This window comes from uncultured Alcanivorax sp. (assembly GCF_947258575.1).
Classification (GTDB): domain Bacteria; phylum Pseudomonadota; class Gammaproteobacteria; order Pseudomonadales; family Alcanivoracaceae; genus Alcanivorax.
The window spans coordinates 114037-170012 of sequence record NZ_CAMYIV010000009.1 but is presented as its reverse complement, the minus strand read 5'-3'; the positions used below and the strand labels follow the sequence as shown (position 1 = coordinate 170012).

55 protein-coding genes and 1 tRNA gene (2 of these 56 only partly in view) are annotated in these 55976 nt (G+C 60.7%); 25 read left to right on the top strand and 31 right to left on the bottom strand.

Going from position 1 to position 55976, the window contains the following annotated elements:
* The 4 genes from Q0Y02_RS09625 to Q0Y02_RS09610 all read right to left on the bottom strand — a co-directional run.
* Window positions 1–981: the 5' portion of an aspartate aminotransferase family protein gene (locus Q0Y02_RS09625; RefSeq protein ID WP_297767284.1), read on the bottom strand. Its footprint begins 306 nt before the window's first position; 981 of the gene's 1287 nt are visible here — the first part of the coding sequence; it begins with the start codon at window positions 979–981; its stop codon lies beyond the left edge, outside the window.
* Window positions 982–1018: 37 nt separating this feature from the next.
* Window positions 1019–2158, bottom strand: a complete 1140-nt coding sequence (locus Q0Y02_RS09620) for an isocitrate/isopropylmalate family dehydrogenase (RefSeq protein WP_297767282.1) — start codon at window positions 2156–2158, stop codon at window positions 1019–1021.
* A 173-nt stretch (window positions 2159–2331) separates the two neighbouring features.
* Window positions 2332–3786, bottom strand: coding sequence for an NAD-dependent succinate-semialdehyde dehydrogenase (locus Q0Y02_RS09615; protein ID WP_297767280.1), 1455 nt, complete (start codon window positions 3784–3786; stop codon window positions 2332–2334).
* Window positions 3787–4095: 309 nt separating this feature from the next.
* Window positions 4096–4914: an inositol monophosphatase family protein gene (locus tag Q0Y02_RS09610; RefSeq protein WP_297767278.1), complete on the bottom strand. Its 819-nt coding sequence runs from the start codon at window positions 4912–4914 to the stop codon at window positions 4096–4098.
* 182 nt (window positions 4915–5096) lie between these two features.
* Here Q0Y02_RS09610 and Q0Y02_RS09605 point away from each other — a divergent pair, with 182 nt between their 5' ends.
* Window positions 5097–5870 carry an RNA methyltransferase gene (locus Q0Y02_RS09605; RefSeq protein WP_297767276.1) on the top strand — a complete coding sequence of 258 codons (774 nt, stop codon included), beginning with the start codon at window positions 5097–5099 and terminating at the stop codon, window positions 5868–5870.
* A gap of 49 nt (window positions 5871–5919) precedes the next feature.
* Window positions 5920–6687, top strand: coding sequence for a serine O-acetyltransferase (gene cysE / locus Q0Y02_RS09600; RefSeq protein WP_035248149.1), 768 nt, complete (start codon window positions 5920–5922; stop codon window positions 6685–6687).
* A 90-nt stretch (window positions 6688–6777) separates the two neighbouring features.
* On the opposite strand, the gene ychF is transcribed toward cysE, so the two are convergent.
* Complete coding sequence (ychF, locus tag Q0Y02_RS09595) at window positions 6778–7869, bottom strand: redox-regulated ATPase YchF (RefSeq protein ID WP_297767273.1); 1092 nt, start codon at window positions 7867–7869, stop codon at window positions 6778–6780.
* Window positions 7870–8053: 184 nt separating this feature from the next.
* Between ychF and Q0Y02_RS09590 the strand changes: the two genes are divergently transcribed.
* On the top strand, window positions 8054–8794 hold the full coding sequence (locus tag Q0Y02_RS09590; protein ID WP_297767271.1) for a glutathione S-transferase family protein: 741 nt from the start codon (window positions 8054–8056) through the stop codon (window positions 8792–8794).
* A 149-nt stretch (window positions 8795–8943) separates the two neighbouring features.
* Here Q0Y02_RS09590 and pth read toward each other — a convergent pair whose 3' ends face one another.
* The 7 genes from pth to Q0Y02_RS09555 form a co-directional block, all read right to left on the bottom strand.
* Window positions 8944–9537, bottom strand: a complete 594-nt coding sequence (pth, locus tag Q0Y02_RS09585; protein WP_297767270.1) for an aminoacyl-tRNA hydrolase — start codon at window positions 9535–9537, stop codon at window positions 8944–8946.
* 8 nt (window positions 9538–9545) lie between these two features.
* Window positions 9546–10193, bottom strand: coding sequence for a 50S ribosomal protein L25/general stress protein Ctc (locus tag Q0Y02_RS09580; protein ID WP_297767268.1), 648 nt, complete (start codon window positions 10191–10193; stop codon window positions 9546–9548).
* A gap of 281 nt (window positions 10194–10474) precedes the next feature.
* Window positions 10475–11434, bottom strand: a complete 960-nt coding sequence (locus Q0Y02_RS09575; RefSeq protein WP_035248141.1) for a ribose-phosphate diphosphokinase — start codon at window positions 11432–11434, stop codon at window positions 10475–10477.
* A 69-nt stretch (window positions 11435–11503) separates the two neighbouring features.
* A tRNA-Gln gene (locus tag Q0Y02_RS09570) sits at window positions 11504–11579 on the bottom strand.
* Window positions 11580–11600: 21 nt separating this feature from the next.
* Window positions 11601–12509 carry a 4-(cytidine 5'-diphospho)-2-C-methyl-D-erythritol kinase gene (gene ispE, locus Q0Y02_RS09565; RefSeq protein WP_297767267.1) on the bottom strand — a complete coding sequence of 303 codons (909 nt, stop codon included), beginning with the start codon at window positions 12507–12509 and terminating at the stop codon, window positions 11601–11603.
* Window positions 12506–13090: a lipoprotein insertase outer membrane protein LolB gene (lolB, locus tag Q0Y02_RS09560; RefSeq protein WP_297767265.1), complete on the bottom strand. Its 585-nt coding sequence runs from the start codon at window positions 13088–13090 to the stop codon at window positions 12506–12508. Before lolB ends, ispE begins: the two co-directional genes overlap by 4 nt.
* Window positions 13087–14790 carry a tetratricopeptide repeat protein gene (locus Q0Y02_RS09555; protein ID WP_297767264.1) on the bottom strand — a complete coding sequence of 568 codons (1704 nt, stop codon included), beginning with the start codon at window positions 14788–14790 and terminating at the stop codon, window positions 13087–13089. The genes lolB and Q0Y02_RS09555 overlap by 4 nt, the downstream gene beginning before the upstream one ends.
* Window positions 14791–15066: 276 nt before the next feature.
* Here Q0Y02_RS09555 and hemA point away from each other — a divergent pair, with 276 nt between their 5' ends.
* The 4 genes from hemA (at window position 15067) to moeB (ending at window position 19124) form a co-directional block, all read left to right on the top strand.
* Window positions 15067–16338, top strand: a complete 1272-nt coding sequence (hemA, locus tag Q0Y02_RS09550; protein WP_297767262.1) for a glutamyl-tRNA reductase — start codon at window positions 15067–15069, stop codon at window positions 16336–16338.
* Between the two features lie 17 nt (window positions 16339–16355).
* Window positions 16356–17441 (top strand): peptide chain release factor 1, encoded by a 1086-nt coding sequence (gene prfA / locus Q0Y02_RS09545; protein ID WP_297767260.1) that lies wholly within the window; start codon window positions 16356–16358, stop codon window positions 17439–17441.
* 1 nt (window position 17442) lies between these two features.
* Window positions 17443–18279 (top strand): peptide chain release factor N(5)-glutamine methyltransferase, encoded by an 837-nt coding sequence (prmC, locus tag Q0Y02_RS09540; protein WP_297767258.1) that lies wholly within the window; start codon window positions 17443–17445, stop codon window positions 18277–18279.
* Between the two features lie 101 nt (window positions 18280–18380).
* Complete coding sequence (gene moeB / locus Q0Y02_RS09535; protein WP_297767341.1) at window positions 18381–19124, top strand: molybdopterin-synthase adenylyltransferase MoeB; 744 nt, start codon at window positions 18381–18383, stop codon at window positions 19122–19124.
* Between the two features lie 146 nt (window positions 19125–19270).
* On the opposite strand, the gene Q0Y02_RS09530 is transcribed toward moeB, so the two are convergent.
* The 6 genes from Q0Y02_RS09530 to gatC form a co-directional block, all read right to left on the bottom strand.
* Window positions 19271–19465, bottom strand: a complete 195-nt coding sequence (locus Q0Y02_RS09530) for a hypothetical protein (protein WP_297767256.1) — start codon at window positions 19463–19465, stop codon at window positions 19271–19273.
* Between the two features lie 120 nt (window positions 19466–19585).
* On the bottom strand, window positions 19586–20368 hold the full coding sequence (locus tag Q0Y02_RS09525; protein ID WP_297767254.1) for a cyclic nucleotide-binding domain-containing protein: 783 nt from the start codon (window positions 20366–20368) through the stop codon (window positions 19586–19588).
* Between the two features lie 217 nt (window positions 20369–20585).
* On the bottom strand, window positions 20586–21401 hold the full coding sequence (locus Q0Y02_RS09520; RefSeq protein WP_297767252.1) for a crotonase/enoyl-CoA hydratase family protein: 816 nt from the start codon (window positions 21399–21401) through the stop codon (window positions 20586–20588).
* Between the two features lie 83 nt (window positions 21402–21484).
* A complete protein-coding gene (gatB, locus tag Q0Y02_RS09515) occupies window positions 21485–22924 on the bottom strand; it encodes an Asp-tRNA(Asn)/Glu-tRNA(Gln) amidotransferase subunit GatB (protein ID WP_297767250.1) in 1440 nt (479 codons plus the stop codon).
* On the bottom strand, window positions 22921–24381 hold the full coding sequence (gene gatA, locus Q0Y02_RS09510; protein WP_297767338.1) for an Asp-tRNA(Asn)/Glu-tRNA(Gln) amidotransferase subunit GatA: 1461 nt from the start codon (window positions 24379–24381) through the stop codon (window positions 22921–22923). Before gatA ends, gatB begins: the two co-directional genes overlap by 4 nt.
* A gap of 19 nt (window positions 24382–24400) precedes the next feature.
* Entirely contained in the window at window positions 24401–24688 is a 288-nt protein-coding gene (gene gatC / locus Q0Y02_RS09505) for an Asp-tRNA(Asn)/Glu-tRNA(Gln) amidotransferase subunit GatC (protein WP_290537603.1), read from the bottom strand.
* A 241-nt stretch (window positions 24689–24929) separates the two neighbouring features.
* Here gatC and Q0Y02_RS09500 point away from each other — a divergent pair, with 241 nt between their 5' ends.
* The 9 genes from Q0Y02_RS09500 (at window position 24930) to Q0Y02_RS09460 (ending at window position 36130) form a co-directional block, all read left to right on the top strand.
* Window positions 24930–25967, top strand: coding sequence for a rod shape-determining protein (locus Q0Y02_RS09500; protein WP_035248243.1), 1038 nt, complete (start codon window positions 24930–24932; stop codon window positions 25965–25967).
* 6 nt (window positions 25968–25973) lie between these two features.
* Window positions 25974–26828, top strand: coding sequence for a rod shape-determining protein MreC (gene mreC / locus Q0Y02_RS09495; protein WP_297767244.1), 855 nt, complete (start codon window positions 25974–25976; stop codon window positions 26826–26828).
* A complete protein-coding gene (mreD, locus tag Q0Y02_RS09490) occupies window positions 26818–27309 on the top strand; it encodes a rod shape-determining protein MreD (RefSeq protein ID WP_297767242.1) in 492 nt (163 codons plus the stop codon). The genes mreC and mreD overlap by 11 nt, the downstream gene beginning before the upstream one ends.
* A gap of 136 nt (window positions 27310–27445) precedes the next feature.
* A complete protein-coding gene (locus Q0Y02_RS09485) occupies window positions 27446–28033 on the top strand; it encodes a Maf family protein (RefSeq protein ID WP_297767240.1) in 588 nt (195 codons plus the stop codon).
* 2 nt (window positions 28034–28035) lie between these two features.
* Window positions 28036–31863: a YhdP family protein gene (locus Q0Y02_RS09480; protein WP_297767238.1), complete on the top strand. Its 3828-nt coding sequence runs from the start codon at window positions 28036–28038 to the stop codon at window positions 31861–31863.
* Window positions 31860–32708, top strand: coding sequence for a carbon-nitrogen hydrolase family protein (locus tag Q0Y02_RS09475; RefSeq protein ID WP_297767236.1), 849 nt, complete (start codon window positions 31860–31862; stop codon window positions 32706–32708). Before Q0Y02_RS09480 ends, Q0Y02_RS09475 begins: the two co-directional genes overlap by 4 nt.
* Window positions 32698–34140 (top strand): metalloprotease TldD, encoded by a 1443-nt coding sequence (gene tldD, locus Q0Y02_RS09470; protein WP_297767234.1) that lies wholly within the window; start codon window positions 32698–32700, stop codon window positions 34138–34140. Before Q0Y02_RS09475 ends, tldD begins: the two co-directional genes overlap by 11 nt.
* Window positions 34140–34601 carry a cyclic nucleotide-binding domain-containing protein gene (locus Q0Y02_RS09465; protein WP_297767232.1) on the top strand — a complete coding sequence of 154 codons (462 nt, stop codon included), beginning with the start codon at window positions 34140–34142 and terminating at the stop codon, window positions 34599–34601. Before tldD ends, Q0Y02_RS09465 begins: the two co-directional genes overlap by 1 nt.
* A 53-nt stretch (window positions 34602–34654) precedes the next feature.
* Window positions 34655–36130, top strand: coding sequence for a C13 family peptidase (locus tag Q0Y02_RS09460; protein WP_297767230.1), 1476 nt, complete (start codon window positions 34655–34657; stop codon window positions 36128–36130).
* A gap of 167 nt (window positions 36131–36297) precedes the next feature.
* Here Q0Y02_RS09460 and yjgA read toward each other — a convergent pair whose 3' ends face one another.
* Complete coding sequence (gene yjgA / locus Q0Y02_RS09455) at window positions 36298–36837, bottom strand: ribosome biogenesis factor YjgA (RefSeq protein ID WP_297767228.1); 540 nt, start codon at window positions 36835–36837, stop codon at window positions 36298–36300.
* 36 nt (window positions 36838–36873) lie between these two features.
* Between yjgA and pmbA the strand changes: the two genes are divergently transcribed.
* Window positions 36874–38229 (top strand): metalloprotease PmbA, encoded by a 1356-nt coding sequence (gene pmbA / locus Q0Y02_RS09450; protein WP_297767226.1) that lies wholly within the window; start codon window positions 36874–36876, stop codon window positions 38227–38229.
* Window positions 38230–38290: 61 nt separating this feature from the next.
* Complete coding sequence (locus Q0Y02_RS09445; RefSeq protein WP_297767224.1) at window positions 38291–39046, top strand: BPSS1780 family membrane protein; 756 nt, start codon at window positions 38291–38293, stop codon at window positions 39044–39046.
* 52 nt (window positions 39047–39098) lie between these two features.
* Here the strand turns inward: Q0Y02_RS09445 and mgtE are convergent, their stop codons facing one another.
* The 11 genes from mgtE to Q0Y02_RS09390 all read right to left on the bottom strand — a co-directional run bounded on the left by mgtE (window position 39099) and on the right by Q0Y02_RS09390 (window position 47696).
* Window positions 39099–40463, bottom strand: a complete 1365-nt coding sequence (mgtE, locus tag Q0Y02_RS09440) for a magnesium transporter (RefSeq protein WP_297767222.1) — start codon at window positions 40461–40463, stop codon at window positions 39099–39101.
* A 155-nt stretch (window positions 40464–40618) separates the two neighbouring features.
* Complete coding sequence (locus tag Q0Y02_RS09435) at window positions 40619–40888, bottom strand: HPr family phosphocarrier protein (RefSeq protein ID WP_297767220.1); 270 nt, start codon at window positions 40886–40888, stop codon at window positions 40619–40621.
* A gap of 8 nt (window positions 40889–40896) precedes the next feature.
* Window positions 40897–41748, bottom strand: coding sequence for an RNase adapter RapZ (rapZ, locus tag Q0Y02_RS09430; protein WP_297767219.1), 852 nt, complete (start codon window positions 41746–41748; stop codon window positions 40897–40899).
* A gap of 97 nt (window positions 41749–41845) precedes the next feature.
* On the bottom strand, window positions 41846–42319 hold the full coding sequence (gene ptsN / locus Q0Y02_RS09425; RefSeq protein ID WP_290510648.1) for a PTS IIA-like nitrogen regulatory protein PtsN: 474 nt from the start codon (window positions 42317–42319) through the stop codon (window positions 41846–41848).
* A 16-nt stretch (window positions 42320–42335) separates the two neighbouring features.
* Window positions 42336–42638 (bottom strand): ribosome-associated translation inhibitor RaiA, encoded by a 303-nt coding sequence (gene raiA / locus Q0Y02_RS09420; protein ID WP_035248094.1) that lies wholly within the window; start codon window positions 42636–42638, stop codon window positions 42336–42338.
* Between the two features lie 39 nt (window positions 42639–42677).
* Complete coding sequence (locus Q0Y02_RS09415; protein ID WP_297767215.1) at window positions 42678–44144, bottom strand: RNA polymerase factor sigma-54; 1467 nt, start codon at window positions 44142–44144, stop codon at window positions 42678–42680.
* 262 nt (window positions 44145–44406) lie between these two features.
* On the bottom strand, window positions 44407–45132 hold the full coding sequence (lptB, locus tag Q0Y02_RS09410) for an LPS export ABC transporter ATP-binding protein (protein WP_290510650.1): 726 nt from the start codon (window positions 45130–45132) through the stop codon (window positions 44407–44409).
* Window positions 45129–45695 (bottom strand): lipopolysaccharide transport periplasmic protein LptA, encoded by a 567-nt coding sequence (gene lptA, locus Q0Y02_RS09405; RefSeq protein ID WP_297767212.1) that lies wholly within the window; start codon window positions 45693–45695, stop codon window positions 45129–45131. Before lptA ends, lptB begins: the two co-directional genes overlap by 4 nt.
* Window positions 45670–46227, bottom strand: a complete 558-nt coding sequence (lptC, locus tag Q0Y02_RS09400) for an LPS export ABC transporter periplasmic protein LptC (protein ID WP_297767210.1) — start codon at window positions 46225–46227, stop codon at window positions 45670–45672. Before lptC ends, lptA begins: the two co-directional genes overlap by 26 nt.
* Window positions 46224–46727: an HAD hydrolase family protein gene (locus Q0Y02_RS09395; protein ID WP_297767208.1), complete on the bottom strand. Its 504-nt coding sequence runs from the start codon at window positions 46725–46727 to the stop codon at window positions 46224–46226. Before Q0Y02_RS09395 ends, lptC begins: the two co-directional genes overlap by 4 nt.
* Window positions 46728–47696, bottom strand: a complete 969-nt coding sequence (locus Q0Y02_RS09390; RefSeq protein WP_297767206.1) for a KpsF/GutQ family sugar-phosphate isomerase — start codon at window positions 47694–47696, stop codon at window positions 46728–46730.
* A 183-nt stretch (window positions 47697–47879) separates the two neighbouring features.
* Between Q0Y02_RS09390 and Q0Y02_RS09385 the strand changes: the two genes are divergently transcribed.
* The 7 genes from Q0Y02_RS09385 to Q0Y02_RS09355 all read left to right on the top strand — a co-directional run bounded on the left by Q0Y02_RS09385 (window position 47880) and on the right by Q0Y02_RS09355 (window position 55457).
* Window positions 47880–48524: a phospholipid-binding protein MlaC gene (locus Q0Y02_RS09385; RefSeq protein ID WP_297767204.1), complete on the top strand. Its 645-nt coding sequence runs from the start codon at window positions 47880–47882 to the stop codon at window positions 48522–48524.
* Between the two features lie 125 nt (window positions 48525–48649).
* Window positions 48650–48904 (top strand): BolA/IbaG family iron-sulfur metabolism protein, encoded by a 255-nt coding sequence (locus tag Q0Y02_RS09380; protein ID WP_035248083.1) that lies wholly within the window; start codon window positions 48650–48652, stop codon window positions 48902–48904.
* A gap of 40 nt (window positions 48905–48944) precedes the next feature.
* Window positions 48945–50207, top strand: coding sequence for a UDP-N-acetylglucosamine 1-carboxyvinyltransferase (murA, locus tag Q0Y02_RS09375; protein WP_297767200.1), 1263 nt, complete (start codon window positions 48945–48947; stop codon window positions 50205–50207).
* An 11-nt stretch (window positions 50208–50218) separates the two neighbouring features.
* Entirely contained in the window at window positions 50219–50863 is a 645-nt protein-coding gene (gene hisG / locus Q0Y02_RS09370; RefSeq protein ID WP_297767198.1) for an ATP phosphoribosyltransferase, read from the top strand.
* A 175-nt stretch (window positions 50864–51038) separates the two neighbouring features.
* Window positions 51039–52349: a histidinol dehydrogenase gene (gene hisD, locus Q0Y02_RS09365; protein ID WP_297767196.1), complete on the top strand. Its 1311-nt coding sequence runs from the start codon at window positions 51039–51041 to the stop codon at window positions 52347–52349.
* 17 nt (window positions 52350–52366) lie between these two features.
* Complete coding sequence (hisC, locus tag Q0Y02_RS09360) at window positions 52367–53458, top strand: histidinol-phosphate transaminase (RefSeq protein WP_297767194.1); 1092 nt, start codon at window positions 52367–52369, stop codon at window positions 53456–53458.
* A gap of 403 nt (window positions 53459–53861) precedes the next feature.
* Window positions 53862–55457 (top strand): DUF4139 domain-containing protein, encoded by a 1596-nt coding sequence (locus tag Q0Y02_RS09355; RefSeq protein WP_297767192.1) that lies wholly within the window; start codon window positions 53862–53864, stop codon window positions 55455–55457.
* Between the two features lie 171 nt (window positions 55458–55628).
* On the opposite strand, the gene Q0Y02_RS09350 is transcribed toward Q0Y02_RS09355, so the two are convergent.
* A protein-coding gene (locus Q0Y02_RS09350; RefSeq protein WP_297767190.1) for a trypsin-like peptidase domain-containing protein crosses the window boundary here: on the bottom strand, window positions 55629–55976 show its 3' portion. Its footprint extends 750 nt past the window's final position; only the last 348 of its 1098 coding nucleotides appear in the window; the start codon falls outside the window, past its right edge — the gene reads right to left on this strand; its stop codon occupies window positions 55629–55631.

The window sequence follows — 55976 nt, the reverse complement described above, 5'->3', positions numbered from 1 at the left end:
TTTTTCCAGTAGGTAGTCACCCATTACACGGGCGTGCTCTACCAGCCCTTCTTCTTCGATCACGTCCAGGGTGGCGATGGCTGCGGCACAGGCAACCGCATTGGCGCCGTAAGTGCCGCCCTGGGAGCCGGGGTAGCCCTTGTCCATGAGTGACTTGCTGGCAGCGATGGCAGACAGCGGATAACCACTGGCCAGCCCCTTGGCGGTAATCAGGATGTCGCCGGATACCCCGCTGTGTTCGTGGCTCCAGAACTTGCCGGTACGCCCGTAGCCGGCCTGGATTTCGTCCACAATCAGCAGGATGCCGTGTTCCTTGCAGCGTGCCTGCAGGCCTTCCATGAAGCGTTTCGGCGCCGGGTAGTAGCCATATTCACCCTGAACCGGCTCGATGATGATGGCCGCAGTGTCCTTGGGATTGCACTCGGTAATCATCACGTGGTCGAGTTCTTCCAGGCAGAAGTCCACTGTGGTGTCTTCGTCCCAGCCATAGCGGTAGGAATGCGGGAAGGGAGCCACCGACACGCCCGCCATCAGTGGTGCCCAGCCGGTGCGCACCTTGTTGTTGGAGGTAGTCAGCGAGGCCGCCCCCATGGTTCTGCCATGGAAGCCGCCCCGAAACACCACAATGTTGGGGCGACCGGTAGCCTGGCGTGCCAGGCGAAATGCCGCTTCCACGGATTCACTGCCGGAATTGGAAAACGCGATAGCATCCATATGTGCGGGTAGATGCTTGTAGAGCCGGTCAGTCAGTTCAAGCAGGTTGGGATGTTTGACGGTGGCATATTGCGCGTGCACCAGTTTGGCGACCTGCTCCTGAGCGGCGGCCACCACTTTGGGGTGGCAATGTCCGGTGGAGGTCACGCCGATACCGGAGGTGAAATCCAGCCAGCGGTTACCTTCCTGGTCGTAGAGCCAGTTTCCTTCGCCGCGCTCTGCACAAATACCGCTGGATTGCACCAGCAGGGGGGACAGGTGACTCATAGTGCCTCCTTTCTGTTGTTGGCTTGCCAGCGCCGCTTCAGGCTGCCAGCCACTGGCATAGCCGTTGTCCGGTTTCCCGGGTACCCGAAAAGGCTTCACCGTCCGCCTCTCGAGCCAAGTCTGCCTGGATAAGGTCATGCAGATGTTGTGCCGCGCTGCCGATGGCCGGGTGATGGTGGGCCAGATTGTCCAGCAGCATGGCCAAGCTCATCAGGGTAGCGCGGGGGTCGGCCAGGTTCTGGCCGGCAATATCCGGAGCGCTGCCGTGAACGGGTTCGAACAGAGCCGGCAGGGCCGGTTCATTCGGGTTCAGGTTGGCGGATGGCGCCAGTCCCGGCCCGCCACACAGCACCGCCGCCAGGTCAGTAAGAATATCGCCGTGCAGATTGCTGGCGACGACGACGTCGAAGCGCCAGGGGCACTGCACGAACTTCATGCAGGCGGCATCCACCAGCTCGTGATGGATGTCCACATCGGGAAACTCGGCGGCGATGCGGTGAAAGGTGTCCGTATAAAGGTCGCCCCAGAAGGGCTGGGCGTTGCGCTTGGTGATCAGGCACACCTGGGCGTGCTTGTCGTCTTTGAACTGGCGCGGCATTTCCCGCTGGGTGGCCCGTTGACGGGCCCGCTGGAAAGCGTGGCGAATCAGCCGTTCGGTGGCGCGGGCGGTGAACACTTCTACCTGGGTGGCCACCTCCTGTGCCGTGCCCGGGGCGAGCCGCCCCCCCTGGCCGCTGTATTCCCCTTCACTGTTTTCGCGGATCACCAGCATGTCCACTTCCCGGGCGCGCGGGTCGGCAAGATACTGGGGCGAGCCGGGTAGCCAGCGGGCCGGGCGTTCGCAAGCCCACAGGTCCAGCTGTTTGCGCAGGGCCAGCAATGGTGCCAGCGAGACACTGTCGGAAAGGACAAAACGGGAAGGGTCTTCCAGCGGCCCCGGGTCGCCCAGAGCGCCCAGCAGCATGGCATCAAATTCGCGTAGCTGTGCGACCCCGTCGCTGGGCATCATCTCTCCATGACTCTGATGCCAGGCGTGGGACGGCCAGTCAAAGCGGGTATGCTCCAACGGCAGCCGGTAGCGCTGGATCAGCAGGTCCAGCACTGCCTCCGCCACGTCCATGACTTCCGGGCCGATGCCGTCACCGGGGAGCAGGGCGATGTTCAACGCTTGTCCCATTCCGCCTCCTAATCAGCTGCAGGTCACTTTCTCCACGCTGCAACGCAGGCTGTGTCTTGGCAGTGGCGGCAATGTGTGCCCGCGATGCAAGCCTGTGTGCGCAAAAGAAGCGCTCCGGTTACTGCAAGCAATGCGTCAGCATTCAGCGTGCAGCCTGTCTCGTGAAGCTGTCGTTAGCTACCCATACACAGGTACTTGTCTTCCAGGTACTCGTCCATGCCCTGGTGGGAGCCCTCACGACCCAGGCCGGATTCCTTGACCCCGCCGAAGGGCGCGGCAGCGTTGGAGATCAGCCCTTCGTTAACGCCCACCATGCCGCTTTCCAGGGCTTCTGCCACGCGCCAGCAGCGGTGGATGTTGTCGCTGTAGAAATAGGCAGCCAGGCCGTAGGGGGTGTCGTTGGCAATGCGAATGGCCTCCTCTTCCGTGCGGAATGGAATCACAGCGGCCAGCGGGCCAAAGGTTTCTTCCTGGCAGAGCTGCGCATCGGTGGTCACGCCGGTGATCAGGGTGGGCTGCACGAAGTTGCCACCCCGCTGATGACGTTGACCGCCGGTAACCACTTTGGCGCCCTTGCCCAGGGCATCTTCCAGATGCTCCATGACCTTGTCGGCGGCATCGCGGTTGATCAGGGCCGCCTGGCTGACGCCGTCTTCCAGACCATCACCGACTTTCATGGCCTCAATGGCGGTTTTCAGCTTTTCCACGAAAGCGTCGTGAATGCTGTCCTGAACCAGGAAGCGATTAACGCACACGCAGGTCTGACCGGTATTGCGGAACTTGCTGGCCATGGCGCCTTCCACGGCCTTGTCCAGGTTGGCATCGTCAAACACGATAAAGGGCGCGTTGCCGCCCAGCTCCAGGGACACTTTCTGGATGTGCTTGGCGCACTGGGCCATCAGCTTGGAGCCCACTTCCGTGGACCCGGTAAAGCTCAGCTTGCGAAGAATCGGCGAGTCGGTGAGCGCCGCGGAAATGGCCCCCGCGCTGCCGGTAATTACATTGAACACGCCAGCGGGAATGCCCGCGCGCTCGGCCAGCTCGGCCAGGGCCAGGGCGGAGTAGGGGGTGGCACTGGCGGGTTTCACCACCATGGTGCAGCCGGCTGCCAGAGCTGCCCCGGCCTTGCGGGTGATCATGGAGGAGGGAAAGTTCCATGGAGTGATGGCGGCGGTGACGCCGATGGGCTGCTTGATCACCACAATCCGCTGGCCTGGCTTGGGGGCAGGAATGGTATCGCCGTAGGCGCGCCGTGCCTCCTCGGCAAACCACTTCAGGAAAGAGGCGGCATAGGCGATTTCGCCTTTTGCCTCGGCCAGGGGCTTGCCCTGCTCCAGGGTCATCAGTCGCCCCAGGTCGTCCTGGTGTTCCATCATCAGGTCGTGCCAGGCCTCCAGCAAAACGGCCCGTTGCGCGGCGGCCATATCCCGCCAGGCAGGAAAAGCCCCGTGGGCGGCATCGATGGCCTGGCGGGTTTCTGCTTCGCCCATTCGCGGCGAGGTGCCCAGGCTTTCATCAGTGGCCGGGTTGCTCACGGTGAAGGTGGCGCCGTCATCCGCATCGCACCAGTGGCCATTGATATAGCACTGCTGGCGAAACAGGGCGTTGTCAGTGAGGGTAACCGTCATCGTACATCTCCCGAGCTTTTTGCACCGTGTTGCGTATTACGCTAGCAAAGCAAGGGCAGATGTCCATGCCGGAAGAGAAAAATCGGTTCGGGGTCTAAGGAAAAGATGGGAGGGGTTGGCGTGGAAGGGTAACAATCTCGCCGTAGGGGCGCCGCTTGAGACGCGAATGATACGAAGCGAGAAGCGAGTAACGAAAATCAAAACCGAAGTACGTATCGCCTTTCGCGACTCGCTTCTCGGTACTCGCCTCGGATTTTTGCCTATTCGCGCCTCAAGCGGCGCTCCTACAGAGGCGTGAGAGTAGAGGATCTACCGACGCAAACTCTCGTTCAGGTGCGGTTTGATCTTCTGCAGCAGGCCCTTGAAGACTTTCGGGCTGCCGGCGACGATGCCGCCGCTTTCCAGGAATTTGTGGCCACCGCTCAGGTCGCCTACCAGGCCACCGGCTTCGGTGATCAGCAGGGCGCCGGCGGCCAGGTCCCACTCGGACAGGCCGAATTCGAAGAACCCGTCCAGGCGGCCGGCGGCCAGCCAGGCCAGATCCAGCGCAGCAGAGCCCGGGCGGCGCAGGCCAGCGGTGGCAGCAGCGATGTCGGCAAACATGCCCAGGTAGGCGTCCATGTGCGGCGCCTGGTCCTTGCGGAACGGGAAGCCGGTGCCGATCAGGCAGCCTTCCAGGCCGGGGCGGTTGGTGCAGCGGATACGGCGACCGTTGAGGGCGGCGCCACGGCCGCGGCTGGCGGTAAATTCTTCATCCCGATTGGGGTCATAAATCACCGCGTGCTCCAGCTTGCCCCGGTATTTCAGGGCGATGGAGACGCAGTACTGCGGGAAGCCGTGGATAAAGTTGGTGGTGCCATCCAGCGGGTCGATCACCCACTGATATTCGGCCCCGTCACCCTTGCCGCGGGTTTCGCCGGATTCTTCGGCCAGGATGCTGTGATCCGGGTAGGCCTTGAGGATCACCTCGATGATGCGTTGTTCGGCGGCCCGATCCACTTCGGTGACGAAGTCGTTCATCCCTTTCTTGCTGACAGATAACGGGTCATTGCTTTCGGCAGCACGACGAATCAGGTTACCCGCCTGACGGGCGGCTCGCAGGGCAATATTCACTTGCGGCGCATGCATGCATCTGTCCTCAAAAAAGTATTAGGGCTGTCAAAGAACGCCCGGCCAAATAAACCGGGGCGCGGATTGTAGCAGAGCCTGCGCGATCAGGGCAGCGTTAGGCGCCACTTAAGGGATTATTCAGTGATTCCCATGATAACATTGCCGCCTTTTCCGGCCAGACCCGTGTACAGGTACCTCTCATGCTAGAAAATGTGCGTATCGTGATGGTGGAAACCACCCATCCCGGCAATATTGGTGCCGCAGCCCGGGCCATGAAAACCATGGGCATGTCGGACCTGAGGCTCATCCAGCCCCGTGATTATCCGTCCGTGGAAGCGACTGCCCGGGCTTCCGGGGCAGGAGACGTGCTGGAAGCCGCCCAGGTCTGCGAGACGCTGGATGAGGCTCTGGAGGGCGCCACCCTGGTGATCGGCACCAGCGCCCGCCAGCGGCGCATTCCCTGGCCCTGTCTGACGCCCCGGCAGCTGGCGGCGCAATTGTCCCACGAGCCCGATGACACCCGTATTGCGGTGCTGTTCGGTCGTGAGGACCGGGGGCTCACCAATGACGAGTTGCGCCGCTGTAATCTGCATGTGAGCGTGCCCACCAATCCCGAGTACGGGGTCTTGAATGTGGCGTCGGCGGTCCAATTAATCAGTTACGAGCTGCGCATGGCTCTGCTGGGCGATGATTTCGATCTGAAGGAATCCCGTTCCCGTCGCGAGGCCATGCCGCTGCCGGAGATGTTCTGGGATGAGCCGTTGGCCAGCAACGAAGCGGTGGCCGGTTTCCTGGATCACCTGGAAAAGGTCATGGCGCAGAGCGGTTTCCTCAATCCTCAGCAGCCTGGCCAGGTCATGACGCGCATGCGCCGTTTGTTTATGCGCGCGCGACCGGACAAAATGGAAATGAGTATTCTGCGTGGTGTGCTGGTGGCGCTGGAAAGAAAAATGCCGCGCAATGACGGGAAGTAGCAAACGCTCCCCGTGTTATCCAACCGGCTATACCTGAGACGAGGTATCTATGTTTGATCGAGTACGCGAGGACATCGCGTCGGTATTCCACCGGGACCCCGCGGCGCGCAACACGCTTGAGGTGTTGCTGAATTACCCGGGCCTGCATGCGGTGCTGTTTCATCGTCTTGCCCATGGCCTGTGGAGGCGCAATTTCAAGCAACTGGCGCGCTTTGTTTCCACCTTCGCCCGCTGGATGACCGGCATCGAAATTCATCCCGGCGCCAAAATCGGTCGACGTTTCTTTATCGACCATGGCATGGGAGTGGTGATTGGTGAAACCGCAGAAATTGGCGATGACGTGACGCTCTATCATGGCGTCACGCTGGGTGGTACCAGCTGGAGCAAAGGCAAGCGTCACCCGACCCTGGAAGATGGCGTGGTGGTCGGTGCCGGTGCCAAGGTGCTGGGCCCATTCACCGTACACAAGAACGCCAAGATCGGTTCCAACTCCGTGGTCACCAAGGAAGTGCCGGAAGGGGCAACGGTGATAGGTATTCCCGGCCGGGTGGTCAGTAAGCCGATTACCGAGACGGAAAAGAACCGTCAGGAAATGGCAGAGAAGATCGGTTTTCAAGCCTATGGTGTCAGCAACGACATGCCCGATCCGGTGGCTGAAGCCATCCACCTTCTGCTGGATCACATGCACGCAGTGGACAACAAGCTGGACCGGGTCTGCAATAATCTCAAGAAGCAGGGGATTCAGGGTTGCGACGAGAAGCTGCCGGAGTTGAAGGATGAAGACTTCGAGCCGGTGAATGCCGGCGGCACGGACTGAAAAGCAGTTAACAGTTAATAGTGAATAGTTAACAGCGGAAACAAAAAAGCCGCGCCTGGGAGGGTGCGGCTTTTTTTATTCCGGGGGCGCTTAAACGTTAAACCGGAAGTGCACTACGTCTCCGTCCTTGACGATGTATTCCTTCCCTTCCAGGCGCCATTTGCCGGCATCCTTGGCGCCGGCCTCGCCGTTATTTTCGACATAGTCATCGTAGGCCGTGACTTCGGCGCGGATGAACCCCTTCTCGAAGTCGGTGTGGATGACGCCGGCGGCCTGGGGGGCGGTGGCGCCAACGCGAACGGTCCAGGCGCGAACCTCCTTCTTGCCTGCGGTGAAGTAGGTCTGCAGGCCCAGCAGGCTGAAGCCGGCGCGGATGACTCGGTTCAGGCCCGGCTCTTCCATGCCCAGGTCGGCCAGGAAGTCGGCTTTCTCTTCGTCGTCCAGCTCGGCAATTTCCGATTCGATCTTGGCGCAGATCGGCACCACGGAGGAATTTTCCTTCTCGGCCAGTTCGCGCACGGCGTCCAGCAGGGCGTTGTCTTCAAAGCCGCCTTCGTCCACGTTGGCGATGTACATGGTCGGCTTCAGAGTCAGCAGGTTGAGACTCTTGATGGCCTTGCGCTCATCATCGGTCAGCTCCACGGAACGTGCCGGTTGGCCTTCGTTGAGGACGGGCAGCACCTTGTCCAGCACGGGCAGCAGGCCCTTGGCGTCCTTGTCCTGCCCCTTGGCAGCTTTGGTGGCACGCAGGTGAGCCTTCTCCACGGTGTCCAGATCGGCCAGCGCCAGCTCGGTGTTGATGATGTCGATATCATCCAGCGGCGAGACCTTGCCGGACACATGGATCACGTTTTCGTCATCGAAGCAGCGCACGACGTGGGCGATGGCATCGGTTTCGCGAATGTTGGCGAGAAACTTGTTACCCAGGCCTTCGCCCTTGGAGGCCCCGGCTACCAGGCCGGCGATATCCACGAACTCCATGGTGGCGGGCATGACCCGCTCCGGGCTGACAATGGCGGACAGCTTGTCCATCCGCGGGTCAGGAATCGGTACAACCCCGGTGTTGGGCTCAATGGTGCAGAACGGGAAGTTCTCGGCATCAATTCCCGCTTTGGTCAGCGCGTTGAACAGGGTGGATTTCCCCACGTTGGGCAGACCGACGATACCGCATTTGAAACCCATGACAGACCTCCGTTTTTCGAGGCCGCAATGCTACGCAAGCCGGGGCAAAAAAGCGACCGTGGCAGGTGCAGGATCAAGGTTAAGCCGGGTTGCTGGCGGGACGGACGTGTCAGGCGCTGTTGCCGCTAACGACGGGACAGGGGGCGGCTAGACTGCAAGTCCGCAAAACTGAACAAGAGTCACCATGGCCGAGCGTATTCTTTACCAGTTCCCCATCTCCCATTATTGCGAGAAATCCCGCTGGCAGCTGGACCACAAGGGTCTGGCATACCGTACGGTCAATTTGCTGCCGGTGGCGCATCGGGTGCGTACCCAGTGGCTGGCCCGTGGCAATACCGTGCCGTTGCTGCGCGACGGCAGGCGTCGGGTGAGCGATTCCACCAAAATCGCCTATTACCTGGAAAAGTACTACCCCGATCCGTCGCTGTTGCCCAAGGCCGGTGATGCGCGAGCCCGGGTCATTGAACTGGAGCAGCAGTTTGATCGTTACGGCGTGCATGTACGGCGCTGGGTGTACGGTCAGATTCTTGATCGACCGGAGGTAATGACGGCCCTGGTGGGCGATTGCGGCCTGCCTTCTCCCCTGGAACGGCTGGCGAAACCGCTGGTTCGCGAAGCAATACGTCGAGGTTACGCTATCAACCCGCAACGGGTGATGCGCTCGGAGCAGCGGGTGGAAGAGGCCTTGGCGCTCCTGGAGAGCGAGCTGAAGAAAGGCAAGGGGCAGTATCTGGTGGGTGACCGCTTCAGCCTCGCAGACATCACAGCCGCCAGTATGCTGGCGCCACTGCTCAGCCCGGAGGGCTCGCCCTGGGATCTGTTCGATGAAACCACGTTGTCACCGGCATTGCGCAAGCAGATCGAAAAATGGCGAGCCCGGCCGGCGGGGGAGTGGCTGTTGGCGAGGTACGCGCAGGATAGATAATAATCAGCTACGAGCTACGAGCTACGAGCTACGAGCTACGAGCTACGAGCTACGAGAAAAAGAAAAGCTGATATTGCGGCTGGGCTTCGTTTTAGCTGGGGCACAATCCTGCAAGCTAGAAGCTAGAAGCTAGAAGCTAGAAGCTACCGTCAGGCTTTAAACCCGTTCAGCCGATTCATCGCCCCGTTCAAATCCCCGCGCAGCATATCGGCGGTGTGGTAAGCCGCTTCATCAATGGCGCGGTCGATCAGGTCACGGTCGGCCTGGGAGGGTTTGTTGAGGACATGGGGGGTGACGCGGTCGGCGGAGCCGGGGTGGCCGATGCCGATGCGTAGCCGGTAGAAGTCGCGGCTGTTGCCATGCTTGCTGATGATGTCGCGCAGACCGTTATGGCCGCCATGGCCGCCGCCTTGTTTGAAGCGGGCACAACCGGGGGGCAGGTCGAGTTCGTCATGGGCGACGAGCATCTGCGTGACAGGAATCTTGAAGAAATTCGCCAGAGCGGCGGTGGCCTGACCACTGCGGTTCATGAAGGTAGTGGGAACCAGCAGACGAATCGTTTCGCCTTCGAAGGTAAAGGTGCCGGTAAGGCCGAAATATTTCTTGTCTTCAGAAAGGAAAACGCCCTGGCGACGAGCCAGGGCGTCCACATACCAGACGCCGGCATTGTGGCGGGTGTCCTCGTATTCGCGGCCCGGATTACCCAAGCCTACGATCAGTCGAACCGGTTCCGCTACAGCCACAGTGCGTCTTATTCCTCGCCAGCGGCTTCTTCGCCTTCGCCTTCGCCGTCTTCGTCGTCAGCAGAAGCACGGACTTTCGGCGCGTGAACGGCGGCTACCGGCTGGTCGTGGTCGTCGCCCAGCGCGAGCTGAGTCAGTTCCACGCCTTTCGGCAGTTTCAGATCGGACAGGTGGATAATGGTGTCCAGCTCGGCCGCTGCCATGTCCACTTCGATGAACTCTGGCAGGTTCTGGGGCAGACAGCTGATCTCCACCTCGGCGATGTTGTGCTGAATCTCGCCGCCCTGTTTCTTCACACCAATGGAGCTTTCTTCATTGATGAAGTGCAGGGGCACGTTCATGGTGATCTTGTGGGTCTTGTCGACGCGCAGGAAATCCACGTGCATCGGGTGACCTTTGGCCGGGTGACGCTGCATATCGCGCAGGACTGCCTGCACCTCGGTGCCATCCAGTTTCAGGGTCAGTACGTGGCTGTAGAAGGCTTCGGTTTCCAGAGCCTTTTTCAGTTCGCGCAGTTCCACGCTGATCATCTGCGGCTCGTCTTTGCCACCGTAAATGATGCCGGGAACACGTTCTTGCAGACGACGCAGGCGGCGGCTCGCACCTTTCCCCATGTCGCTGCGGCTTTCAGCGAATAGCTGGAATTCATTGGACATGATATGTCTCCATTAAGCTCTCGGGCGTCCCGCGACCAGGTCGGCCAGAGAGGTTGATAAGCCACGGAGGATTCCGCGGGGGCGCGATTATGCAGGAAAAAGGCGCTGCGTGCCAGCGGAAAGGGCTTCAAGCCACAAGCTACAAGCTGCAACACGGTTTGGGATTGGGGTGGCCTAGAATGAAAGAGGCCGCGCACAGGAGCTGTGCGCGGCCTCAGGGGCTTCAATCTGGCAACAATTCATGTCGTGTTGAAGCTTGTAGCTTGATGCTTGCCGCTGATTTACACCAGCTCCAGCCGGTCGAACATGGCGCTCAGGGATTCTTCGTTGTTCACCCGGCGTACTGTTTCGGCCAGCATGGGCGCCAGGCTGAGCACGCGGATGTTGGCGCAGGCGCGGCCGGCTTCAGACAGCGGGATGGTGTCGGTGACGACCAGCTGGTCCAGAGCGCTGTTGGCGATGTTGTCGATGGCCGGGCCGGACAGTACCGGGTGGGTAATGTAGGCGTAGACCTTGGCAGCGCCGTGGTCTTTCAGGGCCTGGGCGGCCTTGCACAGGGTGCCGGCGGTATCGACCATGTCGTCCACCAGGATACAGGTGCGGCCTTCCACTTCACCGATGATGTGCATCACCTGGGAAATATTGGCCTTGGGGCGGCGCTTGTCGATGATGGCCAGGTCGGCATCGTTGAGCTGCTTGGCCAGGGCGCGGGCACGAACCACACCGCCCACGTCCGGGGATACCACCATCAGGTCATCGTGGTTCTGGCGTTCGATGTCCGCCACGATCAGCGGGGTGGCGTAGACGTTGTCCACCGGAATATCGAAGAAACCCTGAATCTGGTCGGCGTGCAGGTCGACGGTGACAACCCGGTCGATGCCCACGGCGGTAATCATGTCGGCGACCACCTTGGCGGTAATCGGTACCCGTGCGGAACGCACCCGGCGATCCTGGCGGGCGTAACCGAAATAGGGCATCACGGCGGTGATCCGGCCTGCAGAGGAACGACGCAGGGCGTCGGCCATGACCAGCAACTCCATGATGTTGTTGTTGGTGGGGTTGCAGGTGGATTGCACGATAAAGACGTCTTTGCCGCGCACGTTTTCCTGGATTTCCACGGCCACTTCACCATCACTGAAGGTGCCCACATCGGCGTTGCCAATGGGCAGGTTCAGGTGTTTGACCATGGCCTGGGCCAGTTCGGGATTAGCGTTACCGGTGAAAACGACGAGTTTGGACACTGGCGTCCCTCTTGAGTCGTGAATTTCGGGAGCCTCCGAGGAAAGGGGGGAGGGCTCCGGGCAAGAAAATGGCTGGGGTACCAGGACTCGAACCTGGGAATCACGGGATCAAAACCCGTTGCCTTACCAACTTGGCTATACCCCAACACTCGGTCTCAGGTCTGCACTATTTACCAATTTGTGCAGGTTTTCCTGAATTCTGTGTCTCTCGAAACTTCGCCAGTGTCTCTCCCAGTATCTGGTGGAGAGGAGAAGTATTACAGCTTCGAGCGACGAAACCTGTCCAGTGTTGTGGCAACTGTTGCAGCAGATGCTGCCCCTGTTGCACTCCGGCAAGGCGTGCAAAACAACAAGCGCCAGTGCCGGTCATACGGGCATTTCCCGTATGTTGCTTGAGCCAGTGAAGCAACTCCCCGATTTCTGGAAATTGCCGTATTGCTGCCGCTTCACAGTCATTGCGAAAGTCGCGGGTCAGCACCACCTCAAGCGAGGCCGGTAATTTACTGACGGGGGTATCCCTTGTCAATTGCCGGTCGCCGAAAATTCGAGCAGTTGACACATGAATTGCGGGATGAATGACTAAAAAAACGTCGTTTGGTAGAGAAACCGGGGTGATTTGCTCGCCGACCCCTTCCGCCCAGGCACTGTTGCCGCGCACAAAGACCGGTACGTCCGCCCCCAGCGACAGCCCCAGTTCTGCCAGCGTGTCCTCAGACAGGTCCAGACCCCACAGCGCATTGAGCCCCAACAGGGCGGTGGCCGCATCGGAGGAGCCGCCGCCCACGCCACCGCCCATGGGCAGGTGTTTTTCCAGGACGATGCGGGCACCTTTCTGACAGCCGGTGTGGCTCTGCAGTAGATGGGCGGCCCGCAGGATCAGATTGTTGTGGTCGGTGGGCACCCCGGCCTGATCGCATTCCAGGGTCAGGGTGTCCGCCGTAGCAAAGTGCAGGGTGTCGCCCTGATCGAGCAGGGCAAACAGGGTCTGCAGCTCATGGTAGCCGTCCGGACGACGGCCGGTGATATGCAGGAACAGGTTCAGCTTGCCGGGGGCCGGAAGGGTCAGCATGGTCATTTTTCGGCGCCGGGCTGCCAGTCCTTGATCAGCAGGGTGAAGCGATTACCGTTCTGCCGCGCCTTGATGCGATAAGGCAGGGTAACGCCGGCTACCGGCTGGTATCGGTCGAACTCCAGGCTCCAGCCCAGTTGCTGCAGAGTTTGCAGGTGACCGCCTTCGTCATAGTCGGCCTCGCCATGGGCGCCGGGCCAGGGCAGGCCGCGGGCCCAGTATTGCAGGGCGGAGACCGGCAGCCAGAAGCCGGTCAGGTGCCAGGCCAGCTCGCCGGGGCTGCGTGCCTGATATTGCTCCTTGGCGGTAATCAGTTCGGCGCGGCCACTGTCCCAGCGCAGGTCGGCGCTACCGAACCCCAGCGGCCCGGAAAAGCGGATCTGCCCCCGATTGGGTTTCTGGGTCCAGTCGAAGGAGGCACTGCCGCCGTCATTGGCGGTGCGGTAGCCGAGTTTGCCGCTCATTGCCCAGCGGTCGATCTGGTTGGGGTGCTCGAAGGTGTCAGTGGCGGTGTGTCGCGACTGACAGGCACTCAGGGCCAGGGCCATCAGCGCCAGGGTGATAATGCGGGTGGGGCTCAGGGTCACAGGCGGGCTCCGAATTTTTCCATGACTTCACGGATATGGGGGGCGTCCGGGTTACTGTTCAGGGTGTCGCGCCACACCTGGCGGGCCTGGTGCTGGGCACCCAGTACCCAGAGGACTTCGCCGTAATGGGCCGCCACTTCCGGGTCGGGGAATTTGTCGTAGGCCCGGCGCAGGTAGTCCCGGGCGGCTTCCAGCTCGCCACGCTTGTAGAGTACCCAGCCCATGGAATCCAGGATGGCCGGATCGTCCGGGCGTAATTCCAGAGCCCGGGAAATATAGTCGTAGGCTTCGTCCAGGCGCTGGGTGCGGTTGGCCAGGGTATAGCCCAGGGCGTTGAGGGCGCTGGCATCGTCTGGGTCGATGGCCAGCACCCGCCGCAGATCGCTTTCCAGTTTTGCCATATCGCCGGTCTTTTCCGCGATCATGGCCCTGCTGTAAAGCAATTCGGTATTGTCCGGTTCTGTCTCCACTGCCCGGTCAAGCAGGACAAGGGCGCCTTGTGGGTCGCCGATAGTGTTACGCATTTCCGCTTCGGTGACGGTGAGGCTGGTGGCCAACTCCGGATGCTGCTGGGCCAGGCTGGCCATCAGCGCGCTGGCCTGATCATTGTTGCCTTGCTGGTAGAGCAAGCGGGCCGCCTGGACGTTGGCGCGAACGGCCTGGGGCCCCTGGACTTTCAGGTAATGGTCCACTGCCTGGGCCGGCTCTTCGGCTTGTTCGGCGGCCTGGCCCAGGTAGAGATGCATGTCATCGGGGCGATAATTCTCCGCCAGCAGGGCCTGCAGTTGCTGGCGGGCCGGTTCGGTGGCGCCGGCTTCCAGGGCCAGCAGGGCCAGCGAGAAGCGCAGATCCAGATCCTCCGGATGCTGCTCGGCCATGATGGACAGTTGCTTCTCTGCTGCACCGGTTTCACCGGCGGCCAGCAGCATGCGGATGTAGGTAATCCGGGGGCGCCGTGCCTGAGGATATTTGCGAACCAGTTTTTTCAGGTGGCGCAGGGCCTGCTTTTCTTCGCCGAGTTTGTGCAGTAACTGGGCCTTGAGTAGCAAGGCGTCTTCGTGGCGGGGCATCAGATCCAGCGCCCGTTCATCTGCCTCCAGGGCGCCGGCGTAATCGTTTTCATGCTCCAGCCAGAGCGCGCGGGCGTACCACAGTGGTGCCTGTTTCGGGTAGCGGTCGGAAAGTTGCGCCAGTGCCTGCACCAGTTGCCGGTTGCCCTGGGCATCCAGGCCACGGGCCTGACTGACCAGCCGGCCCAGGGCGTCGCCGCCGTGTTCGCCGAGCAGGGTATCCAGATAGCGGCTGGCGGCGTCGATGTTGCCCAGGCGAATTTCCGAAAGAATGGCCAGTTGCAGGGCCTCTTCGTTGGCGGGGACCGCCTCCAGCCACAGCTGGCTCAGTGCCAGGGTCTGCTGGTGATCTTCCAGATAATGGGCCAGTTGTGCTGCCTGGCTGATCACTTGTGGATCGCCGGTAGTCCGGGCCGCCTGGCTGTAATAGGCGAGCGTCACCCCCAGAGATTGACGCTGGGCGGCCACTTCCGCTACCAGCAGGTCCGACAGGGTCTCACTGTCATAGCTCGGCGCGCTCTGGGTTGCCGCAGGTGGCTCGGGGTCGGCGGGTGTCGGGGCCGGTGTCTTGCTGGCGCAGCCGTTGAGCAGCAGGGCGCCGCACAGCGGCAAAAAAGCGAATCGCGTCATTAACCAGTATGCCTGTTTGATGGTCCGGCTATCATGGCACAGCGATCTGGGATTGCCCAAACCCTGTTGCTGTCGGTGCTCACTGTGTCGCTGATCAGCGGGCTCGTCATTGTTTTGGAGGGCGCTTTCACGCAAAATGCGTGACCCTTGCGTGGCCTGTTTTCACCGGGCTATTGCCTTCTGACGAGATTGGCGGACAGAGAGTTCCATGCGCCGCCAACACGTGTGTAAACCGGTGAGGAAAGTGGCCCGGGTCTGCTGCGGGCACGAGAGTCTATGAATCTAGTCGCTGTTGGCGTAAATCACACCACCGCGGATGTGGAGTTGCGTGAACGTCTGGCGTTCTCCACGCAGCAGGCGGAAGCGGCGCTGGCCAGCTTGCGAGACATGCCCGGGGTGCGCGAAGCGGCTCTGCTATCCACCTGTAACCGCACCGAACTGTATTGTCTGGTTGACGAGACAGTGCCGGATTTTGCTGCCTGGCTGGCGCAAAGCCGCCACCTGCCGGTGGACAAACTGGTGTCCGTACTCTACCAGCATCAGGGCGAGCAGGCCCTGGAGCACATGATGCGAGTGGCCGGCGGCCTGGATTCGCTGGTCCTGGGCGAGCCGCAGATTCTGGGCCAGATGCGTGAAGCCTATGCCCGTGCCCATGAGGCGGGGTTGTTGAATGGCGAGTTGTCGCGGCTGTTCCAGGAAGTGTTCGCGGTGGCCAAACGCATCCGTACCGAAACCGGTATCGGCGCCAACCCGGTATCCGTGGCCTATGCCGCGGTGTCTTTTGCTCGCCATATCTTTGCCGATCTGAAAAAGAGCCGCGCCTTGTTGATTGGCGCCGGGGAGATGATCGAGCTGGTGGCGCGCCACCTCAATGAGCAACAGGTCAGCGAAATCACCATCGCCAATCGTACCCAGCAGCGGGCTGCGGAGCTGGCCGCCAGTGTCGGCGGTCGCGGCATCAGCCTGGAAGAGTTGCCGGTGGCCCTGGAGCGGGCGGATATCCTGATTTCCTGTACCGCGGCGCCCCTGCCTATTTTGGGCAAGGGGATGGTCGAGCGCGCCCTGAAAAAACGTCGTCACAAACCCATGTTCATGGTCGATATCGCCGTGCCTCGCGATATCGAGCCCGAGGTGGGTGACCTGGATGATGTCTATCTGTACACGGTGGATCATCTGCAGGAAGCGATTCAGGAAAATGTTCGCGCCCGACAGCAGGCCGCCCAGGAGGCTGCCGAGCTGATTCGTGATGCCATCGTCCGCCACCGTCGCCAGCGTCGAGAGCAGGATGCGGTGAGCGTGCTGCGGGAGTATCGCCAGCAGCGCACCAGCCTGGCCGAGAGCGAGCTGGAGAAAGCGCTCCAGCAGTTGAACAACGGCGCAGACCCGGAACAGGTACTGCGCAAGTTTCAGCATTCCCTGGTCAACAAGTGGCTGCATACGCCCAGCGTGACCCTGCGCAAGCTGGCGGCGGAGGGCCGGGCAGAATCATTGCTGCTGGCCCGCGAGTTGCTGCTTGACGACCCGGACTCCCCGTCCGAACCGAAATAAATCCCTCTGAGGGTCTTATGAAAGCGTCTTTGCAAGGCAAGCTGGAAAAGCTCGCCGACCGTTTTGAAGAATTGTCCGGCCTGTTGTCGGACCCGGAAATTATTGGCAATCAGAAACAGTTTCGGGACCTGTCCCGGGAATATTCGGAAATCGATCCGGTGGTGAAGTGTTATCAGGATTACCTGAAAGTCGCTGCCAACCTGGACGCTGCCAGGGCAATGCAGGATGACAGTGATCCGGAGATGCGTGAAATGGGGCAGGAAGAAGCCCGTGACGCGACGACGAAGATGGATGCACTGGCCGACGAGCTGCAGAAACTGATGTTGCCCAAGGACCCCCGTGATAGCGCCAATGTGTTTCTGGAAGTGCGCGCCGGCACCGGCGGTGATGAGGCGGCGATTTTTGCCGGTGATCTGTTCCGCATGTACAGCAAATATGCCGAGCAGAATGGCTGGAAAGTCGAGCTGGTCAGTGCCAGTGACGGGGAGCACGGCGGCTACAAGGAAGTGATCGCACGGGTCATCGGTGATGGTGTCTATTCGCGCTTCAAATTTGAATCCGGTGCCCATCGGGTGCAGCGGGTGCCGGCGACGGAATCCCAGGGGCGTATTCATACCTCCGCCTGTACGGTTGCGATCATGGCGGAAGCCGAAGATCTCGGTGATATCCAGATTCGTACCGAAGACCTGCGTATTGATACCTACCGTTCCTCCGGTGCCGGGGGGCAGCACGTGAACACCACCGACTCCGCGGTGCGAATTACTCACCTGCCCACCGGTGTGGTGGTGGAATGCCAGGATGAGCGTAGCCAGCACAAGAACAAGGCCAAGGCCATGAGCCTGCTCAGCGCCAAACTGTATGATGCCCAGCAGAATGCCGCCCATGCGGAGCAGGCGGCCGAGCGTAAATCCCTGGTCGGCTCCGGTGACCGCTCCGAGCGTATTCGCACCTACAATTATCCCCAGGGCCGGGTGAGCGATCATCGCATCAACCTGACGCTTTACCGGCTTGGTGAAATCATGGAAGGGGACCTGGATGAACTGCTGGGTGCGCTGATGTCCGAACACCAGGCGGATCTGTTGGCGACCCTGGGCGACAGCTGAGATGCGCATTGATGCGGCCCTGCACCAGGCCCGAGAACGGCTTGCCGCGTCACCCAGTGCGAGCCTGGATGCCCAGGTGCTGTTGTGCCATGTGCTGGCGCGGCCGCGCAGCTATCTGTTCACCTGGCCGGAAAGGGAGTTGGATGCGCAGCAGCAACAGCAATTTCTGGCCCTGCTGGCGCGCCGCGAACAGGGTGAGCCCGTGGCGCACCTGACCGGCGAGCGTGAATTCTTTGGCCGTTGTTTCAGCGTGACCGCCGACACCCTGATCCCCCGCCCGGACACGGAAACCCTGGTGGAGCTGGCATTGCAGCTAGGCCCCGCCGGCCCCGCCCGGGTCGTGGACCTGGGCACCGGTACCGGTGCCATCGGACTGTCCCTGGCGCTGGAGCGCCCCCAGTGGCAGGTGACCCTGATCGATCTGAGTGCCGAGGCCCTGTCGGTGGCCCAGCGCAATGCCCGTGACTTGTCTGCACCAGTGACCTTGCAACAGGGCAACTGGCTGCAGGGCTGCGAGGGTCTGTTCGACCTGATCGTCAGCAACCCGCCCTATATCGACCCGACGGATCATCACCTTGAACAAGGCGATGTGCGCTTCGAGCCACGTTCTGCGTTAGTGGCAGATCAGCGGGGCCTGGCGGACCTGGCCACCATCATCACTCAGTCGTCCTCCCGGCTGGTTGTCGGCGGCTGGTTGCTGCTGGAACATGGTTACCAGCAGGGGGCTGAGGTGCGTACCTTGATGGTGGCGGGTGGTTTTGACGCGGTGCGTACAGAGCGGGATTTGGGGGGGAATGAGCGGGTGACGGTGGGGCAGTTAACAGTTAATAGTGAATAGTTAACAGCGAAAAACCCCGAACACCGAATTCAGTAGGGTGCACTGAGCGCAGCGAACTGCACCATGGAATGCCAGAGCCTTTGCGTGCCAGCGAGATGACGATGCTTAACGACGACCAGCTACTTCGCTACAGCCGCCAGTTGATGGTGGAGGACTTTGATCTGGCCGGGCAGGAAGCCCTGGCGGGGGCGAGGGTGTTGGTGGTGGGCTGTGGCGGGCTGGCCAACCCGGCGACCTTGTACCTGGCCGGTGCGGGAGTCGGCGAGCTGGTGCTGGCAGACGATGACGCGGTGGAGTTGAGCAACCTGCATCGGCAGGTGGCCTTTCGGCGCGCCGATGTAGGCCAGCACAAGGCCGAGGCCCTGAAGGCGCAATTGCTGGCGCTGAACCCGGAGGTGTCGGTACAGGCACATACCCTGCGGGTCGACGCAGACTGGCTGGACCGGGAGGTGGCAGCGGCCAGTGTGGTGCTGGACTGCACGGATAATTTCGCCACGCGTCAGCGTATCAATCAGGCCTGTGTGATTCACCGGGCGCCGCTGGTCAGCGGCGCCGCCATCCGCATGGACGGACAACTGGCGGTGTTCGATCTGCGCCAGCCGGACAGCGCCTGCTACGCCTGCGTCTATGGCGATGGCACTGACGGCGATCTGGCCTGCAGTCAGGCGGGTATCGTCGGCCCGGTGGTGGGTGCAATCGGCACCCTGCAGGCACTGGCTGCCATACAGGTGCTGCAGGGCAAGCCTCTGCCCGCCAGCCTGCGGTTGTTTGACGGCCGAACCCTGTCCTGGCGGGAAATGCGCTTTCATAAAGATCCGACCTGTCCGGTCTGTTCCCGGCCATAACCGCAGGGCCTGGCTTGTGTTGGTAGATGCAAGTCTTGAAGGGCAAGGCTCTCGGCTATAGCCGTTTTCTGCTCTTCACTTCTCGTCCCTCGTTCCGTTTGCGGATCCTCCCTAGGCAGTCTGTGTCTGCCAGAGAGCCGGGATCATTACTCGGCGGGTGGTGACGTTTCACCTGGATCATCCTGGCGGCTGGAAGGGGATTGCGGTGTGGTAACGGTTTGCTGCTCTGGCTCCAGCGTAAAGCCGGGCTGGGTGATCTCTGGCTGCGAGTCAGACAGGAAATAGACTGCCACCAGAATCAGCAAGCAGATAATGATGGCGATGGAGAGAATATGGCGCATGATCGGGACCTCCCTAGCTGAGGACGAGAAGGTCGGCCTTGCGAGAAGTTGTGCGGGCCAACCTCTGTCCTTCCAATATAGGCCCCTTTTCCGGGAGGGACAATATAGGGCCTCACTGGCTCAGGCGGACAGCTGGACCACCTGATTATTCAGATCGGTGACCTGCCGTGCCATGTCGGTAAGCAGGCTGTGGATCATGCCCGGGTTGGTGCGGATCAGGTCCTTGAACTGGTGCTTGGGCACCTTGACCACGGAGCAGCGGCGTTTTGCCCTCACCGTGGCGCTGCGCGGGGAGTGGGTAAGCAGGGCGATGGCGCCGAGGACTTCGCCTTCACTGACATGGCCCACGACCACATCGTCCACCAACACATCCGCCTGACCTTCGAACAGGCTGAAGACATAATCCGCCGGCTCCCCCTGACGGATGATCACGTCGCCGGGTTCGAAATAGGCAAAGCCCGGGGTGGTATGGCTTTCTTCCGGCACGTAGGCCGCCAGCAGGCGTACCAGCATGGCTTGCTGGATGGTGAGGATGCGTGTCCACAGCCGCGCCAGTTGTTCATCGGCCAGGGCCGCTTCCACCAGTTTTACGGTGGGGTAGGCGGCCAGTAACACCGCGCTTTCTGCGTAGTAGGTGACCTCGTCGCTGCCCGCGTCCGGGAGAATCATGTCCCCCTCGTCCCAGGTAAACAGCTTGCGTGTCTGGCAGCGCATGCCCAGCATGCCGCCTTTCACCACATAGGTGGTGTCGGCACACATGCCTTGCTTGAAGGCATCCTCGGTGGGGGCCAAAGGGAATGACTGGGGTTGCAGCGGGAGCTGCCCGATAAATTCATCGACCAGACGTTTGTACATGCGGGTTAGGGCGGAAAAGCCGCCGCTGGCTTCGGCCACGGAAATCATGCTGTGCCTCAACAAACTCAGATTTTTGCCTGAGTATGCCGTAAGAAGCGGCTACGAAACAGGGGTGAGTTGGCAGGGCGATCGTGCCGGGTGCCAGATGTCGGACACCGGATGGCAAAGAAAACAGCAAGGACGCCTGATGCAGGGCGCCAGACCGGTAAAAACAGGTAAGGCGCGTTGCGTGGGAAAGGCGTCGTTACGCTGATCAGAGGCTCTCTCAGTAGTCCCGTTCGCGGGGACCGAATTGCGGTGCTTCCTTTTTCTGTCCCGCCTGCAGGGCGCGACGATAGTTCTTGCCGCGCAGCAGCTTGAACTGCAGTTTGCTTTCGGTATCGAAGGCCTGGGCTTCCGGTACATTCCAGGTCTGCTGGAACAGACTCTTGGCGGCGCTGATGCCATCCGGGGAGCGGGTCTTGATGGCCTCGGCCAGTTGCTCGGCTTCCGCCAGTGGGTCGTCGGCAAGCCGGGTCACCAGGTTAAGGGCCTTGGCTTCGTCGCCCTTGAACAGTCGGCCGGTCATGGTCAGTTCCTTGGCCACATCCATGGGCACCAGTTCGCGCAGGGTGACACTGCCGGTCATGTCCGGGATCAGCCCCCACTTGATTTCCATGATCGACATTTCGCAGTCCGGGGTGCTGATACGGAAATCCGCCGCCAGGGCGATCTGCATGCCGCCGCCGTAGCAGTAACCATGCAGTACCGTGATCACCGGAATGGGGAGTTCGCGCCAGCACCAGCAGACTTCCTGAAACAGGTTGGTTTTCTTGACGCCGTATTTGGTAAAACCTTTCAGTAATTTCAGCGGTTGTTTCATCACCGTGCCGAAATCCAGTCCGGCACAAAATGCCTTGCCTTCGCCCTGCATGATCACCACGCGCAGACTTCTGTCCTTGCGTACGGCTTTGGCGGCTTCCACCAGCCCTTCCATCATGGCGAAATCCAGGCCGTTGTACTTGTCGGCGCGGCTCAAAGTGACATAGGCAATGTCATTTTTCTTTTCCAGGGTGACGCGGTTCTGGAAGGTGGTGGTCATATAGCCTCCGGCTGGCTGGTACGCCGCATGCTCCACGCCAGCACGCAAAAAGCGTGATGCGTGGAGCGTGTGGGAGTGATGCGTTATTGCAGTTTTTTCTGCAATAACTGGTTCAATTGCTGAGGGTTTGCTTTGCCCTGTGTTGCCTTCATTGCCTGGCCAACAAAGAAACCGATTTTTTTCTTTTTCTTGGCGTCGTCAGAGTTGCGGTAATCGTCAACCTGGGGGGCGTTGTTGGCGATGATGTCATCGACGATTTTTTCCAGCTCGCCGCTGTCGCTCATCTGCTTGAGGCCCTTGGCTTCAATGATGGCATCCGGGTCACCTTCGCCGGCCCAGCAGGCTTCGAATACCTGCTTGGCAATTTTGGAACTGATGGTGCCGTCCTTGAGACGGGCGATCAGCTGGCCCAGTTGTTCAGCGGAGACCGGGCTGTCGCTGATCGCTTTTTCTTCCGCGTTCAACCTGGCGGCCATTTCACCCATCACCCAGTTGGCGGCCAGCTTGGCGTCGCCGCCCGCTTTGCTAACCGCTTCAAAGAAGGTGGCGGTAGCGACGGAGCCGGACAACAAATCTGCGTCGTACTCGGACAACTGATAGTCGTCGATGAAACGTGCCTTGCGTGCATTGGGCAGTTCCGGCATGGCGGCTTTCAGTTCCTCGAGATCGGCGTCGGTAATGGCTACCGGCAGCAGATCCGGGCAGGGGAAGTAGCGGTAGTCGTTGGCGTCTTCCTTGCTGCGCATGGAGCGGGCGGTGTGCGTGTCGCCATTATAGAGACGCGTCTCCTGCACGATTTTGCCGCCGTCTTCGAGCACATCGATCTGTCGTTCCACTTCCAGGGCAATGGCTTTTTCCATGAAGCGGAAAGAGTTGAGGTTTTTGGTTTCGGTGCGAGTGCCCAGTTCATCGCCGGGCTTGCGGATGGACACGTTCACATCAAAACGCATGTTGCCCTGGGACATGTCGCCATCACAGATGCCGATAGAGGTGACGATGGCGTGCAGTTTGCGGGCAAAGGCCACGGCTTCTTCCGCGTTGGACATATCCGGTTCGGTGACCACTTCGATCAGCGGCGTGCCGGCCCGGTTCAGATCGATGCCGGTCATGCCATGGAAGTCTTCGTGCAGGGATTTTCCTGCGTCTTCTTCCAGATGTGCGTGGTGGATGCGCACATTTTTCTTTTCACCGCTTTCCAGCTGAATTTCCACGATGCCAGCACCGACAATGGGCTCGGCTAGCTGAGTGGTTTGATACCCTTTCGGAAGATCCGGATAAAAATAATTTTTTCGTTCAAACACACTGTGACGGCAGATATCTGCATTGATGGCCAGGCCGAACAGCGCGGCTTTGCGCACCGCTTCCTTGTTCACCACCGGCAGGGTGCCGGGCATGCCCAGGTCTACCAATGATGCCTGGGTATTCGGCTCGGCGCCGGTGGACAGTTTGCTGCCGGAAAACAGTTTGCTGACGGTATTAAGCTGGACATGAATTTCCAGACCAATCACGACTTCCCAACTCATTGGTCACCTCCAAACGCGGGTGCCTGTTTATGCCAGTCGGTGGCCTGCTGATATTTGTGCGCCACGTTGAGGATTTGCCCTTCCCGAAAATAGTTACCGATCACCTGGGTGCCGGTGGGCAGGCCGTTGATAAAGCCGGTGGGCATGGACAGGGCCGGCAGGCCCGCCAGGTTAACGCCGATGGTGAACACGTCGGCCATGTACATGCTTACCGGGTCGTCTTTCTTGGCGCCCAGTTTGAAGGCGGTTTCCGGGGCGGTGGGTCCCATCAAAACGTCCACTTTTTCGAAGGCGCGTGCGAAGTCATCACGGATCAAGCGACGGACCTGCTGGGCGCGACGGTAGTAAGCGTCGTAGTAACCGGCGGACAGGGCGTAAGCACCGACCAGAATGCGGCGCTTCACTTCATCACCGAACCCTTCGGAGCGGGAGCGTTTGTACAGGTCTTCCAGATCTTTCGGGTCGTCACAGCGGTGGCCGAAACGCACGCCGTCGAATCGGCTCAAATTGGAGCTGGCTTCTGCCGGGGCGATCACGTAGTAGGCCGGTACTGACAGCTTGATGCTGGGCAGTGATACAGAGATGACCTTGGCGCCCAGTTTTTCCAGTTCGCGAATCGCGGCGCGGCTGTTGTCGGCGATGGCGCCATCCAGGGTGTCCGGGAAAAACTCTTCCGGGATGCCGATGGTCAGGCCACTGATGTCGTTGTTCAGGGCGCCCAGATAGTCATCCACCTTTTCATTGAGACTGGTGGAGTCACGATGGTCGTGACCGGCCATGGCCTGCAGCATCAGGGCACAGTCTTCGGCGCTCTGGGCCATGGGCCCGGCCTGGTCCAGGCTGGAGGCGAAGGCGATCATGCCCCAGCGGGACACGCGGCCGTAGGTGGGCTTGAGGCCGGTGATGTTGTTCAGGGCCGCTGGCTGGCGGATGGAGCCGCCGGTGTCAGTGCCAGTAGCGCCAGGGGCCAGACGGGCGCCCAGACAGGCCGCCGCACCGCCGGAGGAGCCGCCGGGCACCCGTTCCAGATTCCAGGGGTTCTTCACCGGGCCGTAGTAGCTGGTTTCGTTGGAGGAGCCCATGGCGAACTCGTCCATGTTGGTCTTGCCCAGCATTACCGCGCCTTCGGCGGCCATCTTTTCCACCACGGTGGCGGTGTAGGGGGCAATAAAGGAATCCAGCATCTTCGAGCCGCAGCTGGTGCGCACGCCCTCGGTGCAGAAGATGTCCTTGTGGGCGATCGGCAGGCCGGTGAGCAGGCCGCCATTGCCAGCCGCGAGGGCAGTATCGGCTGCATCCGCCTGGGCCAGGGCCTGTTCGGCGGTCACGGTAATAAAGCTGTTCAGCTCGCCGTCGTGCTGCTGAATGCGGGCCAGGAAATGCTCGGTGAGCTCCCGGGAGGAGAAGTCCCCGGCAGCCAGACCGGCTTTGAGTTCTGTCAGTGTCTTGTTGTGCATGGCGTTGCTCATCACCTGTTTACTCAATCACCCGGGGAACCAGGAAACAGCCGTCTTCGGCAGCGGGGGCGATGTCCAGTGCCTTGTCGCGCACGTTGGGCTCGCTGACTTCGTCTTCACGCAGGGGCTGGGTCACGTCCAGCGGGTGGGCCATGGGCGCCACATCGGCCACATCGGCCTGCTGTAGTTGGTCCACCATGGCAAGAATGTCATTGAGACGGTCGGACAGGGCGGCGCTGTCTGCCTCATCCACTTTCAGGCGCGCCAGATGGGCCACCTGGGCTACCACCTTGGAATCAATGGCCATGATTCTCTCCGTTGGGATTCTCTGCGGCGGGCAGAGATAAGCTAATGCGGGTCTGGAAAGGCGGAAAAAGTACCATAGACCGCCTGTCCGGGGCCACTGCCCACCAGCGTAAAAGCCGTAGTGTCAGCTTGCCCAATGCCCCTGCCGTTGCTAGAGTTGCGCCATCTTGTGAGATGCCCGGTTTTTTCCCGCCCGGTGTCGTTTTTTCGCGAAAATTTCAGGAAACACGCCAGAGATGTCCATGATCAAGCGTATTCGGGGGATGTTCTCCACCGATTTGTCCATCGATTTGGGGACCGCCAACACCCTTATTTATGTACGTGGCCGCGGCATCGTACTGGACGAGCCGTCCGTGGTGGCCATTCGGCACCATGGTGCCCAGAAGAGTGTCGCTGCCGTGGGGGCCGACGCCAAGCGTATGCTGGGCCGTACCCCCGGCAACATTACTGCCATTCGACCCATGAAGGACGGGGTGATCGCTGACTTTGATGTCACCGAGAAGATGCTCCAGTACTTTATCAAGAAGGTCCACGATACCGGCTTCTTCCCGCCGGCACCGCGGGTGCTGGTCTGTGTGCCCTGCAAATCCACCCAGGTGGAGCGCCGTGCCATTCAGGATTCCGCCTACGGCGCCGGGGCCCGTGATGTCTATCTGATTGAAGAGCCCATGGCTGCGGCCATTGGTGCCGGCCTGCCGGTAGAGGAAGCACGCGGTTCCATGGTGGTGGATATCGGTGGGGGTACCACCGAGATTGCCCTGATTTCCCTGAACGGCGTGGTCTATTCCGAGTCCGTGCGTATCGGTGGCGACCGTTTCGACGAAGCGATTGTGGCCTTTGTGCGCAAGGAATACGGCTCGCTGATCGGTGAATCCACCGCCGAGCGTATCAAGCATGAAATCGGTACCGCTTACCCCGGTTCCGAGATCCGCGAGATCGACGTGCGCGGCCGTAACCTGGCTGAAGGGGTGCCGCGCAGCTTCACCCTGAACTCCGAGGAAATCCTGGAAGCGTTGAAAGAGCCGCTGGCGGCCATCGTCAATGCGGTGAAAAACGCACTGGAAGCCTCCCCGCCGGAACTGGCCTCCGACATCGCCGAGCGTGGTCTTGTGATTACCGGTGGCGGTGCACTGCTGCGTGATATCGACCGGCTGATCAGCGAAGAAACCGGCCTGCCGGTGATCGTTGCCGATGATCCGCTGACCTGTGTGGCCCGTGGTGGCGGCAAGGCGCTGGAGCTGATGGACAGCCAGGGTTTCGATATGCTGGCCATGGGGTAATCGCCCATGGCTGCCCCGGCCAATCCTACCTACCGACTGCTGATTGCGCTGGTTCTGGCCATTATCATGATGGTGCTGGACCAGCGCACCCCTTGGGCTACGCCCGTGCGGCATGTGCTCGGCTATCTTACTGCTCCCATCCATTATCTGGCCCACCTGCCGGTGGACTCCAGTGAGTGGCTGTCCGAGCAGACACAGAGCCGCGGTTCCCTGATGGATGAAAACCGGCGCCTGCAGCGCCAGGCCCTGATTCTGGAACAGAAGGTTCAGCGCCTGGCGGTGCTGGAAGCGGAAAACGTGCGTCTGCGTGAGTTGCTCAACTCCTCGGCGGACCTGGATGCCAATGTGCTGGTGGCCGAGATCATCGGCGTGGATCCGGATCCTAACCGCCAGGAGCTGGTCATCAACAAGGGCAGGGGCGATCAGGTTTCCCGGGGGCAGGCGGTGCTGGATGCCCAGGGCCTGATCGGTCAGGTGGTGGATGCGGGGCCGCTCAGCGCCCGGGTGCTGCTGGTCACCGATGCCAGCCACGCCATGAGCGTACAGGTGAATCGCAACGGCGTGCGTGCGGTTCTCGCCGGCACCGGTCAGTCCGATGGGCTCAAGCTGCTCTACGTGCCGGATACGGCGGACATCCGCGAGGGCGATCTGTTAGTGAGCACGGGCTTGGGCCAGCGTTATCCGCGCGGCTATCCCGTGGCGACGGTTACCAGCGTGCGTCACCAGTCCGGTGCGCCTTTCGCGGAAATAACCGCCCGGCCCACTGCCCGGGTAGACCGTGCCAGTCATGTGCTGCTGGTGCAGCCCACTGAGAAACCCCTGATTCCGGTACCCGACCCGGAGGCCGCCAATGATGCATGATCGTCCCGCCGGCACCGGTGTCATTATCGTCACCTTGCTGATCGCCGCGTTGCTGGAAGTGGTGCCGTTACCGGACAGCGTCAACTGGGTGCGCCCGGAGTGGATGCTGCTGGTGCTGGTTTACTGGGTGCTGGAATTGCCCAGCCGCATCGGTGTGCTGTGGGGCTTCTTCGTTGGTCTGTATCACGATGTGCTGGTGGGTACCACGCTGGGACAATGGGGTCTGGCCTATGCGTTGGGCGCCTTTGTGATGCTGGCGGCCTATAAACGCATGCGGGTATTCACCTCGCTGCAGCAGTGTGCCGTGGTATTCCTGCTGGTGGGAACCGTCAGCCTGCTGGCATTTCTGGTGCAGGAATCTGTGGGTCGTACCCTGTATCCGCCTTACACCATTCTTTATGCTTCCCTGACCAGCGCAGTGCTCTGGCGTCCGGTCTGTGCGCTATTGCGCTGGGTGCAGCTGCGTTTTCTAGTACGCTGAAAAAACAGTTAATAGTGAATAGTTAACAGTGAACAGTTCGCGAGCCGATGACGGAACAACGTCAGAGTCCTGTGGCCGCGCCTGACCTGTTGGGTGTTAGCTGTTAACTATTCACTGTTAACGATTAACTGATCCTATGATTCTTTACCTCGCCTCAGGTTCGCCACGTCGGGCAGAGCTGCTACGGCAGATTGCTGTCCCCTTTTCCGTGCTGCCCGCTCCGGATATCGATGAAACCCCGTTGCCGCAGGAGCCGCCCCTGGAGTATGTCTGTCGCATGGCCCGGGAGAAGGCCCAGGCCGGTGCGGTGGCAGCCCATGGCCAGCCGGTTGGTGCTGTGCTTGGGGCTGATACTGCGGTGGTGCTGGGTGACGAGATACTGGGCAAGCCGGTGGATAAGCAACAGGCGCTGACCATGCTGAAGAGCCTCAACGGGGGGGAGCATCAGGTCATCTCTGCGCTGGCCTTGTTGCACCGCGGGCAGCTGGAGGTGCGGCACGCCATTACCCGAGTGCAATTCCGTCATCTTGATGAGTCGCAGCTGCAGGCTTATGTGGACACCAGTGAAGGCGCTGACAAGGCCGGTGGCTATGGGATTCAGGGACTGGGCGCGGCGCTGGTGGCCTCGTTGACGGGCAGTTACAGTGGGGTAGTCGGCCTGCCGCTGGAACAGATGGTGGAATTGCTGGATCAGGTCGGCATCCGTTACTGGCAAACCAACTGACTATGGCCTCGACCCGACCCAATCGCTGGCATCGACTTTATCCGTCCCTCTGGTGGCTGACGGTGGCCTTGCTGCTGCTGATGGCGGCCTACGTGGTGGTTGGCCGTCAGATGATGCTGCTGGTGCCGGATTATCGCGAACGGCTGGAAGTCCTCTTTGAAGAGCGTATCCAGACACCGCTGACCATCGCCGAGCTGGACGGCAAGATGTCCGGCTTGGTGCCCCAGTTTGTGGCCCGCCAGATTCGCTTGCCGGCCCCGGAAGGCGATACCGCTCTGGAGCTGGACGAAGTGGTGCTGGGCATCGACGTGTTCCGTTCTTTGTTGCACCGGGATCTGGTGCTTAAGGAGCTGCGTATTCATGGGGTGGAGCTGCATCTGGTGCGCGGCGAGGATGGCAGTATCCGACTGCGTGGCCTGGAGGCGCTGGGAAGCAATGACCCGGAGCAGCGGCCGCCGCTGGAGCGTATCCTCACCCTGTTTTACCGCCAGCAGTTGCTGGTGATCAGCGATGCCCGTTTGTCCATGGAGTGGCCGGGTATGCCGCCACTGGCAGCCTCCGAGCTGGAAGCCACCCTGATCAATCGGGGAGACGAGCACCGCCTGGCGTTGAACCTGGAGGCCCGGGATCGCCCGCTGTCTCTGCAGGCGCGCATTCATCTGCACGGCGATGCGTTTTCCCTGGAAGAGGTGGAAGCGGATTTGTACGCCAGCCTCAAGGGCGAGCGGCTGCACGAGTGGCTGCCCGAGGAGCTGGGGTGGCCGGTGCAGGTGGCAGCCCTGGATGGTCGCCTGAAGGTGTGGTCAACCCTGAAACAGGGACAGCCTCATGATGCCCGTATCAATCTGAATCTGCCTGCCCTGACCCTGCAGCAAAACGGTCAAGACTGGCCGATGACCGAGTTGTCGGCGCGGCTGGCCCTGGTTCGGGACGGCGAGCGCGCGACCCTGTCCCTGACCAACCTGTCCGGTGACTCGCCAGCCGGTACTCTCAACCTGGGTGATCTGGCGCTGCGCTGGCAGACCCGGGGGGAGCAGCGGCAATGGCAGTTTCGGGGCAATGAATTGCCTCTCCACGCGCTCAGCCAGCAGTTTCAGCAGTGGCCTTTTGCTTTGCCCGATAACCTGCAACAGGTCCGTGAACGTTTGAAGGTGCAGGCGCCACGGGGCCTGCTGGATGGTGTTTATCTGCGTGGACGCGCCCGGCAAGTGGAGAAATTCCAGTTGCGCTTCACCGGTCTGTCGAGCCAGGCGCAGGACCGGATACCGGGTGTGCAGGGGCTTTCCGGCTGGGTGTCGGGCAGCGCTTCTGAAGGGCTGACGCACCTGCACAGCGACAATCTGAGCCTGCAATTTCCGCGGCTTTATGACCATGCCCTGGGTGGCCAGATCAGCGGGCTGCTGGACTGGCAGCGTGATGGCGAACAGCTGCTGGTGCGCTCCGGGCGGTTGCGCGTGGTCAATCCGGATGCCCATGGCGAGGCGCTCATGCAGCTCAGTCTGCGCCCCGAGCAGATTCCGCAATTGCGCCTGGCGGCAGAAATCTACGAAGGCAACGGTGCCCGCGCCAGCCATTACATGCCGCTCAAGCGGTTACCCGAGGGGTTGTCTGGCTGGCTTGGGCAAGCTATCCAGGGCGGGTATCTGCAGCGTGGGCAGATTCTTTACCAGGGCCCGGTAAAAATCGACAAGAGCCGCCAGCAGGATCGCACCTTGCAGATGCGCTATCAGGGTCGCGATGTGCGCCTGTCTTTTCTGCCGGATTGGCCAGTAGCCAGCGACGTGTCGGCGGATGTGCTGATCAATGGTCGCCAGGTACGCGGGCTGGCTCGCAGCGGGACATTACTGGGCAGCAAGCTGCAGGATGTACACGTTGATGTGCCGGATTTTGCCACCGGCGAGACGCCGAAGCTGATTATTTCCGGTCGGGCTCAAGGGCCGGTCAAGGATCTGGATACGCTCTTTCAGGATACGCCCCTGCGGAAACAGCTTCCCGAAGAGCTGCTGGACTGGCGTTTCCGGGACGGCAGTATGGCGGGCTATCTGTTGCTGGATATTCCGCTGCAAAAAGACAGCGGCACACCGGTGGTGATTGTGGATGCCCAGGTGAACGATGCCACCCTTCACAATACGCCACGCAAACTGCAGGTAACCGAGGCCTCGGCGCCAGTCTATTTTCATCTGCGTGATGGCATGCAGATCGACCGGCTGCAGGCCCGGGCCCTGGGAGGTCAATTCGGTGGCCAGTGGCTGACCCGTGATGGCCGTAGCCGCTTGCAGCTCGATGGCAGCCTGCCCATGAAGCAGGCGGCAAACTGGCTGGGTTTCCCCTGGCTGAAGCCTCTCTCCGGGCAGCTGCCACTGGGGCTGACCGTGCAGATTCCCTGGCAGGGCACCCCGTTTTCACTGCGAGCGGCCTCGTCGATGAAAGGGATTACCGTGGATGCGCCGGCGCCACTGGGCAAGTCTGCCCAGGCAACCCGGCCGCTGGATATCCGCCTCAGTAATCCGGGTGGACGTTTGGCGCTGGACATGGAATACGGCGGGTTGCTGCGAGGGGCATTGCGCATCGACAAGCGCGTGCGGGGTGATCTGCTGGTGGGCAGCGGCACCTTGCAGGTGCCCGCCGAGGGGATCCAGGTGCGCGGCCGGTTGGCTAATGCCAGTGTGGAACCCTGGATCGACTTTATCGGCAACCGGCTGGTGCCTTCGCTGAATGCCGGCACGGCTGGCGGGGTGGCTACCGCCGATGCCTCGCTGAGCAAGGTCAGCCTGCAGGTGGATCGCCTGGACCTGTTTGGCATGGAGGTAGCCGATACCCGGCTCTCGGTGCTGCCGGCGGCCGCTGGCTGGGATATGGCGCTGAGTAGCCGTGCGGTGGCCGGGTCCGTGCGTATCCCGGACGGGTTCACCGCCCGGGGAGAGGTGCCGCTGGCCATGTCGGTGTCCCGTCTCAATCTGAACCTGCCCGAGGGGGCACTCGGTGATGATGGGGAATCCGCACCGGTGTCGCCGCTAACGCTGCCGCCGCTGGATGCGGATTTCAACAGTATCGTTATCAATGGTGAGGACTACGGCCAGTGGCAAGGCAAGGTGCGGCCGGTGAAACAGGGCGTGCGTATTTCCGATCTGGACGGGCGCTGGCGATCCAGTCGTTTCCAAGGCACGCTGGACTGGACCGAGGAAGCCGGCAAGCCGTACAGCCGCTTCAACGGCAGCCTGTCCTCGGACAATCTTGGCCGCTCCCTTAACGCCTGGGGTTTGCCGGCATTGATAGAGTCCGATGATGCCCGCGCCCAGGTGGTGCTGGGTTGGGCTGACTGGCCATTGAATATGGATTATCTGGCCCTGGAGGGGCAGACCCAGGTGGATATCGGGGAATGCCGGATTCCGGATACCGATACCAGGACGTCTTTCCTGCGTCTGCTGGGTATTCTCAATATCGGCACGATCCAGCGTCGTTTGCGGCTGGATTTCTCGGACCTGTACAAGAAAGGCATGAGTTGCGACAGCATTACTGGCGACTTCTCCATCGATGGCCCCCGGGTGGCTACATCCAATCTGGCCATTGATTCGCCGTCAGCCGCGATTCGCGTCAAGGGCGCCATTGATCTGGAAAAGGAAACCCTGGATCACAACATGGAGGTCACCCTGCCATTGTCCAGTAACCTGTATGCGGGCTGTCTGGCTGGGCCAGCTGCCTGTGCGGGTATTTTTGTGGTGGAGCGGATCTGGGGCGATCGGCTCGACAAGACCACCACCATGGAATACCGGGTAACCGGTAACTGGAGCAGCCCACAGGTGAAAGAGACCGAGGGGATATTCGAATGACGGTGCAACGCTATCAGATTGCCGCCATCCAGATGACCAGCGGCAAGCAGCCCGATGACAACCTGCGCCAGGCGGAAACGCTACTGGCCGAGGCCCGGCAAAAGGGTGCCGAGCTGGCCGTGTTGCCGGAAAATTTCGCCGGCTACGGCGGTGATTACCGGGTGCTGGGTGAGCGTCATGACGAGCTGGTCGGCTGGTTGTGTGAGCAGGCCCGCAGCCTGGGTATGGCGATCATCGGTGGCAGTCTGCCCGCCCTGCAGCGCCCGGATGGGCAGCCGGTACCATCGCCGCTTGTGCGCACCTGCTCCATCGCGGTAAACGCTGCCGGGGAGCGCTTGGCCCGTTACGACAAGCTGCATCTGTTCGATGCGGATGTGCAGGATGCCCAGGGCCGTTATCGTGAGTCGGATTTCTTTGAACCCGGCCAGGAAGTGGTGACCGCCTCTCTGGGGGAGCTGCAGGTGGGCATGGCGATCTGTTATGACCTGCGCTTTCCGGCCCTGGCCCAGCGGCTGGTTGCCGCCGGGGCCCAGCTGTTGGTCTATCCCTCTGCGTTTACTGCGGTCACCGGTGCGGCCCACTGGCAATTGCTGCTGCGTGCCACGGCGGTGCAGACCGGCTGTTATGTGCTGGGCGCCAACCAGTGCGGCCAGCACGGCCCGCGTCGGGCCACCTATGGGCATTCCATGCTGGTGGACCCCTGGGGCCGGGTGGTGGATAGTCTGAGCGATTCTCCCGGTGCTCTTGTGGCCGAGCTGGACCTTGCTACCATGAATGAGCTTCGGCAAAGCATGCCGGTTCAACAGCATCAACGATTCCGAATTGAAGGACCCTATGACACATAATGACGCCCTCTCCATTGCCGAGTCCGTACTGCTGGCGCCGGCAAACCTGCACACCCCGCAATTGGCGTCGCTGCTGAACGGCAAACTGACCGGCCAGGCAGATTATGCCGACATGTATTTCCAGCACAGCCGCCATGAGGCCTGGGTACTCGAAGACGGTATCGTCCGCGATGCCAGCTTCAATACCGAGCGCGGCGCCGGCGTGCGCATTGTCCAGGGCGACAAGACCGGGTTTGCCTATAGTGATGACATCACCCTGGACGCGTTGCAGCAGGCCAGCGGTGCGGCCCGTGCCATTACCCGACATGGTCAGGACCGGCAGATCCAGCTTGCCAGCCGGGCGGTGCCGGCCCGTTATGCCGCCATTGATCCGCTACTGGGCTGGCCCGCCGAAGACAAGGTGGCCCTGCTGCAACGTATCGATGCCCTGGCCCGCTCACTGGACCCGGCCATCGTGGAAGTCACGGCCAGCCTCAGTGCTGAACAGGATGTGATCATGGTTGTCGCCAGTGACGGCACCCTGGCGGCGGATGTGCGGCCTTTGATCCGCTGCAATGTGAGCGTGATCGCCGAACGCAATGGCCGCCGCGAGCGCGGCAGTGCCGGCGGTGGTGGTCGGGTGGCCTACGACTGGCTGTTGCAGGAAGAGCGAATCGAAACCTGGGCCCGGGAAGCCGTACGTGGCGCCTTGCTGAACCTGGACGCCGAAGCGGCACCGGCAGGCACCATGCCGGTGGTACTGGGGCCGGGCTGGCCCGGTGTGCTGTTGCACGAAGCGGTGGGTCATGGTCTGGAAGGCGATTTCAATCGCAAGGGCACTTCCATGTTCGCCAAAAAATTTGGTCAGCAGGTGGCATCGCCCCTGTGTACCGTAGTGGATGATGGCACCCTGCCGGATCGCCGAGGCTCTCTGACCATCGACGACGAAGGCACCCCTACCGCCTGCAATACCCTGATCGAAAACGGCAAACTGGTGGGCTTCATGCAGGACAAGACCAACGCCCGGCTGATGGGTGTGGCTCCCACCGGTAACGGCCGCCGGGAATCCTATGCCCACCTGCCCATGCCACGCATGACCAACACCTACATGCTGCCCGGTGAGAGTGATCCGCAGGATATTGTTGCCAGTCTCGACCGCGGCATTTACGCGGTAAATTTCGGTGGTGGCCAGGTGGATATCACCTCCGGGCGTTTTGTATTTTCCACCAGCGAAGCCTACCTGGTGGAGAAGGGCAAAATCGTCTGCCCGGTGAAAGGCGCCACCCTGATCGGTAGCGGCGCGGAAGTGATGAGCCGCATCTCCATGGTGGGTAATGATCTGGCCCTGGACAGTGGCATCGGCGTTTGCGGCAAGGACGGTCAGTCCGTGCCGGTAGGGGTGGGGCAGCCCACCCTGCGGGTGGACGCCCTCACCGTGGGGGGCACTGCCTGATGTCCCAGGTACTGGATGTTCTGTCACGCATGCGTCTGTTCGCCGGGCTTAGTGATGAAGAACTGGCGGTACTGGAAAAACTGGTGTTTGTTAACCGGGTCCCTGCCGGGGAGCCGGTATGCCGGGAAGGGGACCGCAGTGATTTTGTCTGTTTTGTGGTGCGCGGTTGCCTGGATATCGTCAAGAACAGCGAAGCCGGCGGCGAGGTGGTGATTGCCCATCTGCGACCGGGTGACTCCATGGGCGAGATGGCGCTGGTGGATCACGAGCCTCGTTCGGCCACGGTCCGTGCCGCCGAGGATGCCACCCTGATCGTGCTCACCCGCAAGGGTATCGAGCAATTGCGCAAGCGCAGCCCCCATGCGGTCAGTCTGATCATGGAAAACATTGCCCGACTGCTATGCGTGCACCTGCGCCGCACCTCGTCACAGCTGGCCCAGTTCAAACTGCCGGTAGGATAACAAACGCTAATAAATACGTTACGGGTTTACCGATGAAAGTATTCTGCCTTGGAATGGTTCTGGTTGCGCTGGTTGGCTGTGATCCGGTGCAGTGGCCGGCGGATCTGCGTTTGCCGGACGGGGCGGTGTATGACGGTGACACCCGTGATGATCTCTTTCATGGCGAAGGTACGCTGACCTGGCCGGATGGTCGCTACTACGAAGGGGAATTCCGCGAAGGGCGGCTTAATGGCCACGGCAAACTGGTGGACCGTCGCGGCTGCGCTCAGGAAGGTCAGTTTGTCGACGGCGTTCTGCACGGGGAAGGGCAGTTCACCTGTGACGATGCCACCTGGCAGGGTCGGTTCGAACAGGGTGAGCTGATTGAGGGCACCGTCAGCTATGAGAGCGGCGGCTCTTACCAGGGGGAATTCCGTGATTTTGCTCCCCATGGCCAGGGACTCTGGGTCACCGAAGATGGTGCGCACTACGAAGGCCGGTTCGAGGATGGCGAGCTGCTCGAGGGCAGCTACCGGGACGAAGAAGGTTACCGGTATGAAGGGGCGTTTCGCTATTTTTCCTACCACGGTCAGGGGGCACTGACCCGCCCGGATGGGGTGGTGATTCGTGGCCAGTTTGAAAACGGCTATGCCCACGGCAGCGGCACACGCATTCAACCGGCTGAGGGCGACGGTGAGCCGCAGGAAGAAAAAGGGTATTTCGTGCGTGGCCGCTATTACGCCAGTGAGCAGGCCTACCGGCAAAATCGCCATGCCCGGGCAGCAAAAATGGAGGCGAGGCTGTACACCGAATCCAGCCGTTTGCAGTCGGTGCTGTCATCCCTGGCACCACAGCGGCCCGGAGTGCGCGACGTTTACCTGCTGGTGGTGGGTGGTGATGGAACAGAGGCTGTGTTTGCCCGGGAAGTGGATTGGGTGGCGGAGCGGCTGGGCTCGGTATTCGACCTCAAGCGTCGGCAGGTGCGTCTGATCAACGGCGGCAGCGATGATCTGCCCCTGGCGACTCGAACCAGTGTACGTGAAGCGCTGGAAGCGCTGGATGCCTTGCTGGATCCGCAAGAAGATCTGCTCATGGTGCATCTGGTCAGCCACGGCTCGAAAGAGGGCGACCTGTTACTGGATGACCGAAACCTCAAGCTCAATGATCTGAGTGTGGCGGATGGCAAGCAATGGCTGAATGGGCTGCAGGCAAAGCATCAGTGGCTGGTGGTGTCGGCCTGCTATTCCGGAAAATGGGTAGACGCCCTGGCTTCCCCCCAGCGGGTAGTGTTTTCCTCTGCAGCGTCAGACCGTACCTCTTTCGGTTGCGGTGACGATTCCGACCGTACCTGGTTCAGCAAGGCGTTGTATGGCGAAGATATGGCTGCCGGCATTGACGATCCGGAAGCCTGGTTTGCCGCTGCCAACGAGAAGGTTTCGCGGATGGAAGAAGAGCAGGGCATTGAGGGCGATGCGCACTCCATGCCGCAAAAGGCGGTAGGGGCGGCATTTTTGCGCTGGTGGCAGGGCAAGGCAGTTAACAGTGAATAGTTAACAGTTAATAGCGAAAACCCGCGAGTGATAGGAACGTAGGGTGAACTAGCCGCAGGCGTAATCCACCATGCTTTCCTCGCATTGCCCTCACCATGTGTGAAACCGAAGGTGGATTACGCTTAGGCTAATCCACCCTACGCCAGCCGCATGAAGCGTTTCTCATCTCAATAGAGAGGTGCGGTTTTGTCCAGCTGGTTCAGGTAGCTCATCAGCTTGCGCCGCTCGCGTTTGAACTTGTCTTTTTCTGCGGCAGACGCCGTGGTCGGGTCGTCAACGCGGGCCTTGAGTGCATTACGGCTCAGGTTGCGCAGTTGCTGGCGGTCACCGTGGGGGAAGAAGTCCAGGACTTGCTGCAGGGTGCTTTCTGCGTCCCTGGGCTGGTCGCAGGCCATGATCTGTTCTACCCAGTTGGTCAGCCGTTGCTGGCGGAACGGATCATGAAACGCTTCCAGCGCCTGGATGATCTGCTCGCTGTTGGATTCGCGCATCAGGCGGCCGATGTACTGGGCATGGCGACGGCGAGCCTCGTGGTGGTTGATGCGGCCGGCTTCGTCCAGGGCCTTTTTCAGCTCATCGCCCAGGGGCAGTCGCTCGCGCTCTGCCGGCTTCATGTCCATTAACGAGAGTCCCAGCTCCTGCAAAGCACTGTCATCGCGTTTTTGTTGTGTCTTGCTGGTCAGCAGGTCGTCGTTATACTCGGTCATTACATTTTCTGATTCTGGTTACGGAACCGCTATTTTATGTCTGATTCACCCGCAACGACAGCAGTACTGGATATTGCCCAATTACGCCAGGCGGAAGATACGGCCGCCTGGGTGCTGGAAGAGGCGAAACGGCAGGGTGCCGATGGCGCGGAAGTGAATGTGAGCCTGTCCCAGGGGTATTCGGTCAATGTGCGCCAGGGGGAGGTGGAAACCGTGGAATTCCACCGTGATCGCGGTGTGTCGGTGACCCTGTTCCGTGGCCAGCGCAAGGGGCACGCCAGCAGTTCCGACGACAATCGTGACAGCCTGCGCGACACCATCCAGGCGGCGGCCTCCATTGCCCGCTACACCGAGGAAGATCGTTATGCAGGTCTGGCGCCGGCCTCAATGCTGGCTCGAGAGGTGCCGGACCTGGACCTGTATCATCCCTGGGCAATGGATACCCAGGCGGCTATCGACGAGGCATTGCGCTGTGAAACCATTGCCCGCAATGATGACCGTATCGTCAATTCGGAGGGCGCGTCCATCAACAGCGGTGCCAGCCTGCGTGTCTTTGCCACCTCGGAAGGTTTTCTGCACGGCTATCGTGGCACCCATCATAGCCGGGTCTGCAGCGTGGTGGCGGAAGACGATGATGGCATGCAGCGCGATTACTGGTACGACGGAGGTCGCATCGGCGAGCGGTTAGCCAGCGCCGAAGAGATTGGTGAAAAAGCCCGTGAGCGGACCCTGGCGCGGCTGGGGGCGAGTATTCCCGAGACCGGTGAGTTGCCAGTGATTTTTGCGCCGGAGGTGGCCTCCGGTCTGCTGGGTCACCTGGTCTCGGCCATCAGCGGTGGCGCCCTTTACCGTCGCAGCTCCTTCCTGCAGGACAGTATCGGTACCGCAGTGCTGCCCAAGGGGTTTGCGCTGACAGAGAATCCCCATCTGTCTGCCGGCAATGCCTCTGCCCCTTTCGATGGTGATGGCCTGCCCACTCGTGCCCAGTCTTTCGTGGAGGATGGCGTACTGCGCCAGTATGTACTGGGGCTTTATGCTGGTCGCCGTTTGCAGATGGAGCCCACCGGCAATGGTGGCGGGGTGCGTAACCTGTCTATTACCGATACCGGCGAGTCACTGGCAGCGTTAATGGCCCGGGTGCCGAAAGGCATTCTGATCACGGAAGTCATGGGGCAGGGGGTGAACCTGGTGACCGGAGACTATTCCCGTGGCGCTAGCGGTTTCTGGTTTGAGAACGGTGTCATACAAGGAGCGTTGCAAGAGTTTACCATTGCGGGGCATTTGGGGGAGATGCTCAAGGGTATTCAGGGTAGCGGTACCGATGTGGATTATCGGGGTAACATCGCCAGCGGCTCGCTGTTGTTGTCGCCCATCAAAATCGCAGGGCGATAGCGATACGTTGTATCCGGGCATTTTCAATGGATGAAAATTTTTTTCGGGAAAGGAGCAAACCGTGAGTGAAATCAATCCGTATCAACAGCCGCAGGCCGAGCTGGTTGACGACAATAATCCGCCGGCGCAGCCGCTGACCATTCTGGCCGAGCCGCGCAAGATCAGTGCGGGGGACGCACTGGGCTGGATCAGCAGTGGTCACAAGATGCTGCCGGGGCACTGGGGTGTGGTGCTGGGGGCCCTGGTGGTCACCGTGCTGATTACCTCTGCGTTCCAGATCATTCCGTTGCTTGGCATGATCGCTCAGATTCTGGCGACGCCTCTGCTATACGCGGGGATCGTGAAAATCTTCCATCGCATGGAAACCGAGGGCACCTCGGACTTCGCCGACCTGTTCGCCGCGTTTTCTGATCGAACCGGCCCACTGATTCTGATGGCACTGGCTCAGCTCGGCGTGATGCTGCTGCTCGGGATTGTCTTTGGCGGGCTGGGTTATGCACTGGGTGCCGGCGGTGGCGCTAACACCGGGGCCATGGTGGTGCTTGGCCTGTTGGGGCTGGTGGCCATGTTTGGCTTCGTCTATCTGTTCTATTTCACCGTGCCGTTGATCTTCCTGGGCAACAAGGGTGTGGGCGAAGCCATGAAGCTGAGCCTGCGCGGCTTCACCCGCAACGTGATTCCCTTGATCGTTTACCTGCTGGTAACCATGGTGATCGTGCTGGTGGCTGCCTTGCCATTGCTGCTGGGTTGGCTGTTCGTCATGCCGATTCTGGCCGGCGCCTACTACGTGTCTTTCCGGCAGATTTTTGTGGAATAAATTCTGCGGCAAAGCATGACAAGAAAGGCGCCACTCGATGGCGCCTTTTTTTTCAGACCAGCAGATGGGCGTAGAGCACGGTGGCCAGGCCCAGGAAGGCAAAGAAGCCCACGATATCGGTGATGGTGGTGAGCACCACGGAGCCCGCCAGGGCCGGGTCGATGCCCATCTTTTTCATGATCATGGGCAGCAGGGCGCCGGCACAGGCGGCCATGATCAGATTGATGATCATGGCGGCGGCGATGACCAGGCCGATACTGGGGTCGTCGAACCACAGGGCGGCGGTAATGCCGATCACCGTGGCCCACAGCACGCCGTTCAATGCCCCCACGGACAGCTCCTTGACCAGCAGATAGCGAGTATTGCTCGACTGGATCTGCCCCAATGCCATGGCGCGGATCACCAGGGTCAGGGTCTGGCTGCCGGCGATACCGCCCATGCTGGCAACGATAGGCATGAGAATGGCCAGCGCCACCACTTTTTCCAGGGTGGCTTCGAACAGTCCGATGACGGCGGAAGCCGCCAGCGCAGTCAGCAAGTTGATGCCCAGCCAGACGGCCCGGCGGCGAGCGGTCTGCCAGACGGAACCGAAGGTGTCCTCGTCTTCATCCAGACCGGCCATGCTCATCAGTGAGTGGTCGGCTTCCTCGATAATCACGTCTACCACGTCATCAATGGTAATCCGGCCCACCAGCATGCCGTCTTCGTCCACCACCGGGGCGGTTACCAGATCCTGGCGTTCGAAGATCTTGGCCACTTCGTGAGCGGGCAAGGTGGCGGGGATGGATTCGGTATCGGTGATCATGGCCTCGCGCACGGTGGTGCCGGGGTCGCTGATCAGGACCTTGGTCAGCGGCAGCAGCCCGATAAACTGGTTGCGGCGATTGACCACCGCCAGGTTATCGGTGGTGCGAGGGATTTCGCCTCGTCGGCGCAGATAGCGCTGCACGACCTCGAAGGTGATTTCCGGGCGGATGGTAATGACATCCGTGTTCATCAGGCCCCCGGCGGTATCCTCCGGGTAACTCATTACCTGTTCCAGCCGATCCCGGTTCTGCGCGTCCAGGCTGGCCATGACCTGGCTGGTGACGTGGTCCGGCAATTCCTGTAACAGGTCGGCCAGGTCATCGGTGTCCAGCTCTTCCACCAGCGAGACCAGCTCGTCGGTGCTCAGGTTGCGCAGCAGTTCAACCCGCACTTCCTCGCCCAGATACTGGAGGACTTCGCTTTCCTGGTCCTTGCTCAGCAGTTGCCAGAGAATTTCCCGTTCCCGGGGAGGGAAGGATTCCAGCAAATGCGCCGCTTCAGCACCGGGCAGATTATTGAACAGCTGACGGACCTGGGTGTAGGTGCCGCTGGACAAGGCGCGGTTGATGATTTTGTGGTGCTGTTGGCTACGGCTGGTATCAGCGGGCATCGAAGAATCAGTTAACAGTTAACAGTGAATAGTTAACAGCGGGAACAATGTGTGCTGCTGCTCGGACTTGGATAAACCAACAGTAACAGCCCTTCGGGGCATGTGGTACTTGATTTTTTAGCTGTTCACTATTCGCTGTTAACTTTTAACTGTTTTCATTCTTCTTCATCAAAGCGGCGGGCGAACAGATCGGTGAGTTCTTCCATGGCGGCGGTTTCATCGTTGCCGTCAACCTGAAAGGTGACGCTGGTGCCCTTGGCGGCGCCAAGCATGAGCAGCCCCATGATGCTTTTGGCGTCGATGGGGCTGCCGTTGTGAATCACATGAATGCGGCTTTCATAGCGGGAGGCCACGCTGACCACCTTGGCGGCAGCACGGGCATGCAGGCCAAGCTTGTTGATGATATCCAGTTGTTTTTCGATCATTGAGTGGCTTAATCCAGTTCGCGGTGGCGGACCTGAAGGGTGGTGCCCTCATCGCGTAGCCGTTTTGCCAGTTGTTCGGTAATGAATACCGAACGATGGCGGCCGCCAGTGCAGCCAATGGCGACAGTCACATAGCTGCGATCGCTGTCAGCAAACGCCGGCAGCCAGCGTTTTACGAAATGATGAATATCTTCAAGCATGTCGTGGCTGGCCTGGTGCTGCTGGAGGAAATCGATAATGGCGTCATCGCGGCCGGTAAAGGGCCGCAGGTCGGCCCGCCAGTGCGGGTTGGGCAGCACCCGCACGTCAAACACCAGGTCGGCATCGTTGGGCAGGCCGTTCTTGAAACCGAAGGATTCCAGCTGCAGGGACAGGGCGGCGCTGCGATTGGCTACCCGTTCGCGCATCAGGTTACGCAGGCTGTGAACGTCATAGTTGCTGGTGTCGATCACCAGGTCGGCGCGCAGGCGGATATTGGACAGCAATTCCCGCTCATGCTGGATGGCTGCTTCCACGGAGCCTTGCTGGGCGCCCAGCGGGTGTCGCCGGCGGGTGGCGCTGAAGCGCTTGAGCAGAGTGTTGTCGTCCGCATCCAGATAAATAATTTCGGTCTTTACCTGCTGCTGGTGCAGTGCATCCAGGATGGCGTCAAAAGCCAGTAACTGGGTGGGCAGGTTGCGCGCATCAATGCCTACTGCCGCTCGCTCTATGGGGAGCTCGCCCTGGTCAAGCTGTTCCGCAAGTGTCGGGAGCATGCCCACCGGCAGGTTGTCGACGCAGTAGTAGTTCTGGTCTTCCATGGCTTGCAGGGCGGTGGTTTTCCCCGAGCCGGATCGGCCGCTGATGATGGTGAGTTTCATGGTTGCACCGCTTGCACGCTATTTGCAGCACGTTGGCACGCAAAATGGATAGACGAGGGGATGTCCCGGGTGATGCCTGAAAGCGTGTTGCGTTCCTTCATGATGCCAGTCGCAGCTCCGCTTCGGATTCCACGGCGGTGTGATAAAGGTGGTGGTCGTTCTTGCTCAATCGCAGCTCGGCACGGTAATCGTCGTCGTTGAACAGGGACGCCAGGTGGCTGAGGGTTTTCAGGTGCTGTTCCGGGTTTTCCTGGGGAACCAGCAGTACAAAAACCAGATCTACCGGGCGACCGTCAACGGCGTCAAAATCGATGGGGGTAGAGAGTTTCAGCAGCAGCCCGATGGGTTGCTGGCAGTGACCAAGACGACAGTGAGGAATGGCGATGCCTTCACCGATGCCCGTGGAGCCCAGCTTTTCCCGGGCTACCAGGGCGTCGAAGACCTCCTGTTCGTTGAGGCTGTCGCAGCCGGCCGCGGCCAGCTGCGCAACCTGGTCCAGCAGCTGTTTCTTGCTGCTGGCCTGCACCTCGCTATGGGTGCGTGCTTCGGTGAGTAGTTCGCGAACTCGCATAATTGTCGCTTTGGGTTCAGTGGCCGCCGTGCTTGTGGCTGACGGCCTTTTCCTTGTGTTTGAGGATCTGGCGGTCGAGCTTGTCCGTCAGCTTGTCGATGGCAGCGTACATGTCGACTGCTTCAGCGGTGGCGAAGACGTCGGCCCCGGAAATATGGATAGTGGATTCCGCCTTGTGGGTCTTGGGTTCCGGGGAAAGGATCACCTGGACACTGGTAATCTGGTCGAAATGCCGTTCAAGACGGGAGAATTTGTCTCCTACGTAGGCTCGCAAAGCATCGGTAATTTCCAGGTGATGACCGCTGATATTAATTTGCATGGCTGGCTCCTTTACCTGCTCGTTGGGCCGTCCCGGCGCCTACACCAAACGCTTGCGGGCGCTGGATGACGGTATTCTCATCGCCTCACGGTACTTGGCGACTGTCCGGCGCGCTACATTGATTCCCTGCTCATTCAGCAAGCTTGCAAGCTTGTTGTCGCTGAGCGGTTTGCGGGGATTCTCGGCAGCGACCAGCTTCTTAATAATGGCACGAATAGCGGTGGAGGAACACTCACCGCCGCCGTCTGTTCCCACGTGGCTGGAGAAGAAATACTTCAACTCAAAGACGCCGCGGGGTGTCATCATGTATTTCTGGTTGGTGACCCGACTGATGGTCGATTCGTGCATCTCGACGGCGTCGGCAATGTCGGCCAGAACCAGGGGTTTCATGGCCTCTTCCCCATAGTCGAAGAAGTCCTGCTGAACGTCAACGATGCGGGTTGCCACCTTCAGCAGGGTGTCGTGGCGGCTTTGCAGGCTCTTGATGAACCACTTGGCTTCTTGCACGCAGTTGCGCAGGTACTGGCCATCCTCGCCACCGGCCTTGCGGGCCATGGAGGCGTACTGCTGCTGCAAATTGACCTTGGGCAGCACCTCCTCGTTCAGGCTGACCTGCCAGCGCCCCTGGTGCTGGCGTACGATCACGTCCGGCACCGCGTAATCCACCTGGCTTTCCCCAATCTGTTCGCCGGGAGCCGGGTCCAGGGTGCGTAGCAGCGAGAGGGCGTCCAGCAGGTTTTCTTCGCTGATCTGCAGTACCCGGCGCAGGGCGGCGTAGTCGTGCTTTTCCAGTAGCTCGAGATGCCCGAGCAGGGCCAGGGCATAGTCCAGAAAGGGCGTGTCCGTGGGCAGTTGGCGCAGCTGCACCCGCAGGCAGTCGGCCAGATCCAGACTGGCAACTCCCACCGGGTCGAATTGTTGCAGGCGGTGCTGCACAGCCAGGACTTCATCGGCTTCCAGCTCGTCACCTTCGGTGAGCAGGTCATCCTGGGCGTTCATCATCGCCACGATGTCGTCCACGGTGACGGTCAGGTAGCCGCGATCGTCCAGGGATTCGATGATGGTCATGGCGATAATGCGGTCCACATCGCTCATGGGGGTCAGATTCAGTTGCCAGAGCAGGTGGTCCTGTAGATTGCCGGCCACACTATGGCGCTGCTGCCAGTCGTCGGCATCGTCGGGGAGGGCGCTGGAGGCGCTGCTGGTCTGGCCGGAATAAACATCGTCCCATTCCGTTTCGATGCCGGGTTCGTCATCCACGAACTCTTCCAGGGCATCGTCACGCTCGGTATCCAGCTCCTGGTCGTCCTGACGTTCCTCGTCAGCGTCAGGCAGGGATTCGTCACCGAAATCATCGGCCAGCTCCAGCAACGGATTACTTTCCACGGCCTGCTGAATCTCTTGACGCAGGTCCAGCGTGGAGAGCTGCAGGAGGCGTATAGCCTGCTGCAGCTGCGGAGTCATGGTCAGCTGCTGGCCGATTTGTAGTTGTAGGCTTGGCTTCATACTGCTCAGACTGGTGTCATCCCCAAAACCTGAGAATAACAGCCTATGCATAAGGCAAGCAATATTTGTGCCAATGGTGGTTGTGTGCTAGGAGGAAGGTAGTTAACAGTGAACAGTTAATAGTTAACAGCGCGCGGGGCAGGTTTTCTGTGTTTCAAGCCTTTCCGTCGCGAACAAGCTATGGGCGCGGCGGCTTGCTCAAAAATAGTGCATGCCCCGGCCGCGAGCTGTTAACTGTTCACTATTAACTATTTACTGCCTTTTACAGCCTGAAATCGGCCCCCAGATACACATCCCGCACCTGCTGGTTGCCAAGAATGGTGTCCGCATCGCCGGAGGCGATGATATGGCCGGCGCTGACGATGTAGGCGGTGTCGCAGATATCCAGGGTTTCGCGCACGTTGTGGTCGGTGATCAGTACGCCGATGCCGCGCTCTTTCAGATGGCGGATGATGCCCTTGATGTCGTTCACGGAAATCGGGTCCACGCCGGCGAAGGGTTCATCCAGCAGGATGAAATCCGGGTCGGTGGCCAGGCCGCGGGCGATTTCTGCCCGGCGCCGCTCACCGCCGGACAGGCTCATACCCAGGGAATCACGGATGTGGGTGATATGGAATTCCTTGAGCAGGCTTTCCATGCGTTCGTGACGCTCCGCCTTGCTCAGCTCCTTGCGGGTTTCCAGGATCGCCATGATGTTCTCTTCCACGGTCAGGCGGCGGAAGATGCTGGCTTCCTGGGGCAAGTAGCCGATGCCACGCTGGGCGCGGCCATGCATGGGCAGATGGGTGATATCCGCCTCGTTGATGTCGATCCGACCGGCGTCCGCTTCCACCAGTCCGACAATCATGTAGAAGCAGGTGGTCTTGCCGGCGCCATTGGGACCGAGCAGGCCGACGATCTGGCCGGCTTCCACGTCCAGGGAGACATCTTCGATGACCCGGCGACCCTTGTAGCTTTTTGCCAGGTGGTGGGCACGTAAATGGCTCATGGGGTGTTTGGCTCCGCCTCTGAGGAGGGCGCTACGGGCGCCTCGTCGTTTGCATTGTTGTCCGCAGGGGTGTCTTCCTTGGGCGTCTGGTTCTCGGCAGGGATCACCAGTCGTACCCGTTTGTCGCCTTCGCTGCTGGCGTCTACCCGCTTGGAATCCAGGCTGTATTCCACCTTGGCGCCTTCAAAGGTGTTGCCCAGGTGTTCAATGTAAGCATCGCCGGTGAGTACCAGGGTGCGTTGGCGAATGTCGTAGACCAGGTTATTGGCGTGGGCCTGCAGGTCCTCACCTTCTTCCATGCGCACCGGGGTGCCGGACGCTTCCACGCGGATCAGTTCGCCATCACGGGTAAACAGGCGCATCTCATCGGCAAACAGTTTCCGCTTGCCCTGTATCAGTTCCACATTGCCGCGATACAGCCCGCTGCCGGCGTCCTGTTCGAAACGTCCGGAGTCGGCGGTGACGGACACCGGCATTTGTGCTGGGGCGGCCACTGCGCTCACCGGCAGGGTCACAGCCAGGGCGATGGTGCAGGTTCTAAGAAGCCGGCGCGTCAAACTCACTCTTTACTCCTTTTTCAAGGGTCAGTATGCCCTTGTCGAGATCGGCCTCCAGCGCACCCGCGCGGGTCCTGCCGGATTCAAATTCTATGTCAACATCCCCGGGAGAGCTGGCGATGTTGGTCTCGCTGAGAAAGCGCAGTTCCTGGGTGTCCAGGGTGATTTTCTGTTGCTGGTTGCGGGCTGTCACGTCGCCGGAGAAGACAATCAGGTCGCCATTTTCTTGCACCACGCCCTGTTCGCTGACAATGGTCCAGCTGCCTTTGTCGTTGGCCATTTCCAGCTCGGGTTGCTGCATTTCCGTGAGTGGGTTGTGGTCGTATTGGGTCAGCGTCTCGGCGGTGAGATAGTACTGGAGACGGCCGTCCTCTTCACTAAAGGCGCGTGCAGTAATGTCCTTGGCGACAATGGCAGGCGCAGTGAGGATGGCATCCTCCTGGCCGGGCAGGGTGTCATCCCACTCGTGCAGGGTCATCAGCATGACCAGCCCCAGCATCAGAATGCCGGTGGCACTGAGCAGGCCCTGGCGCTTCATGCCGGGCTCCGTTGCGCCAGGATAGCGTCGCAGATTTCGCGAACCGCGCCTTCGCCGCCGCGCCGTTCGGTAATGTGATCGGCGGCTGTCTTGGCACAGTCATGGGCATTGGCCGGGGCAAAACTGATCTGGGCCCAGTCCAGGGCGCTTACGTCCGGTTCGTCATCGCCGGCATAGCCGGTCTCGCTGGCGGCGATACCCAGCTGTTCTGCCAGATCCGCCAGGGCGACGCCCTTGTCTTCACGACCCTGTATCACATGGGCGATGCCCAGGTCGGCGGCACGCTTGGCTACCATGGGTGTATTGCGACCGGTGATGATGGCCAGGGTGACGCCGCTGGCGGCCAGTTTTTTCAGACCGTGGCCGTCCAGGGTGTTAAATACCTTGATGGCTTCGCCTTCCGGGCTGAAGTAGATGCGCCCGTCGGTCATCACTCCGTCCACGTCGAAGGCCATCAGGCGCAGGTTCTGGGCATCAATGGATGAGAGCTGCAGAGGCATTTACACCACCCCCGCGCGCAGCAGATCCTGCATGTTGAAGGCACCAAGAGGCTTGTGGTCCTTGTCACAGACCATCAGGCCGTTGATTTTGCGGGTTTCCATGATCTGCAGGGCCTCGGCGGCCAGGTGGCCGGGTTCGATGGTGATCGGCTGAGCCACCATGACTTCATCAATGGTGGCCTGGCGAATGTCGATATCCCGATCCAGCATGCGGCGCAGATCGCCATCCGTAAAGATGCCGGCCAGGGTGCCATCGTCCCGGGTGATGGCGGTCATGCCCAGGCCTTTGCGGGTCATTTCCAGCAGGGCTTCGCTGAGCGGAGTGCCCGAGGCAACCACCGGCAGGCGCTCGCCAGCATGCATGATGTCGTCCACCTTGAGCAGCAGGCGTCGGCCCAGGCTGCCACCAGGGTGGCTCATGGCGAAGTCTTCAGGGGTGAAGCCGCGTGCTTCCAGCAGGGCGATGGCCAGGGCGTCGCCCATGGCGAGGGCCGCTGTGGTGGACGAGGTGGGTGCCAGATTGTGCGGGCAGGCTTCTTCACTGACTGCCACGGTCAGGTGCACATCAGAGAGTTGTGCCAGTGCGGATTGCGGGCGACCGGTCATGCCGATCAGGGCGGTGCCCTTGCGCTTTATCACCGGCAGAATGGCCAGCACTTCGGCGGTTTCTCCGGAATTGGACAGGGCGAGCACCACATCATCGGTGGTGATCATGCCCAGGTCGCCGTGTGAGGCCTCACCAGGGTGAACAAAGAAAGCCGGGGTGCCGGTGCTGGCCAGGGTGGCGGCCAGTTTGCTGCCCACATGGCCACTTTTGCCCATGCCAGTAACAATTACCCGGCCACGGGCGCCAAGCATCAGGTCGCAGGCGGCGGAGAAGCTGTCATCCAGGCTGTCTTTCAGGGCATCCACGGCTCTGGCTTCAATGTCCAGAACCCGCCGGCCCACGCCGATGTGGTTGTGACTCATTCATCTCTCCTCTGGTCGGGGCCGATTATACATTGCTGGGCAGGCCACGTTGACCCGAATTCTGTTTCATTTGGAACCGTTGTGACATCTTGGGACTCCAATAAAGCAGATGCGGTTCAGTGTGTTACTGGACAACAGCGGTATAAAACCGTAAAACCGCCGGACATTAACAGGGAGTTTTCTATGCATTTGCAGCGTGTTATCCGGATCTGGCTGGCGATGGTGCTTACCGCCATGGCCTCTTTGGCGGCGGCGGAAAATGATCCGCGGCAAGTGGTGATGGAGGCGGTGGAACGCATGACATCCCGCATTGAAGCGGAGCGGGAGCAACTGGAAACGAATCCGGACCGGGCCAAGGAACTGGTGCGCGAGGAGCTTGGCGATCTGGTGGATTTCAAGCGCATCACCCGTATGGTGATGGGCGATTACTTCGGGCCGTCCAGCAAGGAGCAAAAGTACCGTTTTCTGGATGTGTTCAAGAACAGCCTGATCAACACCTATGCCTCCGGCATCACCCTTTATGAAGGTCAGAAAATTACTACCCTGCCCATGCAGGAAGGGGATCGTAAGGGGGACTATGCACGGGTACGCATGGAGGTGAAAACCAACTCCGGCAAGACGGTACCGATCTATTACACCCTGTTCCTGCGTGATGATCAGTGGCGGGTGATCAATGTCTACGTCAACGGCCTGGATTTGCGCGATACCTTCCAGAGCCAGTTCGCCCAGGGTATGCAGCAGTACAACGACATCGACAAGGTGATCGACAACTGGTCCGCGGATGCCAAGATCGACGCTGGCATCGAGGGTGAAGACCAGAAGGGTTGATTGTTCCGCCGCCGCCGCCGTGGCAAGGGGGCGCCGGCTCGCGTATTATTGCCGTTTTTACCGAGGAGCGGGTCTGTCCCGCTCCTTGCTGTTCGGGCCGCTGTCGGCCCCGATGAGGAGCGAACATGAATCCGGAAGAGGTAAAAGCGCTGGTCGAAGCCGGTTTTGATGATGCTGACGTGGCGGTAGAAGGCGGCGGTGACCGGTTCCAGATTCGCGTGATATCCACCGCCTTTGATGGTCTGATGCCGGTGAAGAAGCAGCAGCTGGTGTACGCGACCATCAACGAGCAGATCCAGAGCAACACCATCCACGCGGTGCAGATCATTACCTATACCCCGGCCGAGTGGGAAAAAGCCCAGAAAATGGGTATCGGCTGAGGCATTGCGCCCGGCCTTCTGATAAGCCTAGAGACACTTCATGGATAAATTGATCATCACCGGCGGTCGGCGTCTGGACGGCGAAATCCGTATTTCCGGCGCCAAAAACGCAGCACTGCCGATCCTGGCCGCCACTCTGCTGGCCGACGAGCCGGTCACCGTGGGCAACCTGCCGCATCTGCAGGATGTCACCACCCTGATCGAGCTGCTGGGTCGCATGGGCGTCCACGTGGTGATCGACGACCGCATGAACGTGGAAGTGAACGCTACCACCATCAAGGAACTCACCGCTCCCTACGAGCTGGTGAAGACCATGCGTGCCTCCATCCTGGTGCTGGGACCCATGGTGGCCCATTTCGGTAGAGCTTCCGTTTCCCTGCCGGGTGGCTGTGCCATTGGCTCGCGGCCGGTGGATATTCACCTGCGTGGCCTGGAGGCCATGGGTGCCACCATAGAGGTGTCCAACGGTTACGTGCATGCCTCCGTGGAGGGTCGCCTCAAAGGTGCCCGGATTGTCATGGATACGGTGACCGTGACCGGTACCGAAAACCTGTTGATGGCCGCTGCTCTGGCGGAAGGTACCACCTACCTGGAAAACGCCGCCCGGGAACCGGAAGTGGTGGATCTGGCTGACTTCATCAACACCATGGGTGGCAAGGTCAGTGGCGCCGGTACCGACACCATCACCATTGAAGGGGTGGAGCGTCTTCACGGCGGTCATCATGAAGTGATTGCTGACCGTATCGAAACCGGCACCTACCTGATCGCCGCTGCCATTACCGGTGGCCGTATCAAGACCAAGGACACCGTGCCCGGCATTCTCGATGCGGTGCTGCAGAAACTGGAAGAAGCCGGTGCCAAAATCACCACCGGTGAAGACTGGATCGAGCTGGACATGGAAGGCCGCCGGCCCAAGGCGATCTCCCTGCGGACCGCGCCGTATCCGGCCATGCCTACGGACATGCAGGCCCAGTTCATGGCCCTGAACCTGATTGCCGAAGGCACCGGCACCATTGTGGAAACGGTATTTGAAAACCGCTTCATGCATGTGCAGGAAATGAACCGCATGGGCGCCGATATCGAAGTGCAGGGCAATACCGCCATCTGTCGCGGTGTGGAGCAGCTTACCGGTGCGCCGGTGATGGCCACCGACCTGCGCGCCTCCGCCTCCCTGGTGATCGCGGCGCTGGCGGCGCAAGGGGAAACCACGGTAGACCGTATCTATCACATCGATCGCGGCTATGAGTGTATTGAAGAGAAACTGCAATCGCTGGGTGCGGTGATTCGCCGCGTCCCGCGCTGAACGAGAGCGTAATGACCAAGCCGTTGACCATCGCCCTGTCCAAGGGGCGCATCCTCAAGGAAACCCTGCCGCTGCTCAAAGCGGCGGGCATTGAACTGCTGGAAGATCCGGAAGCGTCACGCAAGCTGATCTTCGATACCACCCGCGAAGATGTGAAAATCATCATTATTCGCGCCACCGACGTGCCTCCCTATGTGCAGCACGGTGCGGCGGATATCGGTGTGGCCGGCAAGGATGTGCTCATGGAGCATGGCGGCGACGGCGTGTTCGAGCCCCTGGATCTGGATATCGCTCGTTGCAAATTGATGGTAGCGGCGGTGAAGGATGCCCCGGATGTGGGCGGTCGCCTGCGTGTGGCCACCAAATTCGTCAATGTGGCCAAGGCCTACTACGCCCAGCAGGGCAAACAGGCAGAAGTGATCAAGCTTTACGGTGCCATGGAGCTGGCTCCGCTGGTGGGGCTGGCCGACCGCATCGTGGATATCGTGGACACCGGCAACACCCTGCGCGCCAACGGTCTGGAGCCCACCGAACTGATCGCCCATATTTCCACCCGGGTGATCGTCAACCGTGCCAGCATGAAAACCCGACATGGGGATATTCAGGGAATCCTGGATCAGCTGGCCGAAGCGGTGGATGCCCGCAAGGTGGGCTAAACGCCTTTCACCACAGAGGTCACAGTGCGCGCAGAATAAAAAGCCCACATTTTGGTGTGGCCTTGAGCAACAGGCGTTGTTGATCTCTGTGATAGAAAAAGACCCGCCTTCTCCTCACTGAACTCTGTGCCCTCTGTGGTAAAAACAGATTGTGACTTTGACAACGGTGCCAACCATGGAAACCACCTGGCTTAACGCCCAAGACGCGGATTTCGATGCCAAGCTGGCTGCGCTCACCGCCTGGTCCGAAGAACGGGACGAGGAAGTGGCGGACCGGGTGCGCGGCATTCTTCGTGATGTGGCCAAACGCGGCGATGCGGCGCTGGTGGAATACACCAACCGTTTTGATCGCCGTGACGTGGCCGCCATGAACGAACTGGTGGTGGCGCATGATCAGTTGCAGGCGGCTCTGGACCGTATTCCCGCCGAACAGCGCCAGGCCCTGGAGGCGGCCGCCGAACGGGTGCGTCGCTACCACGAAAAGCAGAAGCAGGATTCCTGGCAGTACCGGGAAGCCGACGGCACCCTGCTGGGCCAACAGGTGACGCCGCTGGACCGGGCCGGTATCTACGTGCCCGGCGGCAAGGCCGCCTATCCCAGCTCGGTGCTGATGAATGCCCTGCCGGCCAAAGTTGCTGGCGTTGGCGAAATCATCATGGTGTCGCCGGCCCCGGACGGCGAGATCAACGACATGGTGCTGGCGGCGGCGGCCATAGCCGGCGTGGACAAACTGTTCACCCTGGGGGGCGCCCAGGCCGTAGCGGCACTGGCCTACGGCACCGAGACGGTGCCTGCGGTGGACAAGATCGTCGGTCCCGGCAACATCTATGTGGCGGAAGCCAAGCGTCAGGTGTTCGGCAAGGTAGGCATCGACATGATCGCCGGGCCGTCGGAAATCCTGGTGGTGTGCGATGGCAAGACCGACCCGGACTGGATCGCCATGGACCTGTTTTCCCAGGCAGAGCATGACGAGGAAGCCCAGGCCATCCTGGTCAGCCCTGATGGCGACTTCCTGCAACAGGTGGCCGAGTCCATGGAAAAACTGGCGGTGACCCTGGAGCGGGAAACCATCATCCGCACTTCCATGAAAAATCGCGGCGCCATGATTCAGGTGCAGGATCTGCAGCAGGCCATCGACCTGGCCAATACCATCGCCTCCGAGCACCTGGAGTTGTCCATCGACGACGCGGAACAGTGGGCAAAGCAGATTCGTCATGCCGGCGCCATCTTCCTGGGCCGTCACACGCCGGAAGCGCTGGGTGATTACTGCGCGGGCCCCAACCACGTGTTGCCCACCAGTGCCACGGCACGGTTTTCTTCACCCTTGGGTGTCTATGATTTCCAGAAGCGCAGCTCGCTGATCGGCTGTTCCCCGGAGGGCGCCAGCGAACTGGCAAAAATCGCCTCACCCCTGGCCCGCGGCGAAAGCCTTACCGCCCACGCGCGCAGCGCCGAGTATAGAATTAAGAAGGCGTCAGACGCCTGACGTCGGACGACAAGACTATGAGCAAATACTGGAGCGAATTCGTTCACCACCTGGAGCCCTACGTCCCCGGCGAGCAGCCGAAGATGGACAAGTTGGTGAAGCTGAATACCAATGAGCACCCGCTGGGTCCCTCGCCGAAGGTGATCGAGGCGATTCGTGCCGAGGCGGACGACCGTCTGCGTCTCTACCCGGACCCGGACAGTGGTCTGCTCAAGCAGGCCATTGCCGATTACTATTCCGGCAAAGGTCATGGCATCAAGCGCTCCCAGGTATTTGTTGGCAATGGTTCCGATGAAGTGCTGGCCCATCTGTTCATGGGTTTTTTCCGACAGGACGAGCCGCTGCTGTTTCCGGACATTACCTACAGCTTCTATAAAGTCTATTGCGGCCTCTATCAGATTGATTATGACGCGGTGCCGCTGGACGAAACCCTGTCTATCAATGTGGAAGACTACCTGCGGCCCAACGGTGGCATTATCTTCCCCAACCCCAATGCCCCCACCGGCAAGTTAATGCCGCTGAGCGACATTGAGCGTTTGTTGCAGGCCAACACGGAATCCCTGATGGTGATCGATGAAGCCTACATCGATTTTTCAGGCAACAAGAAGGGGGGCGGTGACACGGCCATCAGTCTGGTCAACCGTTACCCGAATCTGCTGGTCACCCAGACCCTGTCCAAGTCCCGTTCGCTGGCCGGTTTGCGTATTGGCCTGGCGGTGGGCGATGAGGCGTTGATCGATGGCCTCAATCGTATCAAGGACAGCTTCAATTCCTACCCGCTGGATCGCCTGGCCATTGCTGCCGGTGTGGCCGCTTTTGAAGATCAGCAGTGGTTCGAGAAAGGCTGTGATCAGGTAATCAGTCAGCGTGACTGGCTCAAAGAGCAGCTTTCCCAGCGGGGCTTTGAAAGCCTGCCGTCAGCGGCCAACTTTCTCTTCACCCACCACCCGCAACACCGTGGCGCTTCTCTGGCCCAGGGCCTGCGCGAGCAGGGCATCATCGTGCGCCACTTCGGCAAACCCGAACGCATCGCCGACTACTTGCGCATCACCGTCGGCACCGCAGAGCAGAACCAGGCGTTGATCAACGCGCTGGACACCCTGCTCTGATCCCCGCCGCGGGAACTCTTTTCTCACCACAGAGGGCACCGAGCACACCGAGAAAAAGGCTGGCTCGGCTCCTGTGGTGAAAGCCTTTCGTGTAGGAGCGTCGCTGGCGGCGCGATCCCGCCGTTGATAAAACATCCATTACAGAATGCGTAGGGTGCACTGAGCCTAGGGCGAACTGCACCATTGCCCAACCATCCGGTGCAGTTCGCCTTAGGCTCAGTGCACCCTACGCGGGCCGCCTGGGTTTATCTTTTTCTCAGTGAGCTCTGTGACCTCTGTGGTAAAAAATCTTTTGCCACACAACGAGGGAGATCGCGCCAACCAGCGCCGCAAGACTCCCCGCTTGAACCTTTCCCCATACCTGCGGTACTAACAGGTATCGTCCAACGGAAAGGCCCCGATAATGAAAAAAACGTTACTGCTCGCCTGCGCGCTGCTGCCGACGCCGCTTTTGGCCGCTGATTTCAACGTCACCGCCCCGGTGACCGAGGCGGTGCTGTTTCCCTCCCAGGCTCATCTTACTCGTACTCTCAGCCAGTCCTTGCCGGCCGGCGAGCATCAGCTTGTCATCAGTGGCTTGCCGGAGCTGGACCTGGATAGCCTGCAGGTGGCGGTGGAAGATGCGGTGTTGACCGGGGTGCGGCAGGGTTTTGCCATTACCGAGGCGGATGTGTCGACACGCCGGGCTGAACTGGATGCGGCCATCCGCGAACTGGAGCAGACCATGGCCGCCGCCAAGGCGGCGGATGCGTTGGACCAGCAACAGATCCACCATCTGCAATCGCTGATGGGACAAGCTCCCCAGGGGCAGGCCGTGTTTGCGCAGGTGCCGGTAGAAAAGTGGTCCAGCGCCTGGGAGTCCATTGGCAAGGCGGTGGAAACGCGTCAGGCGGCCATCAATCAGCGGGCGGTGGTTCGCCATGACCAGCAGCAAAAACTGGATGCCTTGCGTCAGCAGCGCCAGCAACTGGGCCAGGGGCAGACCCGTAGCCGTGAACTGGTGCTGGCCGTCAGCGCGGGCAAGGCCTCCGCAGCGATAGTGAAACTGCAGTATTTTACCCGCCAGGCCGGTTGGCAGAATCAGCTACGGGTGGATCTGAACAGCAGCAATGAAACCGTCGCGGTGACCGGGGTTGCCCAGATCCAGAATCGTACCGGTGAGGATTGGCAGAATGTCAGCACGACCCTGGGCCTGGTGCCCGCCGGCTACCGTCACTTGCCAGACCCGCAGCCCTGGATCGTGCGGCTGGCAACCCCGCAACCGGAGCTGCGCAAACAGTCATTGCGTGCCGTGATGGCGGAGCCGGCGTATGAGGCCGACATGGTGAGTGCCAAGGCCATGCCAATGGCGCCGGCACCGGTGGCCCACGGCTTTGATATGCGCGTGCCGTTGTCGGCGCCGCTGTCCCTGGCCAGTGGCGACGCCAGTGCCCGGGTTCCCTATCAGCAGGCCGAGCTGCCGATGACGCTCAGCCGGGAAAGCTACCTCTGGCAGCAGCCTGCGGTGTTACTGGTTGGGGAGTGGAAGAACACCAGCCCGCTTCCCTGGCTGGCAGGCAGTGTCACGCTGCTGCGCGATGGCCAGCGCCTGACCCGTTATCACCGCCATGAGAGCATCAAGCAGGGTGAGCAGGTGAAGATGAGCTTCGGCGATGACCCGCGCCTGCAGATTGCCGTGGTCCGCGAGCCTTCCCGGGAAGGCGAGACCGGCCTGATCAGCAAGGAAAGCACCCTCTCGGCCCTGAAGAACATTACCCTCACCTCCCACTACGACAAGCCGATCACGGTGAACCTGCTGGACCGCCTGCCGGTGGCCGGCAACGACGACATTACCGTCACCGCCAAGGGCAAGGCTGCCGATGATCGCGATGTGGACGATGTGAAGGGTCTGCAACGCTGGCAATTCACCCTGTCCGCCGGCGGAGAGGAAAGCTTCAAGCAGGGCTTTGAGATACGTTATCCGGCGGGGGAAAGCTTGAGCGGGGTGGAAGGGCTTTGAAGGCAGTTAACAGTTAATAGTGAATAGTTAACAGCGACGCGTGCAGCGTTTGTCTGTCTTTGAAACGCAAGAGGCCGCGCCCATCGCTTGGGCGCGGCCTCTTGCGTTTCAGATCAAACCAGCGGGCTGTCGCGCCGCTGTTCACTGTTAACTATTCACTGTTCACTTTAGTCATTCTGTTTCCGCCGGCGGCCGTGTGCCAATCACCACATCTACGGTCAGCGGCTGGCGATTGCGGACGATGTTCAGGCTGACTTTCTCGTCCGGTTTCATGCCGGCGATACGGTTCATGGCTTCATAGCCGTCGGCCATGGCGGTGTCGTTGATGCCTACCAGGACGTCGCCGGGCTGCAGGCCGCCCTTGTGGGCGGGGCTGTCGATGACCACTTCGGTGATCACTCCGCCGCGCACCTGGTCCATGCCGAAGGTCTCGGCCAGGGACGGGGTAATATCCTGCACGGTGACGCCCAGATAACCGCGAATCACCCGACCATGGTCGATCAGGTCGCGCATCACTTC

What these genes read in the sequence shown, in the direction of transcription:
- ychF (WP_297767273.1), bottom strand. Translation starts at nt 7,869, where the DNA reads ATGGGTTTCAAATGCGGTATCGTCGGTCTGCCCAACGTGGGGAAATCC.
- ptsN (WP_290510648.1), bottom strand. Translation starts at nt 42,319, where the DNA reads ATGCGAGTTCGCGAACTACTCACCGAAGCACGCACCCATAGCGAGGTG.
- Q0Y02_RS09385 (WP_297767204.1), top strand. Translation starts at nt 47,880, where the DNA reads ATGCATTTGCAGCGTGTTATCCGGATCTGGCTGGCGATGGTGCTTACC.
- Q0Y02_RS09380 (WP_035248083.1), top strand. Translation starts at nt 48,650, where the DNA reads ATGAATCCGGAAGAGGTAAAAGCGCTGGTCGAAGCCGGTTTTGATGAT.
- mreD (WP_297767242.1), top strand. Translation starts at nt 26,818, where the DNA reads ATGATGCATGATCGTCCCGCCGGCACCGGTGTCATTATCGTCACCTTG.
- Q0Y02_RS09620 (WP_297767282.1), bottom strand. Translation starts at nt 2,158, where the DNA reads ATGGGACAAGCGTTGAACATCGCCCTGCTCCCCGGTGACGGCATCGGC.
- Q0Y02_RS09580 (WP_297767268.1), bottom strand. Translation starts at nt 10,193, where the DNA reads ATGTCCAATGAATTCCAGCTATTCGCTGAAAGCCGCAGCGACATGGGG.
- Q0Y02_RS09475 (WP_297767236.1), top strand. Translation starts at nt 31,860, where the DNA reads ATGACGGTGCAACGCTATCAGATTGCCGCCATCCAGATGACCAGCGGC.
- Q0Y02_RS09435 (WP_297767220.1), bottom strand. Translation starts at nt 40,888, where the DNA reads ATGATCGAAAAACAACTGGATATCATCAACAAGCTTGGCCTGCATGCC.
- hisD (WP_297767196.1), top strand. Translation starts at nt 51,039, where the DNA reads ATGGAAACCACCTGGCTTAACGCCCAAGACGCGGATTTCGATGCCAAG.
- Q0Y02_RS09590 (WP_297767271.1), top strand. Translation starts at nt 8,054, where the DNA reads ATGGCCGAGCGTATTCTTTACCAGTTCCCCATCTCCCATTATTGCGAG.
- mgtE (WP_297767222.1), bottom strand. Translation starts at nt 40,463, where the DNA reads ATGCCCGCTGATACCAGCCGTAGCCAACAGCACCACAAAATCATCAAC.
- gatC (WP_290537603.1), bottom strand. Translation starts at nt 24,688, where the DNA reads ATGGCCATTGATTCCAAGGTGGTAGCCCAGGTGGCCCATCTGGCGCGC.
- Q0Y02_RS09390 (WP_297767206.1), bottom strand. Translation starts at nt 47,696, where the DNA reads ATGAGTCACAACCACATCGGCGTGGGCCGGCGGGTTCTGGACATTGAA.
- pmbA (WP_297767226.1), top strand. Translation starts at nt 36,874, where the DNA reads ATGTCTGATTCACCCGCAACGACAGCAGTACTGGATATTGCCCAATTA.
- Q0Y02_RS09485 (WP_297767240.1), top strand. Translation starts at nt 27,446, where the DNA reads ATGATTCTTTACCTCGCCTCAGGTTCGCCACGTCGGGCAGAGCTGCTA.
- mreC (WP_297767244.1), top strand. Translation starts at nt 25,974, where the DNA reads ATGGCTGCCCCGGCCAATCCTACCTACCGACTGCTGATTGCGCTGGTT.
- Q0Y02_RS09500 (WP_035248243.1), top strand. Translation starts at nt 24,930, where the DNA reads ATGATCAAGCGTATTCGGGGGATGTTCTCCACCGATTTGTCCATCGAT.
- cysE (WP_035248149.1), top strand. Translation starts at nt 5,920, where the DNA reads ATGTTTGATCGAGTACGCGAGGACATCGCGTCGGTATTCCACCGGGAC.
- Q0Y02_RS09530 (WP_297767256.1), bottom strand. Translation starts at nt 19,465, where the DNA reads ATGCGCCATATTCTCTCCATCGCCATCATTATCTGCTTGCTGATTCTG.
- hisC (WP_297767194.1), top strand. Translation starts at nt 52,367, where the DNA reads ATGAGCAAATACTGGAGCGAATTCGTTCACCACCTGGAGCCCTACGTC.
- gatB (WP_297767250.1), bottom strand. Translation starts at nt 22,924, where the DNA reads ATGAGTTGGGAAGTCGTGATTGGTCTGGAAATTCATGTCCAGCTTAAT.
- Q0Y02_RS09605 (WP_297767276.1), top strand. Translation starts at nt 5,097, where the DNA reads ATGCTAGAAAATGTGCGTATCGTGATGGTGGAAACCACCCATCCCGGC.
- Q0Y02_RS09460 (WP_297767230.1), top strand. Translation starts at nt 34,655, where the DNA reads ATGGTTCTGGTTGCGCTGGTTGGCTGTGATCCGGTGCAGTGGCCGGCG.
- raiA (WP_035248094.1), bottom strand. Translation starts at nt 42,638, where the DNA reads ATGCAAATTAATATCAGCGGTCATCACCTGGAAATTACCGATGCTTTG.
- rapZ (WP_297767219.1), bottom strand. Translation starts at nt 41,748, where the DNA reads ATGAAACTCACCATCATCAGCGGCCGATCCGGCTCGGGGAAAACCACC.
- lptB (WP_290510650.1), bottom strand. Translation starts at nt 45,132, where the DNA reads ATGAGCCATTTACGTGCCCACCACCTGGCAAAAAGCTACAAGGGTCGC.
- prfA (WP_297767260.1), top strand. Translation starts at nt 16,356, where the DNA reads ATGAAAGCGTCTTTGCAAGGCAAGCTGGAAAAGCTCGCCGACCGTTTT.
- lptC (WP_297767210.1), bottom strand. Translation starts at nt 46,227, where the DNA reads ATGAAGCGCCAGGGCCTGCTCAGTGCCACCGGCATTCTGATGCTGGGG.
- Q0Y02_RS09415 (WP_297767215.1), bottom strand. Translation starts at nt 44,144, where the DNA reads ATGAAGCCAAGCCTACAACTACAAATCGGCCAGCAGCTGACCATGACT.
- Q0Y02_RS09555 (WP_297767264.1), bottom strand. Translation starts at nt 14,790, where the DNA reads ATGACGCGATTCGCTTTTTTGCCGCTGTGCGGCGCCCTGCTGCTCAAC.
- Q0Y02_RS09355 (WP_297767192.1), top strand. Translation starts at nt 53,862, where the DNA reads ATGAAAAAAACGTTACTGCTCGCCTGCGCGCTGCTGCCGACGCCGCTT.
- hisG (WP_297767198.1), top strand. Translation starts at nt 50,219, where the DNA reads ATGACCAAGCCGTTGACCATCGCCCTGTCCAAGGGGCGCATCCTCAAG.
- ispE (WP_297767267.1), bottom strand. Translation starts at nt 12,509, where the DNA reads ATGACCATGCTGACCCTTCCGGCCCCCGGCAAGCTGAACCTGTTCCTG.
- Q0Y02_RS09615 (WP_297767280.1), bottom strand. Translation starts at nt 3,786, where the DNA reads ATGACGGTTACCCTCACTGACAACGCCCTGTTTCGCCAGCAGTGCTAT.
- Q0Y02_RS09610 (WP_297767278.1), bottom strand. Translation starts at nt 4,914, where the DNA reads ATGCATGCGCCGCAAGTGAATATTGCCCTGCGAGCCGCCCGTCAGGCG.
- Q0Y02_RS09520 (WP_297767252.1), bottom strand. Translation starts at nt 21,401, where the DNA reads ATGACCACCACCTTCCAGAACCGCGTCACCCTGGAAAAGAAAAATGAC.
- gatA (WP_297767338.1), bottom strand. Translation starts at nt 24,381, where the DNA reads ATGCACAACAAGACACTGACAGAACTCAAAGCCGGTCTGGCTGCCGGG.
- hemA (WP_297767262.1), top strand. Translation starts at nt 15,067, where the DNA reads ATGAATCTAGTCGCTGTTGGCGTAAATCACACCACCGCGGATGTGGAG.
- yjgA (WP_297767228.1), bottom strand. Translation starts at nt 36,837, where the DNA reads ATGACCGAGTATAACGACGACCTGCTGACCAGCAAGACACAACAAAAA.
- Q0Y02_RS09525 (WP_297767254.1), bottom strand. Translation starts at nt 20,368, where the DNA reads ATGATTTCCGTGGCCGAAGCCAGCGGCGGCTTTTCCGCCCTAACCCGC.
- tldD (WP_297767234.1), top strand. Translation starts at nt 32,698, where the DNA reads ATGACACATAATGACGCCCTCTCCATTGCCGAGTCCGTACTGCTGGCG.
- Q0Y02_RS09465 (WP_297767232.1), top strand. Translation starts at nt 34,140, where the DNA reads ATGTCCCAGGTACTGGATGTTCTGTCACGCATGCGTCTGTTCGCCGGG.
- Q0Y02_RS09395 (WP_297767208.1), bottom strand. Translation starts at nt 46,727, where the DNA reads ATGCCTCTGCAGCTCTCATCCATTGATGCCCAGAACCTGCGCCTGATG.
- Q0Y02_RS09480 (WP_297767238.1), top strand. Translation starts at nt 28,036, where the DNA reads ATGGCCTCGACCCGACCCAATCGCTGGCATCGACTTTATCCGTCCCTC.
- murA (WP_297767200.1), top strand. Translation starts at nt 48,945, where the DNA reads ATGGATAAATTGATCATCACCGGCGGTCGGCGTCTGGACGGCGAAATC.
- moeB (WP_297767341.1), top strand. Translation starts at nt 18,381, where the DNA reads ATGCTTAACGACGACCAGCTACTTCGCTACAGCCGCCAGTTGATGGTG.
- prmC (WP_297767258.1), top strand. Translation starts at nt 17,443, where the DNA reads ATGCGCATTGATGCGGCCCTGCACCAGGCCCGAGAACGGCTTGCCGCG.